Source organism: Streptomyces sp. NPDC021562 (assembly GCF_040640875.1).
GTDB lineage: Bacteria > Actinomycetota > Actinomycetes > Streptomycetales > Streptomycetaceae > Streptomyces.
Genome location: NZ_JBFACN010000028.1, coordinates 1 through 57,671 on the forward strand (window position 1 = coordinate 1; position 57,671 = coordinate 57,671).

Genomic DNA, 57,671 nt, shown 5'->3' on the forward strand with positions numbered 1-57,671 from the left:
TGTGGCAGCCGGCGCGGCGTGCTTTACCGCGGGGGGGGCGGCACCCCCCGCCCCGGCCGGTTCCATGCCCGCAGTCCGTTTTCACGTCGCCTGGCGCACCCTCATGGGCAGACCCCCGCGGATCCGCAGGGTCAGCATCGCCTCACCGGCGACCTTGTATCCGGCCACCTTCGTCAGACGCAGCTCGCGCGCCACCGTGGCGAGGACGACCGTCGCCTCCATCATGCCGAGGCTGTTTCCGACACAGAACCGCGGTCCCGCCCCGAAGGGGATGTAAGAGTAGCGGTGCCTTCCCGCTGAAGCGGCAGGGGTGAACCGCTCCGGGTCGAAGCGCGAGGGCGCCGTCCAAAAATCGGGGTGGCGGTGGAGCAGGTAGGGACACAGCAGCACATCGGCGCCCGCGGCGACCGGGTACCCGCCGATGCTGTCGGCCCTGCGGGCGATGCGCGGCAGCAGCCACACCGGGGGATACAGACGGATCACCTCATCGAGGACCTGCGTGGTGTAGATGAGCCCGTGCAGGCTCTCGGTGGTCAACGGCCCCTGTGCGAACACCTCCAGGGCCTCGTCGTGCAGCCGTTCCCACACCTGCGGGTGCTCGTCGAGCAGGTGGAATGCCCAACTCAGCGTGCTGGCGGTGGTTTCGTGCCCGGCAAGCAGCAAGGTGACCAGTTCGTCACGCATGCGGATGCGCCCCACCCGCTGGTCGGGTTCCTGGCGCACCGACTTGATCAGCCGCGAGACGATGTCGTCGCCGGCAGGCCTGGCGGCACGATCGGCGGCCAACTGGTCGACGATGCGCTGCAGATCGCGCCGGGCGCGCCGGAAGCGGGTCTGCAAGGGCAGCGGAAGCCACAGCGGCACCGTGCCGAGGGTGATGGCGTCGAACATCGCCTGGTTCTGCACGGCCTCGAACGAGCTACCTAGCGAGTCAAAGGCGCCGAGGTCGGCGTCGATCAGCGTCCGTCCGAGAACGCCGAGGGTGAACGAGGTCATCTCTTCACGCACATCGACCGGGCCTTCACCGATGTGGGCCTGAAGCCGTGCGGTCAGCCTTTCGGCCTCCTCACTGATGGTGCCCAGCTGGCGGGCGATCCGTTTTGGCTGAAAGACCGGCTGGATCGTCTTGCGCTGCTTGCGCCAGATCTCGCCTTCGCTGGTGAGCAGTCCGTCTCCGAGGGCACGCCGGGCGTGGATCATGCCGAGGCCCTTGGTGTAGTTCTCGGCATGGTCGGCCAGAACGTGCTTGGCATGATCGGGGTGGTTGAAGAAGTGGAGCGTCTTGGGGCCCAGCGGAAGACGGACGGCGTCACCGTACTCGGCAGCTGCCCACGCCATGACGTCCAGACGGCTGCGCAACATCCTGGTCAGCACGGGGAGGACGGAGGTGCGCGGCGGCCCGGGCATGCGCCGTCGGATCTGCGGGACCGCAGAACGGGTGGTGGTCACGGAACGGCCCGCCGGAGTTCGACGAGACCCGACGTGATGCGTTGCCGCCACAACTCATAGGAGGGCACGTCGGAAGGACCGAATGCCTCGCTGCGGCTCCGGTCGGCCAGCTCGGAAGCCTGCGCTGGCGTGATACCGCAGAGCAGATCGGTCGCCAGCCTGGTGTGCGCCGTCACGAGATCCGTCTGGAACCGCGCCGTCGCGCCGAACACGGCGCCCTGCGCGACCTGCCCCAGGTGGGTGCCGGCGCGGCGGATGAAAGTGTGCAGCTCATCCCTGTCCAGCGCGCCCGCATAGGTTGCCGCCAGCCCGGCACCGCTGTACAGGTCGGGCCGACGGCTCTCGTCGAACGCGTCGATCAGGTCGGTTGCCCGGTCGGGGTCGGCTCCGCCGACGAACCAGATCGCCCGCCCGATGCCCTGGTCGATCACACGGCTTGCGTACTGGGCCGGACCACCTGCGGGCCAGGGGAAGTTAGGCTCCTGATACTGCCCGTGCACGTACCGGTCGGTGTGAAAGTAGGCCTGGTGGAAGCCGTACCCGTCGAGAACGAGCCACCGCAACAGCGGATCCGCCGCGGCGGCGGAAGCCTTCGACCACCGAAACCTCGGCAGCCGGGCCATGGCCCAGCCGACCCCGACATACACCATGTACACGTGCTCCTTGGCGCGGCCTTTCAGGAACCGGCTCACGTTGCGCCCTCCGAACGGCAGGCCGTCACGAATGGCGAAACCCATGCCGGCACCTTCGTAGGCGAACCCGCGGAACTGCCACGGCAGTTCCTCCAGCCGCGCCTCGGCATCCTCGGGACGGCGCGCTTCAGCGGCATACGCATACCCGGTCAGGAAGGTCTCACCGATCGTTTCCAGCGTCTCCCGTGCGGCAGCGCTCTTCACATGGAAGCCACGGACCGAAAGGCTCGCCTCCGACGTGCTCGGCGTCAGAATCCGGCGCCTGAGCGCTCGCCAACCACTGGCCATGCTTGTCTCCTTTCGGCGGGGCGCCCAGTACCCGCCTATGTCGGAGCGTGCCAACCCGCGCGGTGACACGCCTACTCCCTGCTTGCCAAGATGGTGCTGCGTCAGATCGAGGCCAACTCCGGAGTCCGGCGCGGAGTTGGCTTGGCCTCGGGAAGATGCCGATTGTCCAGCTCCGGCAGAGCTAGCAGGATCGGCAGGTCGGTCCTGTCCACTGTGCGCATCGGAATGCTCAGCTCGACGTCCTGGTCAGCCCGCATGACCACGGGCTTGCCCGCGCCCACCAGGAGCGGGTGGCGCGCCCAGGGACGCGGATCGACGTCGGCCCAGCGCACTGCCACGGCGGCCGCGCGGACGTACCACTCGCCCACCGGTACTGCACTGAGCCGGTAGGCAAGGACCCGGCATGCGTCGCTGGGACTTTCGAGGATGTCGCACGAGACGGGCATCCCCTCGACGATGGGACTGCTGAACGCGCCGACATAGACGCGCAAGGGAGTGCTGGTCGGTGGCAGCACCACCGTGCCGTGCACCGTGCCGGTCCGGCTGTCCGCGCCCGTCTCGAAGCGCGGCAACTGGGGCAGTCCGCTGTGGGACAGCGACCGAAAGCGGGTCGGTGAGGCGCCGACGCTCCGGGTGAAGCGGGTGGTGAACGTACCCAGGCTGTTGTAGCCCACCTGATACGCGATGTCCGTGACGCTCAGCGACGTCTCCAGGAGCAGATTCTTCGCGCTGTACAGCCGGATCGCCGTCAGGAAGCGTCCGGGCGAGGTTCCGGTGACGTTGCGGAAGACCCGCGAGAAGTAGAACTTGCTCAGTACTGCGGTGTCCGCAATCTCATCTAAGGACAATGGCTCACTGTAGTGATCCCACATCGTCGTTATGGCGCGTTCCACCGCCAGTCTCGATACCTCCACTGGACCCCCGTCGTCTGATCCGGCTAGCTCATGATCGGCTGCCGAAACGCTTCAGCAGCCGCTGAGATGCGGTTAGATGATGCGCATGTTCCCATCTCGCATACTTCTTTGAAGTTGCCTGTACCAGATTTGCACCTGTCAGTTTCATTGTGCTTCCTGTGAATAAACGGACAAGGGTGCCCCTGAGTGTCATCTGTGACCGATGAGCACACTGGTTCGTACCGATGCTCACGGTTCGACCGGCTGACCTTGACTTCTCTTCAGCGGCGAATTCTTGTTCCGTCGACCGGCGGGGCTCGTGCCTGGCTCGGTGTGGCCCCTACCATGAATCGTCGGTGTCCGGCAGTGGCTTGCACCCAATTCGATCACCGCAAGTGGCAAGTATCGGGTAAGTTTCCGAATCTGTGATTCCGCTATTTCCGCACCTGTTCGCCTTCAAGGTGAGGTGATCGCTTACTCGCTCCGCCTCTGCATGGCCGCAGCGGCAAATGGCCGACGGTGAATGGCGAAACGCCAACCATCGCGGTCACTGCAAGTGGCAAGTATCGGGTAAATTTCGGATCTGTGATTCCGTTCCCTCGCTCGCGTTCGGCGGCCGGCCTTCCGGATGTCTGAGATCCAGCACCTGCCTGGATGCAGCTGAATCAGACACGGAGGGTGACGGGGTGGCCGTTTCGGCGCTCGGTAACGCACGCCTGCCCGTGTCAGGGCGTCTTACGGAGGTGCCGTGTCCTCGGCGTGGCCGACGGCGAGGCTGAGGCAGCCTGGCTCTCGCCGAGGCCCACTCCCCGCATGACATGGAGTCGATCAGCAAGACCCCGGGAGCCGCCAGGCCTGAACAGGGCCTTCCCCCTGCGCTCCAGGGGCCCGGCTCCAGCCCCTAAGGCGTGTCCCGTAACACCCGACCGCAATTGAGACTTCTTCCGCATGCCTGCTTCCACGACCTGCTCCTCGAAGCTGAGGTTCTGCAGGTAGTGGCGGCTGCGGTCAGGCAGGCGGCGGATGCGGATCACCTCAGGGCCCGAACGAGTCGTTCGTGCTGGGCCTCCGAGAACGTTTGACACCGCTGCACGCCAAGAGCTCGGTTCCGGTGACGTCGAAGTACAGATTGAAGAACCAGAGCCGGTCTGCTGCGTCGATGGTCCCGGTACGCAGTTGCTTGCCGCGGTGCCGTGCGAGGATCTCAACGGTCTCGTCAAGTCCGATGGTCTCTTGCAGGCCGCGGGCCAACGTCCGTCTCAACCTCGTTGCGGCGATGCCGGCGACCATCCACTGGGGTACCTCCCTGTCCAAAACCCTTACCTCGGCGCCGGCGGCTATGGCCTCGCGTGCTGGCTTGCGCGCGCTCGTCTGGTCGGTGAGCATCGTGGCGATGGCGAGCTGGCTTGAGGGCTCGTCTTCGGTGGCCATGCGGTGACTGTAGAGACTGAGCGTGGGCGTTGCTACAGGATGCGGCGTGGCCGACGCTGGGCGGGGAGACAGAGGATCGCGGTGTTGTGCCGGCATCATGGAACGATCTTGTGGTGGCTGGTGTGATCACGGCGTCGGAGTCGTCTTGGATAGCCCCGTTCAGCGGGCTGAGCCCGCGTTCCTTCAGGAAGCTGGTGGCCGCGCTGCGCCGCGAAGGTGCGGATCCGGTCGGCAAGGGCCGGCCGTGGTCCCTTTCGCTGGAGGACCGGGTGCTGCTCGTGTCGGCCTACTGGCGCACAAATTTGACGATGCGCCAACTGGCGCTGCTCTTCGGCATCTCGAAGTCCGCAGCCGACCGGATTATCGACCACCTCGGTCCCGCGCTTGCCCTGCGGCCTCGCAGGCGGTTCGCCAAGGGCACCGTGCTCATCGTGGACGGCACCCTGGTCCCCACCCGGGATCACACCATCGCCGAGCGGTCGAAGAATTATCGGTACTCCACCAACCACCAGGTCGTCATCGATGCCGACACCCGCCTGGTCGTCGTGGTCGGTCGGCCGCTCGCCGGCAACCGCAACGACTGCAAGGCATGGGAGGAATCCGGAGCCAAAGCCGCTGTCGGCAAGACACTCACGATCGCCGACGGCGGCTACCCGGGCACCGGACTCGTCATCCCGCACCGCCGTGAGCGCGGCCAGAGCGAGCTCCCAGCTTGGAAAGAGGAACATAACAAGTCTCACAAGCACGTCCGCGCCCGCGTAGAGCACGTCTTCGCTCGGATGAAGACCTGGAAAGTCCTCCGCGACTGCCGCCTCAAAGGCGACGGCGTCCACCACGCCATGCTCGGCATCGCCCGGATGCACAACCTCACCCTCGCCGGCTAGACCAGAGGGCCGTGCGGCGGTCAACCCTGCCCAAGCCGATCCGGAGATCATTTACGGGACATCCCTCAGGGTCGCCTCTTGTGAGCGGATGGTGTCCCCGTCAATGCGCCACGCCTTGGTGGAACGCGAGAGAACCGAACGCGTAGGACATCCCCAGTTGCTTGGTCTTGGTGTTCGCGGTGGTGCGCCACCAGCGTCTGTCCGCCTGCAGCCAACCGCGCAAGTCGCTCATCCTCATCGATTGCCTTGGTCTGCTGAGGACCGCCAAAGCGACACGTATCCCCTCCTTGATGTCCTTGAGGTGTTCGGTCCGACCCGGCAACTCCGCTTCGCTGGCGGGGGCCGGCGCGCTCGGACAGCGCCAGCCCCCCTCCGGCGGCCGACGGCCTCGAACAGGCCAGGACATGGCCGACAGCCAACGGCTGGACCCGTAGACGGCGGCGCCCTTCAAGCCCGATGCGCACACGGGAGTTGACGGACGGCTGAGCCGCGTCCCGGCACCCGGCATCGATTACTCGTTGCGGGGCCGCACCCTGGACGGACGACAGACCGCTGGACCTGCGTGTCCTCATTGGGCCACATTGAGTAAGTCCTCGTTGGGACTCGGTAGCTGACCGGCAGAGCGCTTGGGCGCAGCCTTCTTGGCCAGGCGCGTTCCGGGCTGCTCTACCCGCCATTCACTTCTGGCGCGCGCGGGCGATGTCCATTGCCGTGGCCGCCTGCTCGCCGTCGTCGCCGGCCCCCACGAGCATGCTGCATACCAACGTTTGAAAGCAGGTCTCGGCATCGTACGGCTCGATGAGGTATCCGCCGAGTTCCAGCGTGACGAGGCCGTGCACTCCGATCCACATCTGATGGGCCACGCGCGCCGGGTCGTCGGGGCGGAACCGGCCCGCCTCCATACATCTGGTCACGGCGCCCACCAGCGTCTCGAGCGTGTAGCGCCCGTGCTGTCGTTCGTCGTCGGAGAGAGCGAAGCCGCCGAGGCTCGCCCCCCCGAACATGACCGAGTACAGGTACTGATGCTCCAGCGCGTTGGCCCGGTAGGCGTATCCGAGGGCCGCGACGTCGGCAACGGGATCATCGGTCTGCGCGACCTCGGCCATCCGGTCGTTCAGATGCCGGAACCCTTCGTGGACCATTGCCCTGACCAGGTCGTCCATGCCGCCGAAGTGGGTATACACCGCGGTCGTCGACGTACCCACGGCTGCGGCGAGCCGTCGGGTGGACAGTGCGCTCGGCCCCTCCTCCTGCAGGATGCGTGCTGCGGTCAGGATCAGATTCGCGCTCACTTCAGGGTCGGCTTGTCGAGGGCTCACCCTTGACATGGTCGCACAGGACGCCGAAAGTAACAATGTTACGTAACGGTGGTATGTGACGGAGGCGGGGATGGGCGGCACATCGTATGTGCAGGCAGGCGGCTACCAGCCGGTCTCCTATGAGGCCACCGTGTCCCAACCAGAGGTGGTGGGACAGTTGCCGCAAGAGCTGAACGGCACCTTCACCCGCATAGGACCCAACCCGCTGGGTGCCCGCGACGCGCGCCGCCACGCGTTCGAGGGGGCGCCCATGGTGCACGCCGTCCGCATCCAGGACGGACGTGCGCAGTGGTATCGCAACAAGTGGCTGCGGACAGACCGGGTCTGCTCTCGTCTGGGAGAACTGCCCGCACCAGGCCCCCGCCACGGCCTGTCCGACGACGCCGGGGGCAACCTGATCCAGCACGCGGGACGCATCCTCGCGGTTGGCGACGGGGGAGCGCTGCCGGTCCAGATCGACACCGGCCTGGACACCGTGGCCCGCGTCGACTTCGACGGAACCCTCTCCGGGGGGTTCTCGGCCCACCCGGAGATCGATCCGCTCACTGGGGAGATGTTCGCGGTGTCCTACTATCACGAACCGCCCTACGTCCGGTACCACGTCATCGGCGCCGACGGCAGGGTCCGCAGGACGATGCCCATCGCGGTGAAGGCCCCACCGATGATGCACGCCTTCTCGCTGACCGAACGCTACGCCGTCTTCTACGACTTGCCGGTCGCCTACGACCCGGCCGCGGCAGCCGCCGGCTCCCGCGTCCCCTACCGGTGGCGCACGGACCACGGCTCCCGGATCGGCGTGCTGCCGAGGGAGGCCACAGCCCCTGACGTGCTCTGGATGGATGTTGATCCCTGCTACGTCTTCCATCCCCTCAACGCCTACGAGAGCGAAAACCGGATCATCATCCACCTCGTCCGCCACCCCCGTGTCTTCGACAGCGAGCCGCTGCGGCCGGGCGAGACGGCCCCCACGCTCTGGCGGTGGACGATCGACCCGCGCAGCGGCACAGTCGTGGAAAGGCAACTTGAGGAGCAAGCCGAGGAGTTCCCCAGGATCGACGACCGCTACAAAGGTTCCTACAACCGGTACGGCTTCGCAGTCGCCATGTCGCCGTGCGGGAGTGGCGGCTACCTTGCGGGCCCCGGCCTGCTCCGCCACGACCTGGCCCTCGGCCGTACCGAGGTCCACGAGTTCGGCCCAGGACGGGAGACCGGTGAAGCGGTCTTCGTACCGCGCAGCCATGACGCCGCCGAGGCGGACGGCTGGCTGCTGAGCCTCGTCTACGACGCGGAGCGGGATCGCAGTGACCTGGTAGTGGTGGACACGGGCGACTTCACCGGAGAGCCGGCAGCCGTCGTGCAGTTGCCGCTGCGCGTGCCGCACGGCCTGCACGCGGCATGGATCGCAGCCTGAGGCAACCTCCAGCCGCTTTTGGCGATCGGGTCAATTTGGAAGAAGGCGCGCGGCGCCGCCGTCCCTAGTCTCGTTTGGAGTGTCCGACGGGACGAGAGGAAGGCTCATGGCGCTGAGGGTTCTCGATCGTGCCTGGGGGGAGTTCGAGCACCCGGCAGCGTTCTGGTTTGGCGTTCTCGCCTCCGCCACGGGCGTCGCGCTGCATCTGCCGATGTACATCGGCGCGCGCCACATGCATTACATGATGTCCGGGATGCACCCGGACGCCGCCATGATCACGGGAATGGCGCTGATCCTGGTCGGGCTGGTGGCCGCGCTGTACGGGGTGCTGCCCGCACGCGGAGGCGAGATCAAGAAATCGGCACAGCGCATCCGGGTCACAGCCATCGATGACGCCCCCATTCGGGGCCAGCACATCGCCTTGCTCGTCGTCCTCGCCATCGCGGTCACGATCGACGTCATGAAGCCGGCGACACTGTCATTCGTCGCGCCCGGTGTGGCCCAGGAGTACGGCCTGAAATCCCCCGCCAACCCGCACGGGCACATCCCCGTCTCGTGGCTCCCTCTGATGGGAATCAGCGGAACGGTCGTCGGTTCGTTGATCTGGGGCTGGCTGGGCGACCGCATCGGGCGGCGCTCCTCGATCCTGCTCGCCGGGATCCTCTTCGTCACCACCTCCATCTGCGGAGCGATGCCCGGCTTCTACTGGAACCTGCTGATGTGCTTCCTCATGGGCCTCGGCGTCGGCGGCATGCTCCCGATCGCGTTCGCGCTGATGGCCGAGACAATCCCCGCACGCCACCGCGGCTGGCTGATGGTCCTCGTCGGCGGCGACATCGCCGGCGCCTACGTGGCCACCAGCTGGCTGGCCGGATGGCTCACCCCGACCTACAGCTGGCGCATCCTCTGGCTCATCGGCCTGCCCACGGGACTGCTCTTCATCGCCCTCAACCACTGGATCCCCGAATCGCCCCGCTACCTGATCGCCCGCGGCCGGAAAGAGGAAGCGAGCGCGATCATGGCCCGGTACGGCGCCACGGTGCAGGAAATCCCGTCCGACGCCGAGTTCGCCGAAAGCGCCGAAGGAGCAGTCCGCAGCAGTGGCCTGCGGCTGCTGCAGCGCCCGTTCCTCGGTCCCACTCTCGCCATCACCGTCCTCGCCCTCGGCACAGGGCTCGTCACCTACGGCTTCCAGCTCTGGGTACCGACCAACCTGCAGCACCTCGGATTCTCGGCCGTGAAATCGGACTACGTCGTGCGCAACGCAGCGCTGCTCGGCCTCCCCTTCACCGTACTGGTGGCCATCGCGTACGGGTGGTGGGGCAGCCGCAGGACGATCGTCGGGCTGTCGGTCGCCTCGGCGCTGGCGCTGAGCGGCTTCGTGGTGGCAGGCAACTCCCTCGTGCACCACCACCTGGCGCTCTCGCTGCTGCTCGTCGTGCCGTTGTCCGCCATCAGCTCGGTGGCGGCGGTCGTCTCCGCCTATGCCGCCGAGGTCTACCCCACCATGCTGCGCTCGCGCGGGTCGGGCCTGGCTGCCGGCATGACCAAACTGGGCGGGGTGCTGATCATCGCGATCGTCGTCGCCGCCACCACCATTCCCTCGATCGCGATGACCGCAGTGATCGGCGCGGTGCCGCTGCTCCTGGCAGCCCTCCTCTTCCTGTGGATCGGCCCCGAGACCAAGCGCCGCAAACTGGAGGAGATCAGCAGCGAACTGCTGGCCACCTCCCAGGCCGCCTAAGACGGCTTGCCCTACGCAGAGCGGCCCGGCGCCTCAGGCGCCGGGCCGCTCTGCGTGTGCCGCCGTTCTCAGTGCCAAGGCGCCGTCGGGAACCAGATGTAGCCCAGCAGGTGCAGCAATCGCACATCCCAGTACACGACCGCGAACACGCCGGCGACCAGGAAGCCCGATGCCGTCAGCGCGCTCACCCGGGCGGGCTCCGCCGCGAGCCAGCGCCCCGCCCGCCCCCGCAGGACGAGCGAGATCAGCACGACGATCAGCGACATCACGACGATGTTCCCCAGCGACTGCAGCGCGAACGCCGCCGCCCCGTACGCCGGGTTGTGCCGCTCGGCGGCGCTGCGGAACATCTGGCCGAACAGCGGATAGGGCCGGCCGATCAGAAAAGCACCGATGAGAACCCCCATGAGGACCAGCGGCGCGTTGGGGAAGCGCCGGGAGACCGCGGCGAGTGGGTCCGGCACGATGCCCGCGGCCGCGAGACCGAGGACGATCATGACGAGACCGATGATCCCGAAGTCGATCATTGCCTGGATGATCCGCGGTGACAGACCGGGGGAGTGGATGGTGGAGAACTGCGGCATGTGCGTGCCGAAGATCCCGACCATCGCGCCGTAGAGGGCCGAGACCGGCAGCATGCCGGCGGCCAGCCAGCCGATCGGCCGTGCGATCCGGGTCAGTGACTCCCGGCGTGACAACGCAGATTCGCCGACCAGTGGACCCACCGCACCCAGCACCATCACATTGCACGCGGTGAATGACCCGGCCAGACCGGAGACGAAGGCGAAGATCACGCCGGAGGCGATGCCGGCGATGGGGGTCGTGAGGGCGTTGTGCCCAAGCATGGCGTCCGCGCTGTTGAAACCGATCTGGTCGTCAGCCAGTTTCGGAGACCACGCATAAGCCAGCAGGAATCCGAGTACGAAACCGACCACGACCACAAGGGCTCGGCGCCGCGGAAACAGTCCGTTAACGAACATGGATGTCCCGGCCCGGGGAATCGCCGATGTCTCGGCGACGACGTTGGTCATAGATTTCCTCCTGGGTGGATGAACGGCCGCACGCCACGGTCGTCAGTCGTGAGTCTCCGGCCCATTCGTCCATTCCGCTTCTTCGATCCTGCCCTCAATCGGCCTTCCATAGATCGGCATCTTCAGGATTGCGCTCTTTCATGCCGCACCCCGGGGTAACGGCAAGTCGAGAGAAGACCCAGCGCAGGTCCAGCGGTCATCCTGGAGTCGGCGAGCAGGAAACCTGGCGAGTAGTCAATTCACGGACAACCGCGATTATGGGGAACCCATGGGCACTCAGCGATATGAAGTGGCAATCCTCGGGTCGGGAATCGGCGGCTCGATGCTCGCGTGCATCCTCGCCCGGCACGGAGTTTCGACGCTCCTGCTCGAAGGGGCGACCCATCCCAGGTTCACCATCGGCGAATCCCTGATTCCGGAGACCGGGCTGCGGCTGCGAATCGTCGCCGACAAATACGGCGTCCCGGAGATCGGATGGATCGGCACGTTCCACAAGCTGCGCAAGCACGTGAGCAGCAATTGCGGAGTGAAGCGCTCGTTCGGCTTCATGTATCACCGTGCCGGCGAGGAGAACCGCCCCGAGGAGATCAACCAGTTCGGGACGCTGACACCACCCGTCGGTCCGGACTCGCATCTGTTCCGCCAGGACACCGATGCCTACCTCGCCGCTCTCTCGGTCAAGTACGGCGCGGCGTTCCACTCCCAGACCCGCATCTCCGACATCACCTTCGGAGCCGACGAGGTCGAACTGCGCGCGGACTCCGGCGAGACGTACCGGGCCAAGCTCCTGATCGACGCCTCGGGCATGCGCTCGATGGTCTCCGACCAGCTCGGCATGCGCGACGAGGTGCCCCGCTTCCGCACCGACACCCGCACCATCTACACCCACATGATGGGCGTCAAGAGCACCGATCTCCTGCTCGATCCCAAAAGCCGCCGCAACCTGATCTCGCCGCTCGGCCAGTCCACCATGCACCACGTCTTCGACGGCGGCTGGATGTGGGTCATCCCCTTCAGCAACCACCGCGACGCCACCAACCCTCTGACCAGCGTGGGTCTGATGCTCGACCGGCGCAAACACCCCGAGCCGCACGGGAGTCCGGAGGAGGAGTTCCGCCGAATCATCTCCGCCTACCCGACAGTCGCCCGGCACTTCGCCGAGGCGCGCGCCGCCCGTCCGTGGATCCGCTCGGGCCGCATCCAGTACTCTTCGCCCCACCTGACCGCGCCCCGCCTCATCCAGCTGCCGCACGCGGCCGCCTTCATCGACCCCCTTTACTCCAGCGGCATGTCGGTCCTCATCGCCGCGGTCGACCTGATCGCCGAATCGCTGCTGAAGGCCGTCGAGGAGAACGACTACGCGACCGAGCGGTTCAAGTTCATGGAAGACGTGGTCAACCGCGGGTTCGACCACTACGACACCGTCGTCTCCGGCTCCTTTGACTCCTTCGCCAGCTACGACACCTGGAACGCGTGGAACCGCAACTGGGTGATGGGCAGCCTGCTGGGCACGTTCGGGCCTCTCTCCCTGCTGATGCACTACCACAAGACCAAGGACCGCGCCTGGCTCGACAAAACCACCGAGCCTAGCCGCATCGGCGTGCTGGGCAGCCACCTGCCGGGCGTCGTAGAGATGGCGCAGGCCTCGCGCGCCTACATGGACGCCGCACTCGCCGGCGAGATCACCTACAAGGAAGCCAGCGAGCGCATCTTCGCCCGCTTCCGCACGGTCGACTTCCTGCCGCCCTACATGGGCTTCGGCGACCCCAAGAAGACCGCCACGGCGACGTTCACGCTGATCCCCGGTGCCCGCCACGTCACCTGGTACCGGATGCACGGCGACCCGGTCTACCGGGACAACTGCACCTTCCCGCTGACGACGTACGCCCGCGACGGCGCAGCCTTCGCGCTGGGCGAGGCACGCGACGCATGGCGGCGCAGCTTCTCCGCCGTGCGCGACATCTTCTTCGCTAAGAACAGCGACTGGTGGTGCATCGCGCCGGCGCTCGAGGCGCACCAAGAGCTCGTGACGCCGGTTGCGCCCACCGTGCCGGATCCGGCCGACCTCAACGGCTTCGAGGTCTCCACGGACCCGGTCTCGCCGACCGCAACCGGCTGAGGGCACAGCACCGAGGCGTCCGGCGGGGCGGCCCGGCAGGCCCGCCCCGCCTTCCTCACTGCCGCGGTGATCGAGGCACATACCCGGGCGGTCCAGCGGAAGACGCCCCACACCGTCATGACCGTTGTTTCGAGAGGAGATCGCCGTGAGGCTGAGGAAGCGTCTTCGTCGGCTGGTGCCGGGAGTCCTGGCCATCGTCGTCGCCACCACGCTTTTCTTCGGCGCGAACAGCGCGGTCAGCGTGTCCGGCGCTGAACAGACCGCCGCGCGCTACAAGTTCCACGAACTGCCCATCACCCTCCCGCCCGGCTACAACAACCAGCACATGAACACGATCCGGAAGGTCAACCGCGCCTATCAGAAGGTCCGTTCCTGGATCTCGGCCGTCGGGGCCAGCATCGCCATCAACGACATCACCGGCCACGGCCGCGCGGACGGCATGTGCATCGTCGACACCCGCACCAACAAGGTGATCGTGACCTACACGCCCACCGCGCCGACGGGCGACCGCTTCACTCCCTTCACTCTGGACGCGGCGCCACTGCCCTACGACGACACGATGGCACCGACCGGCTGCGCGGCCGGCGACTTCACGGGTGACGGGCGCATGGGCTTCCTGGTGACCTACTGGGGACGCACCCCGATCCTGTTCCTTCCGAAGTCGACCGCCACCACACCCTCGCCCAGCGCCTACGCGCCGCAGGAACTCGTCCCCTCCCAGTCGCCCGACGGCAAATACCACGGCCCGCGCTGGAACACCGACGCCGTCTACATCTCGGATCTGGACGGCAGCGGCCACCCCTCGATCATCGTCGGCAACTACTTTCCCGACTCCGACGTACTGGACCCCAAGGGTCTGAAGAACGTCACGATGACCAACAGCCTCTCCTCCGGCAACAACGCCGGCGGCGACCACGTGCTGCGCTGGACCGACGCGGTCTCCGGCGCCCACCCCGCCGCCCACTACGTCCAGGAGGAAGGCGCGATCCCCTTCCAGATCTCCACCGGGTGGACTCTGGCGATCTCCGGCGCCGACCTGACCGGGGACGGCCTGCCGGAGGCCTACATCGCCAACGACTTCGGCCACGGACACCTGCTGTACAACCGATCAACCCCCGGCCACATCAAGTTCACGGAGGCCAAAGGCCAGCGCACGGGGACAACGCCCAAGTCGTTCGTCCTGGGAAACGGCTCCTTCAAGGGCATGGGCGTCGACTTCGCCGACCTCAACAGCAACGGCAACTTCGACTTCTACGTGAGCAACATCAACGTCGCCTGGGGCCTGGAGGAGAGCAACCTGCTCTTCATGAACAAGGCGGCGAACGTCGCCGACATGCAGAAGAAGCTCAGCAAGGGTGTCGCCCCCTTCACGCAGGAGGCCCAGCAGTACGGCCTCGCCTGGACCGGCTGGTGCTGGGACGTCAAGACCGGCGACTTCCTCAACCGCGGTGAACAAGACGTGATCCAGACCGACGGCTTCATCAAAGGCAAGGCCAACCGCTGGAACTGGCTGCAGGAGGCGGCCACCGAGAACGACGACCTGCTCATCAACCCGGCAATGTGGCCCAACTTCCAGCCCGGAGACGACATATCCGGCCACGAGGCCCTCGCCTTCTACGCCAAGAACTCCAGCGGCAAGTACGTGAACGTCAGCAAGAAGATCGGCCTGGCCGTGCCGACCCCGACCCGTGCCGTCGCCACCGGCGACACGACCGGCACCGGCACCCTGGACTTCGCGGTGGCCAGGCAGTGGGGACCGCCCGCGTTCTACACCAACCAGGCACCGGACCGCGGCAACGCGCTCGAACTCGAGCTGTACCGCCCCTCTACCGATCTGGCCCATGCCGGCAAGGGTCTCGAAGCGATCGGCTCGCCCGCCTACGACGCCACCGTCAAGATCACCACACCGCAGGGCACCCAGATCTCACAGCTCGACGGCGGCGGCGGCCACGTCGGTTTCCGCAGCTTCGACGTCCACTTCGGGCTCGGTACCTACAGCGGCCCCGTCTCGGCGCACATCCAATGGCGCGACGCCGACGGCGGCCTGCACCAGCAGACGCTCCAGCTCAGCCCCGGCGTCCACACCCTCATGCTCACCGGCACCGCTCAGGAGGTTTCGAGCCGATGACCGCCGTCGTGCACCCCTCTCAGACCGACAGCGCTCCGCCGAACGCCATCGCCAAGCCGACGAAGCCCAAGCCCGATCCGCGCTATCTCGCGCTGCGCAACTTCGCCATGTCGATCACGGTGTTCAACGTGTTCGGCTATGGTCTGCTCGGCTTCGAACAGCCCTACCTGTGGCCGGTCTTCGCCCTGCTGACGGGCTACACGACCGAGATCACGTTCGAACTGATCAGCGCGTGGGCCTACCAGCGGCGGCCGCGGTTCCTCGACGGCGGACCGCGCGGCGTGTACGAGTTCCTGCTGCCTTCGCACATCACGGCACTCGCCGTCAACATGCTGCTCTACGCCAACAACCAGATCCTGCCGGTCATCTTCGGCGTGTTCGTCGGCGTCGCCGGCAAGCACGCCTTCCAGGCGCCCATCAACGGGCGGATGCGGCACTTCATGAACCCGTCCAACTTCGGCATCGCCATGTCCCTGGTCTGCTTCGGCAGTTGGGTCAGCATCGCGCCGCCCTACGAGTTTACCGAAAACGCCAACACGTTCTTCAGGATCATGATCGCGCTGATCATCGCCACCGCCGGCACCGTCCTTAACACCATGCTCACCCGCAAGGTGCCGCTGATCGTCGGCTGGATGGGCGGCTTCGCCATCCAGGCCTTCGTACGCCACGGCATCTGGGACGTTGCCCTGTTCTCCGCACTGGGCTCGATGACCGGCGTCGCGTTTGTCCTCTTCACCAACTACATGATCACCGACCCGGGCACGACACCGATGAAGGGACGCGCGCAGTTCATGTTCGGCGGCTCTGTCGCCTTCGTCTACGGCGCCCTGATGCAGCTCAACGTCACCTACACCCTCTTCTTCGCACTCGTCATCGTCTGCGGCGCCCGCGGAGCCGGCTGGTGGGTGGCAGCCCTTCTCCAGCGCTGGCGTTCCCGGCGCGCCCCCGACGTCACAGCGATGAGCGAGGACATCCCGGCCAGGGCGCCGGAAACCACCGACGTGGGGGCGATACGGGCATGAGCAGCCACCGAATTGCCGTCGTCGGCGTCGCCTGCCGCTACCCCGACGCCAACTCGACCGACCAGCTCTGGCAGAACGTCCTCGCCGGCCGCCGGGCATTCCGCCGCCTGCCGGACGAGCGCATGAACCTCGACGACTACTACTCACCCGACCCGGCGGCCCCCGACCGCTTCTACACGCGCAAGGCCGCCGTCCTCGAGGGGTTCGAATTCGACCGCGTCAGCCACCGCATCGCGGGCAGCACCTTCCGGTCCACGGACATGACCCACTGGCTGGCCCTGGACACCGCGGCGCGCGCTCTGCAGGACGCGGGCTTCCCCGACGGCAACGGGCTGCCCCGCCACGCCACCGGCGTCGTGATCGGCAACACCCTGACCGGCGAGTTCAGCCGCGCCAACCTCATGCGGCTGCGCTGGCCGTACGTGCGCCGCACGGTCGGCGCCGCCCTGCGCGAACAGGGCTGGGACGACGCCGCGCTCGGCCTCTTCCTCGCCAACCTCGAAACCCGCTACAAAAGCGCCTTCCCGCCGATCAACGAGGACACCCTGGCCGGCGGGCTCGCCAACACCATCGCCGGACGCGTATGCAACCATTTCGACCTCCACGGTGGCGGCTTCACCGTCGACGGCGCCTGCTCCTCCTCACTGCTGTCCGTGGCGACCGCGGCCAACGCCCTGGCCAACGGCCAGCTCGATGCGGCCATCGCCGGCGGCGTAGACCTGAGCATCGACCCCTTCGAGGTCATCGGCTTCGCCAAGACCGGCGCCCTGGCCACCGGCGAGATGCGCGTCTACGACCGCGGCTCCAACGGATTCTGGCCCGGCGAGGGCTGCGGCATGCTCGTCCTCATGCGCGACGAGGACGCCATCGCGCAAGGCTTGCCCCGGTACGCCGTCCTCGCCGGCTGGGGCTACTCCTCCGACGGCAAGGGCGGCATCACCCGCCCGGAGGCCGCCGGACACCGGCTCGCGCTGCAGCGCGCCTACCAGTCCGCCGGATACGGCATCGACACGGTCGCCTACCTCGAAGGCCACGGCACCGGCACCGCCGTCGGCGACGCAACCGAACTCCGGGCGTTCAGCGAAGCACGCCGCGCCGCCGACCCCACGGCACCCGCAGCAGCGATCAGCACCATCAAAGGCAACATCGGCCACACCAAAGCAGCCGCCGGCGTCGCCGGCCTCATCAAAGCCATCCTCGCCGTGTACCACCAGGTCATCCCGCCGGCCACCGGGCATGTCGACCCTCACCCCGAACTGACGGGCGAACAGCCCGCCTTGCGTGTGCCGCTTGCGCCGGAGCCCTGGCCGGCAGACCATCCCATCCGCTCCGGCGTGTCCTCGATGGGCTTCGGAGGCATCAACGCCCACGTCGTCGTGGAGCAAGCCGACAGCGCCCCGGACGCCGGGTGCGGGCCGAAGGTCGAGGCGCTCGCCCGCTCACGGCAGGACGCCGAGCTGCTCCTGGTCGACGCCGACGACATCCCCGCGCTACGCGGGCGGATCGCGCAACTGGCACAACTGTGCGGCCAACTCTCCTTCGCCGAACTCGGTGACCTCGCCGCCACACTCGAGCACGAACTGGACGCACGCCGCTTCCGCGCCGCGGTCGTGGCCGGCGACCCCGAGGAGGCCGGACGACGTTTTGACACCCTGCTCACGATGCTCGACAACGGTGCACGCTCCGTCCTCGACACCGAACGCGGCGTCTTCGCGGGCACCTCTATTCGGCCGCCGCGGATCGGCTTCCTCTTCCCCGGACAAGGGGCAGGCCGACGCGGAGACGGCGGAGCACTGCGACGGCGCTTCGCCGACATCGATGAACTCCACCGTACGCTGCCGATGCCGCCAGGCACCGACCTGGTGGCGACCGAGAACGCTCAGCCAAGGATCGTCACCTCCTCCGTCGCGGGCCTGCGCACGCTGTCCCGCCTCGGCATCACGGCCGTCACGGCCGCAGGCCACAGCCTGGGCGAGCTGACCGCCCTGCACTGGGCGGGCGCAATGGACGAGGCGGCCCTGCTGCGCGCCGCCACGGCCCGCGGCCGCATCATGGCGCAGGCGAGTGCTGGCGGCGGCACCATGGCGAGCGTCGCTGCCCCGCCCGACGATGTCCTTCCGCTCCTCGCCGGCGAGCCGGTAGTGATCGCCGGATACAACAGCCCCCAGCAGACGGTCGTCAGCGGACCTTCCGACGCCGTCCGGCGCGTGTGCGAACGCGCCGCCGGCCAGGGCTTCGCGGCAACCGACATCCCGGTCTCGCACGCGTTCCACTCCGAGGCTGTCGCCCCGGCGGCCACCGCCTTCCACGACCATCTGCGCGGAGAGAGCTTCACCCCACTGACCCAGGCCATGGTCTCCACGGTCACCGGCGCCGTCCTGCCGGCCGGAACCGACGTGCCCGACCTGCTGACACGTCAGATCCTCGAACCGGTGCGTTTCACCGAAGCCGTCCACACGATGGCCCAAGACGTCGATCTCTTCATCGAGGTCGGGCCCGGCCGGATCCTGCGCAACCTCGCCGCAGAGATCGCCCCCGGCCTGCCCTCCGTATCGCTGGAGGCCGACAGCACATCGCTGTCCGGACTGCTGCGCGCGGTCGGCCTCGCCTATGCGCTCGGCGCACCCGTGCGTCACGATCTGCTCTTCCAAGACCGCTTCACGCGGCCGTTCCCGCTCGACAAGGCGCTGCACTTCCTGGCCAGCCCCTGCGAATCGGCACCGGAAAGCCAGCTGCCGAACCTCGCCACCTCGCAGACCGAACAGACCCCCACCACACAGGCCCCGGAAGCGCCAACCCACACCGACGAGGCCGACACACTGGACGTACTGCGGCGCCTTGCCGCCGAGCGGGCCGAACTGCCGCTGGAGGCGGTGAGCGCGCAGAGCAACCCCATCGACGAACTCCACCTCAGCTCGATCACCGTCGGGCAGATCGTCACACAGGCCTCACGCGAACTCGGACTGGCCGCGCCCCTGGCAACCTCGGCGTTCGCAACATCGACACTGGCCCAGCTGGCCGAAATGCTCGACGAACTCGGCGAGACGGCACGCTCCGCAGAAGAGGACACCACCAGCGACATCGCTGGCGCCGGTCCTTGGATCAGGGCATTCTCCGTCGAACTCGTGCCCGCCGAGCCCGGTCGTGCGGCTGCACCGCCCGCAGACGGCGACTGGCAGCTTTTCACCACCGACCGGCACCCACTCGCCCCCGCCCTGCACGCCGCGCTGCGGCGATCCAGGCTCGGCTCCGGAGTACTACTGTGTCTGCCGCACGACTGCGACGAGAGCCACACGCCGCTGATGCTGGCCGCCGCACGCGCCGCCCTTTCACCCGGGGCACCCGGACGCTTCGTCATCGTCGGCGACCGGCGAGGGGCGGCCGGACTCGCCAAAACCCTCCACCTGGAGGCGCCCGCCGTCGCCACCACGCTCATCACTCTGCCCTTGGCCGAGCCGGTGCCGGACGCGTTCCTGACCGCGATCGTCCCGCAGCTCGTCGCCGACATCGCCGCAACCACGGGCTTCAGCGAGACGGTCTACAACGGGGCCGGCGTACGCCACATTCCGCTGCTGCGCCCGCTGCCGGCGCGCGACGCCCCCGGTGAACCGCTCGCCCTCGGCGCCAAGGACGTGCTGCTGGTGACGGGCGGCGGCAAGGGCATCACCGCCGAGTGCGCCCTCGACCTCGCGCGCACCACCGGCACAGCCATCGCCCTCATGGGGCGCTCCGATCCGCAGACCGACCCGGAACTCGCGGCGAACCTGGCACGCATGGACACCGCGGGCGTCAGCCACCACTACGTGCGCGCCGACATCACCTCCGCGGACGAGGTCAAGGCTGCCATCCAGGAGGTGCACCGGACACTGGGTCCCGTGACGGCGATCCTGCACGGCGCCGGCCGCAACGTACCGCACGCCCTGACCAACCTCGACGAGTCCTCCTTCCGCCGCACCCTCGCAACAAAGATCACAGGACTGGAGACCGTGCTCGCCGCCGCAGACCCGGCCACGCTGCGGCTCCTGGTCACCTTCGGCAGCATCATCGGCCGAGCCGGGCTGCGCGGGGAAGCGGACTACGCCACGGCCAACGACTGGCTCACCGACCTCACCTACCAGATCCGCGATCAGTATCCCCACTGCCGCTGCCTCGCCCTGGAGTGGTCGGTCTGGTCGGGCACCGGCATGGGCGAGCGCCTTGGCGTCCTGGAGTCGCTGATGCGCGAAGGCATCCGACCAATCCCTCCCGAGGAGGGCGTCGCCGTCCTCAAACGCCTGCTCTCCGACCCGCACGCACCCACCTCGGTCGTAGTCATGGGCCGCGCCGAAAACCTACCCACCCTCGCGCTCGAACCCCGCGAGCTGCCCCTGCTCCGCTTCATCGACCGGCCCCGCCTGCACTATCCCGGCGTCGAGCTCGTCGTCGACGCAGACCTCTCCGCCGCCGACGATCTCTACCTCGCCGACCACCTGCTCGACGGCGATCTGCTCTTCCCTGCCGTGTTCGGCATGGAGGCCATGGCTCAGGCGGCCGCCGCACTCACCGGCCACACCGGCCCGCCACTGCTGGAGGATGTCGAATTCCTCCGCCCCGTCGTCGTCCCCACCGACGGCACGACCACAATCCGGGTCGCCGCCCTCGTCACCGAAGACGGCGCGGTACAGGCGGTCATCCGCAGCGACGAGACCGGCTTCCAGGCGGACCACTTCCGGGCAACCCTCCGCTTCGACAGGCCGTCACCCCCGGACACCGCGCCCCCGGCGCTCCCGACCATGGACGTGCCACTCGCGCCCAAGGAGGACCTCTACGGCCCGGTGCTCTTCCAGGGCGACCGCTTCCAGCGGCTGCTGGGCTATCGCGCTCTGGCCGCACAGCACTGCGTGGCCGACGTCTCCAACACGGCAGACAAGCCCTGGTTCGGGGGATTCCTGCCGTCGGGTCTGGTCCTCGCCGACCCGGGCACTCGTGACGCGCTCATGCACGCGATCCAGTGCTGCGTGCCCGACGCGACCCTGCTGCCCGCCGCCATAGAACGTCTCCACCTCGCCGATCCGGCCCGCATGCGCACGCTCGACAGGGTCACCCTCCATGCTGCCGAACGCTCCCGCGACGGCGACACGTACCTATACGACCTCGACGTCCGCGACCCCTCAGGCGCACTCGTCGAACGCTGGGAAGGGCTCCGGCTGCAGGCGGTCCGCAAGCAGGACGGCACGGGACCGTGGACACCGACACTGCTGGGCCCCTACCTTGAGCGCCGGAGCCCGACGGTATTGCCCGCCGCGCTCCGCATGGCCGTGTGGCCGGACGCGGAAGAAACTGGCCGAGATCTGGCCGGCCGGCGCACGCGCACCGCTCAAGCACTCGCTCTCGCGCTGGGCCACGAACCTTCCCTCACCTACCGGCCGGACGGCAAGCCGGAGACCGATGAGGGGATCCACGTCTCCGCATCACACGGCGCGGGCGTGACCTTTGCAGTCGCCGCGCAGCAGGTCGTCGGCTGCGACGTCGAGGAAGCCGTTAACCGGTCGGCCCAGGAGTGGACCGACCTGCTCGGCACGGAGGGATTCGCGCTGGCCGAACACATCGCCCGTGAGCGCGGTGAGGACCTTTCGGTCGCCGCAACACGCGTCTGGGGCGCGCAGGAATGCCTGCGCAAGAGCGGTCACGCCCGCGCCCACCTGGTCGAGGTCTCCGAGCCGACGACAGGACGGTGGGTTGTCTTGCAGTCGGGCGCCGCCCGGATCGCAACGTTCCCCACCATGCTGCACGGACGCACCGTACCGGCGGTCTTCACGATGCTGACGCAGACGAAGGAGAGCAGGCAATGACCATGCGCCCGTACTACGAATACCGGCATCTCGTCGGATTCGAAGAGACCAACCTCGTCGGCAACGTCTACTACGTCAACTACCTGCGATGGCAGGGCCGATGCCGCGAAATGTTCCTGCAGCAGCACGCCCCCGACGTCCTCGACGAGATCCGTGACGACCTCAAACTGTTCACGCTCAAGTGCGAATGCGAGTTCCTCGCCGAGATCACCGCATTCGATGAGCTGTCGATCCGCATGCGGCTCGTGGATCTGACGCAGACCCAGATCGAGTTCGCCTTTGAGTACGTGCGACTGCGCGACGAACTCGAGGACCTGGTCGCCCGGGGACGCCAGCGAGTCGCATGCATGCGCGGACCCAACACCGACACCCGGCCGGCCAAGGTACCCGCCGCGCTGCGCAAGGCCCTGGAGCCCTACAGCGTGAGCATGCCGCCGACACAGCCGCGCGTACTCGCCAACATCGTGAACGGTGACTGACGCCATGACGCACACCGACCCGACGTCCGGCACCGGACTGGCCACACCAGCCCCGCATCTGCCTAGCGGCAACGGAGAGCGAAACACCGAACTCGACCGCAGCGCCATGCGCCGCGTCCTGGGCCGATTCACCACCGGCGTCACCGTCGTGACGACCGGCGGTGCCACGCCGCACGGCATGACCGCGAACTCCTTCACCTCAGTATCGCTGAGCCCGCCTCTCATCCTCATCTGCGTACTCCGTGAGGCGGCCATGCACGAGGCCGTTCTCGACCGAAAGGCCTTCGCGGTCTCGGTGCTGTCAGAGCGTCAGGCGGACCTGGCCTCCTATTTCGCCGACCGCCGCCGCCCCCGCGGACTCCAGCAGTTCGCCCCCATCGAATGGTCGCCCGGCCGATTTACCGGCTCCCCCCTGGTAGCGGACGCTCTGGCCTGGCTCGAATGCTCGCTGACGGCCACGTATGACGGAGGGGATCACTCCATATTCCTCGGTGAAGTCCTCGGCATGGGCCTCCGTGACGAGCACGACGCCTTGCTGTTCTACAACGGTGCCTTCCACGGGCTGCGCACCAAAGAGACATGAGACACCAGGCACGACCCGCACCCATCGAGGCCCAGGCTAAGGTGTTTTTTCACGGCAGCAGGGCCAGCTTGCCGACCGTGGCGCGTGCCTCCAGTTCAGCCAACGCCTTTGGCCCGTCGGCGAGGTCGTAGACGGTGGGCCGCCCAGGAGTGAGCACCCCAGCGGCGATGAGCACGAACAGTTCCCCCATCACCTCGCCAAAGATCTGCGGCGCGGACTGGATCAGCACCCCGATATTCAGACCGATCACCTGCACCTGGTGGCGGTAGACCAGATCCCAGTTGCTCAGCGCTGCCTCACCGGCGGGCAGGCCGGTCACCACCACCCGTCCCACGACCCGTTTCGCCGCGGCCAGGCTGGCGTTGAAGGTGGTACCGCCCACCGACTCCAGCACCAGATCCACCCCGTCGGGGGCCAGTGCAAGTGCCTCCGCGGCGAGGTCAGGGCCGTGCGAGTCGAGCACGTGATCGGCGCCCAGGGCGCGCACCGTCTCGTGTTTGCCCGGAGAGGCGGTCGCGATCACCGCCGCGCCGAAATGCTTCGCCAGCTTCACCGCAGCCTGGCCGGTCCCTCCGGCGGCGGCGTGGATCAGTACGGTCTGGCCGCCGCAGATTTGGCCCAGCGGCTTGAGCGCGGCCAGGGCGGTGGGCCAGTTCACCACCAACCCCAGCGCCTGCTCGTCGCTCCAGCCCTGCGGAACGGGCACCGCGGCGGCCGCGGCAAGCACCATGTACTCCGCGAAAGCGCCGTAGCCGACACCAGTGACATGGTCGCCGAGTCGTACGCCGCTCACGTCATCTCCCACGGCGGCGATCTCGCCGACGGCCTCGAAACCGGCCAGGTACGGCGGGTGCGGGCCGTTACCGAAAGTGCCGTGGGACTGCGAGATGTCGGCGTAGTTGACGCCCGCTGCCGTGACACGGATCAGAACCTCACCCGGGCCGGGTGCCGGCACCGGTGCGTCGTTGATCAGGCGAAGGTCCTGCGGCCCCTTGAGCGACGTCTGCTGCAAGCCTCGCATCGTGGCGGGAACGCTCATCGGGATCGGCACCCTTGCTTTAGAAGAATTCTGAGCCGGGAAGCGGACACTACTCCGCATCCTCAAGGAGCTCTCGCAACTCTCCTTTGACATCACTCGTTTGTCTTACAGAGACCGTCTGTCATGAAGGGGCATGCGCCGGCCGTTCCCGCGGGTTTTGCTGGGCTGCTCACGGGTTGCGGCTGGCGGCAAGGGGGTGCGTCGCTGCCGACGGAAGACGAATGGGGATACACCCCATCGCGTGACCGCCTCTGTGAGTACCGCTCTGCAGTATCTGCAGGACCGTAGACAGTGTTACGACGCCGGGCTGATGGCGGCTCGGACCCGTGCGGAGGGATCCCGTAGAGGACGGCACGCGTCCAGGCCGTCGACGGTGACGATCAGGCTGCTTCAGAGTCAGAGTCTGCGCTCGAGAGCGGGCCGCGGAAGACGGATAGTGCCCGCCGTCGCTCCGTTTCCTCCTCGGTCAGCAGGATGTGCGGCATAGCCTGACGCAGGGTCGGCGGTGCCATCAGCGATGTGGTTATCGCCACCAGGATCGCGATGGTGTACGTGGTCGTAGTCAGGACGCCGACACGGAGCCCGACTGTGGCCACCACAATCTGGATCACTCCGCGGGCATTCATTCCGCCAGCGAGCGCCAGCGCCTCCCACCGGGTCAACTTGCTCGACAGGGCGCCCAGGTACGCGCCGGCGAACTTGCCAGCCACTGCGATCAGCAGCGCGGCGACAGCGGCGAGCAGCGGAACGGTGCGGGTGAGGACGGTCAGATCCACCCGGAGCCCCGCAGTAGCGAAGAACAAGGGCGCGAAAACCGACATCACAATGGTCCGCAGGGGGGCCAGCCGGGCGAGGTCCGCGGTGCTGACCGACCCGATGACGAGGCCACCTAGAAAAGCACCGAGCGCCGCCTCGAAGCCCATGGCCTGCGTTGCGGCGGCGCCCAACACGATGATCAAGACGGTGGTCGCGATCGCCGGCCCGTTCTCGGCTGACCGTTGTGAGCGCGTGAGGGCGCGGCGGACGAGCGGACGAGCGACGGTGGCAGACACCAGGATGGCCACCGCGAGAAGTGCGACCGAAGTCGCCACCGTCCCACCGCGCACGCCGACCGTGGCCATAGCGGAGACGATCGACAGCAGGAGCCACCCGATCACGTCGTCGACGACGCCCGCAGCAATCGTTAACTGTCCGATGTTCCGGTGCAGCAAATCCATGTCCGAGAGGGTTTTGGCGATGACGGGCAGGGCGCTCACGCACATGGCTACACCGACGAAAAATGCGAATGTCGCCCGGTCCGTCGACTCGCTCAGCAGCGAGTGCGGGGCCGCCAACCCCGCAGCTATCCCGGCGGCGAGAGGGGTTATCAGGCCGGCTAGACCCACGCGGAGGGCAACAGTTCCTTTGCGCCGCACGAGGCCGAGATCGACTTCCATGCCGGTGACACCGACGAGCAGCACCACACCGATCTGCCCGATCGCGTCCAGAAGATGGAACTGAGCGGCAGTATGGGGAAGCAGCCACGTGGACAGGTGCGGGGCCAGGTGGCCGAGGACCGTCGGTCCGAAGAGCACGCCGGCAAAGAGTTCTCCCACAACGGCTGGCATTCTCAGGCGGTTGGCCAGTCTCCCCAGCAAGAGGGCGGCCGAGAGCAGCAGGCCGACCTGCAAGAGGAAAACGAGCAGCGCGTGTGCGGCGATCGGCGGCGGTGGGGCCACGGCGGTCTCCCTGCGCGGCGAGGTCGATGAACGGCGTCCCGTGCCGCACGCAGTAGCGGCACCCGGTCCCGCCCCCAGCGTGCAGCGCAGTGCGAGACGCCGCTTCTCCCTGCGTGCCCAGCTTGATCAGGAAACCGTAGGGCCGTAGAGCGTGGTGGTGGCAGCCGTGCGCCCACCCCCACATTCGGCGGTGGCCAGAGCGGAGGGGCCCCGCCCTGGCCACCGCACGCTCAGGCGGGTGCAGTGGAGGGCGAGGGTCGCATGCCATGACTGGGGAACGGGGCGCACCCAAGTACACCGCTGTGCTGCGGACTTTGTCCTTCAGATGTCGGTGCACCGCTTCCGCCATGGGCAGCCGCGCGCGAACGAACCGTGGCGGAGAAGGGAGGCGCAGATGGTCGCTGGGCTGTCAGGTGGCGACGTATCCCTGCGTGACGATCTGCTTGGCAGCCATCTCGAAGTAGCCCGGGTCGTCGGGGAGGCCGGTGTTCAGACAGGTGACGTATCGGTTGTACATGCAGAATGCGGCCGCGATCAGCACGGTGTCGTGGATCTGAGCGTCATCGGCGCCGGTTTCCCTGGCCGCGGCGACGACCTCGGCCGTGAGGGGCTGTACCGACCTGCATACAGAGGCAGCGATATGCAACAGTGCCCTCAGCCGCGGGGTGATGGGCGCGGTGTCGGGATCCGCGAGCACAGCGTCGACGATCTCCTGGCCGCCTTCGATCTGGGCGGCGGCGAACGCACCGTGCGAACCGGAGCAGAACGGGGTGGAGTTGAGGTGGGATGTATAAGCAGCGATCAGTTCCCGCTCTCCAGGGGTCAGTGACAAGGGGGAACGCAGCAGAGTCTCTGCTAACTGGCTGAGCGGGGCTGCGGTGTCCGGTCGCTGGATCATCAGTCCCCGAATGCCGGGCTGATCGTTGTCGATGACGATGTGGGGCATGATGGACGTCCTCTCGTGGACGGAAATGCCTGACTGCGGCGCCCGCCCATGCTGCGCCCTCAACGAGCGTGAGGTCCACTCCCTGTGCGGAGCTGTTCTTGTAGCTACAGCGGCTGGATATGGCCCGGCTCAGACGGGAGCGCAGCCGCCGGCGGCCGAGCCGCATCCTGGCGAGGAGACTGCGTCGGTTTGAGATGACGGTCCAGCAGGAGGGCGTGCGAGGCGGCTGGTGCGTCCGCGCTTGATGCCCCTGAGGGGACCGGGGGAGGAGTAGCGGCAAGGCCGTCTGCCGTCGGGTCAACTCCCTGTCGCGGAATGCCCTGATCCGGTGATCTTTCGGGAAAATCTGCGGCTGACTGTCATACGGCAGCGCAGCTGGGTGCCGCAGCCACATGACGTCCTGCTGGCTGCGATGATGCCGAACGGGGCGCGGTTTGCGCCTGGGCGTCGGGCTGCGAAGTCGGTCCGAGTCCCTCTTGTCCGGCCAGAAGGCGCTTCCTATGGTGCGGCCTATGAGCCTCCCCACCGAGCCGATCGGCAGCATCCCCCGTCCCCGCGCCCTTCAGTTAGCCCTTGCCGAGCATGGACAAGGGCGTCTGGACGACGCTGAACTGACGAAACTTCAGGACGAGGCCACCGCCGACACTTTGGCACGTCTGGAGGAACTAGGCTGTCCGGTCCTGGTCGATGGCGAGCAGGCCAAGCCGAGCTTCGCCACGTATCCGATCGCGGGTCTGCCTACCCTTGATCCAGCAGGCGCGGTCATTCCCTTCGCCGACGGTCACAATCGGCAGCTGCCCTACCTGACTGCGGGGCCGTTCCGCTACCAAATCCGCGCGGAGACCTACGTGCGTAACGCCCGGCGCCACACCGACCTCCCGCTCAAGCAGGCGGTGATCGCACCTTCAGCGCTCAGCCTGCTGTACCCGAGTGAACCACTCGACGGCTACTCCCGCGAAACTTTCCTCCAGGATCTGGCTGATGAGGCGGAGGCCGACATCCGCGGTTGCCTCGACGCAGGTGCCCACGGTGTGCAGCTCGACTTCACTGAAGCCCGCCTCTCCCTCAAGCTCGACCCGAGCGGAAAGCTGCTGAAGAACTTCATTGAGCTCAACAACACGGTGCTCCGCCGCTTCAACGAGGACGACCGGCCCCGGCTCGGGGTACATACCTGCCCGGGCGGCGACCACGACTCGACCCACAGTCTGGACGTCGACTACGCGGACCTGCTGCCCGAACTCTTCCGGCTGGAGGTGGGCACGTTCTACGTCCAGTTGGCCAGTGAGGCAGATCCGGAGCGTGTGCTGGAGATCATCGCTGGACAGCTCCGGCCGGGTATCCGGGTGTTCGTCGGGGTGACCGACCCGATCGGCGCGACCGTCGAGACACCTGAAGAGGTATGCGACCGGGTTCTGCTCGCCGCCCGTTACATCCCCGCGGACCAGTTGGGCACGTGCGACGACTGCGGGTTCTCACCGTTCGCCGATGACACCTCCACCTCCCGCGACCTCGCTTTCGCCAAGATCGAAGCCCGGCTGCGGGGAACCGAACTGGCTTCCCGGGTACTGGGTCTGTGAGGCCTGCAGGTGAGCTGCCGGGTGCTGCTTTCCGACGGCCCGGTTGATGCGCGCCTCGATGCTCCCTGCAACTGCGGGAGCGGGAGCCAGCCGATGGTCACACGGAAGGATCGTCGTTGAGGGCGTGCAGGGTGGCCAGCACCGTCGCGCGGAGGGTGCTGGCGTCGGTTCCGGCTCGGGAGCGCAGGTTCACGCCGTATGCGAGCAGGGCCAGCAGTTCGGCGCTCGACGGCAGGTCCACCCCGTCGGCGAGCTGCCCCCGGGTGCGTGCCGCGACCAATGCCCTCTGCAGGGCGTCCCGCAGTTCCCCGTGGTGTCTGTCGAGGAGGGCGCGAACCTCCGGGTCGCTGGTCTCGGCTCCGGCGTGGGCGTTGGAGATGAGGCATCCCCAGCGGGCGAACTCGCCGACGCAGCGCGCCTCTACCAGGCTATCGAAGAACTCGGCTACGGCCGGCAGCCCCCGATCACTCCCGGCGAGACGACGGAACTCCGGCCGGGACCGTTGATCCAGGTAGCGGCCCAGTGCGGCACGGTAGAGATCCTGCTTGCCCCCGAAGGTGGCGTACAGACTGGAGCGGTTGAGACCTGTTGCAGTGACGATGTCCTGGATGCCGGTGGTGGCAAAGCCTTGACGCCAGAACAGGCGCAGCACGGTCTCCAGGGCTGTGTCCGGGGCGAAGTGCTTGATGTCCGGCATGCTCTACCCGTCAACTTGAAACGATAATTTCAAGATATACCCCACAGCCCCTGGCGCCGGACACCCTCGCCCACTAGTTTGAAACGGTCGTTCCAAGTTAGGTGCATGCCGACCGGAAGGCCCCGACACCATGACCACCCTAAACGCCGAGCTGCGCGCCTTCTACGAAGCCCGCCAACAGCAGATCCCTCCGGATGTACGAGAGATCATGCGCAAGGCCGGGCAAGAACTGAAGGCCTCCGGACAGGCCGATCGTGCTCTGCGCGCCGACGCTCACGCCCCGATGTTCGCCTTACCGTCCGCCACTGGCGGCCACCTGACGCTGAGTGACCTGCTCTCTCGCGGCCCCGTCGTGCTGACCTTCTACCGCGGCGCCTGGTGCCCGTACTGCAACATCACCCTGCGCACCCTCCAGCAGCACCACACCGACATCGCGCAGCGCGGGGCACGCCTGGTCGCCGTCTCACCTCAGATTCCGGACGAGTCACTCACGCTCACCGAAAAGCACTCCCTCGCCTTCGAGGTCCTCAGCGACGTCGGCTCCAACACTGCCAAACAGTACGGTCTCGCCTTCGATCTCCCCAGCGACCTCGCAGCCGTCTACGACAAACTCGGCTTCGACCTCCAGCGCGTCAACGATGGTCACCCACGCACACTGCCGATACCCGCCACGTACGTCATCGACCAGACCGGGATCATCCGCTGGTCCTACGTCAACGCCGACTACACCAGCCGCGCCGAACCCGCGGACATCCTGAAGGCGCTCGATGAGCTCAATGCAAACAGCGCCGCGCCGGCGCAGGGGGCTGGCCCCGTCAGCCAACAACCCGCTGCCGAGCCTGGTGCCTGAGGACGAACTGACCCACCGGACACGTTGTGTGCATACCCCTGGCAACGATGCCGGGCAACCAGCGTCCCCCGGCCGTTCGGGTGAGGCTCGCCGAATGGGAGAGCTATGGATCGGTCACGAAGTTCCACAGTGACGGGGTCAATATCCCCAGCCCGAAGTTTGAGCAGGATGGCCCCGCAGTGGCCCTGTCGGTCCCTTCTGCCAGCGTCCTGCCGGGTCCACCTTGGAATTCCTGCGCTCCGCGACTGAGAAGCAGTGGCGCGAGCCGGCACTGGGACACGAGGGCGTCTCGGTGTGGGAGTCCGAGCACGGGGTTGTGATTCCGGAGCCGTACCGGGAGTCTGATCGCCGAGATCACCAACGGGTCTTCCCTGGGACCGCCGGAAGATGACGGCCTTCTCCCTCTGGGCTGGCTCCCACCGGACTGGCCGTACGACAGGGACCGCGATCCCGCTGCCCGTTCCCGCTCCAGGAGGCCTGGGCGTGGGAAGGCGAACCCCTGGCCGACGGCCCTCACGAGAGGGTCGCCGAGGTCTTCAACCACGGCTCCACCGTGCTCGGCAGCGACGAGGCCTCTCCTATTGGGTCCCGATCATGACCGGGCCCCAGCGAGGCAGGGTCCGGGTAGTCACCGAGGTCGGCGCCTGCCCGTATCCGATGCCGGAGGCGGTCGGCTTCCTGGAATGGGTGCAACGCTGGCACGCCGGCGAGGGCTGGTGGCACTGACCACAACCCGCGCAGGACCCGACGCGCGATGAGGGCATCCGGCGCAAACACACGTATGAGCAAGGTGACGCTGCTTCTGGGAACGATCAGGCTGGCGAGTGACGAGGCACTGGTGTTGTCCGCTGACTTGAGAAGCTGCAGATGACGGACCTCGAGTGCATTATCGACGATACGACGGTCCGGACGGCAATCCGTCGCATCGCCAGGTCGCTGAACGAAGCCCTGCTGCAGCCGTTTCGCGCCCGACTACGACCATCTGCTGGAGTCCGCTCGCCAGCAACTTCGGCCGCAGAACCGACTGGCAGTCTGAACTCCTCACCTTCCCGTGGCGGGTTGAGGAGCGCATAGACCGCTTCGTGAAGCCACAAAGACGGCAACGAGAAGGCACCCCACCCCGATCTGTCAGGGGCGCGCCCGAAGAAGGATCTGCTGCAGCTCTGCGGTGCACATCATGTAACCGTCGGGGGTAGGCAGATGCTCCAGGTAGTAGGACAGATCCAGGCCCAGCGAGAACACCCGGACAGGGGTGCCCGCAATGCGTGCAGACTCCACCACCTGGCGGAGCGCGTCCATGACGGCCGGATGCCGGGTCCGATAGGTATCGGCTACCAAGTGGTTGCTGCGGTCGGCTGCAAGATAGAACTGCACCAGATCCTTTACACCCAGGAACAACTCACTGGCTCCCGCAGCGCAGATCGCCGAAGTCGCGTGCACCGCTGCAGGCGTTTCGATGAACGCCGACAACGGCACACCATCCGGCAACTCCAGATGCTCCCTGAGCTGGACATACTCCTCGTCGTCGGTGAGGAAGGGAGCCGACAGGCGCACCCGGTCCGCATCGTCACCGAGTCGTTCGCTCAAGCAGCCGAGTACTGCGTGCAGTGCATCCCGGTACGGGGCCGATCCGCGCAGCCAACGCGCGCCGTGCAGGCCCAGTTCCGGATTCGCTTCGACTGCGACCGTGGCCAGCTCGGTGACCTCGGCGGCGTGGTCGGAGCGGAGATCGAGAAGCCGTAAGATGAGCCGTTGGCCGGGAAGGAGTGCCTCGACGAAGGTGCACAACCGGTCTGCGACGGTCCGAGCGTAGACCGTGACGGCGGCCGGACCGCTGGCCAGCGCGTCCAGCGGGCGCAGCCGCGCTGCCAGGCAGAGGAACTCTTCCCGGATGAAAAAGGAGTCGACGCGTTTTGCGTCGGGCCCGGACGAGTTGATCGTGCGGATATCTTGCAGGTCCGCGATGACCGCACACGCCGAACCCAGATCCTCCGGTGAGGGCCTCCAGGCCTTTGCTCCGTGTTCGACGATTATTGACTGGGTGTCGAGATCCAGCGTCACTTCACCGACCAGTTCGGCGAGATCCGACTTATCGACCCGGAGCACAGGTATGCCCCTGCCGCGGCAGATCGATTGCATGTGGCCGGTCAGCCCCCCGGAAGAGCACACAACGGCCCGCGCCGCCACGATCGCGTCATACATGCCCGCTTCCAGGGACGGCGCGACGAGGATCGATCCCTCAAGAGGGCTTCTCGTGCGGTTACAGACACCTCGCAGGACCCGCTGGGTACCGCTGGTCAAGAGGGATCCCTGAATCCGGGTCCTGTTCAACTAGCCCTCCAGATCGTCGGTGTTCGCTATCCCCAACTGCCTGCGCAGCTGCCGTGGCGTCACAGTGACATCAGTGAGCCTTTCCACCGCAGTCCAGTGGATGAGAGCTCTGGTCAGCTCGTCGTGCCGGAACGCGCCGGGGGAAAAGGTCGGGGTTTCGTCCATGGTTCGGATGCGGACGGCCAGCCGGGATTCCAGCAGTTCTCGCTCTTTGCGTGATTTCGCGACCAACCTTCTCACCTCTAGGTTCACAGCTTCCTCGAATTGAGCCCGGGCCGCTTCCTTCATATTGCTGACACAGAGCTGGAACTGATCATGGAATTTGGTCCAATCCTCCTGTGACTCCACTTCTTCGACCGCGCGCGCTGCAACCACGATCGACTGGTTCTTGATGGCAGCGAGATTGAAGGTGAAAGCTCCGACGCGGCCGTTGCGCACCATCTCGTCGCCCTCGCGCAGGGGGCCAACGGCTGAGATCTGCCTGACCGGCCGTCCCTGCAGGTCCAGCAGCGTTCCGTATTCGTCGACCTCCAAGCCGCGTCCGGTGCGCTCCTGGGGCATCGCGGTTCCCTTCTGCAGGAGATTCCGCCAGAGCGGCTGACCGACTCTTCGGTAGTCCCACTCCCGGCTGAAATTGGACACCACCAGGTCGGCCTCGAGGGCACGTTCACCTTCCGGGGTCGCGACCCGAAGAGTCAGCCGTCCGGAGTCTGCTGGCGTGATCTTTTCTACCTTGCCGACCACCAGCCGCACCCGTCCGTCGGCCGGGTGCATGGCTTGCTCGATGATCGCCATCGTGTGCTCCACAGCGCCCACCCTGAAGGAGGCGAGTGCGGTGCTGAATTCATCGAGCAGGCCCTGCAGTTCCGCAGAAGGTATCTGGGCGATGGCTTCGGGCAGGTGTGGCTCCCAGGCCTTGGCTACACGCTCCGCGACCACAGCCGGGTCGATGTCCGGGTGTTCCCGTCTGATCGTCGCGCACGCCGTCTCCCACTCCGCCCGGACCCGGCCCAGGAAGTCCTCGCGGCCCTGGTACGGCTCGAGCAGAGACTTCGGACAGGGAAGACGCACCACCCCATGCTCGTGACCGCGGGGGTACGTCCGGAAGATCGTCCCGGTTTTCGAGAGGAGATAGATCGGCCCGAGGTGGCCCTGGCGCAGCAGCAGACCCGCCGAGTCGTACGCGCTGAGCGTGGAGCCGACGATAGCAACGGTCGCCTCCGGCGACAGCGTGGTGAGCTTGCTGACACCCGCTGCCGAGAAGGGGTTGCGAACGAAGGCCGGGTGTCCGAGTGCTTCAGCCGCGAAGGGCGGTTCTCGAAGCTCGAGCCCGGTCGCAAGAACGACGTGATCGGCGAGAATCACGGCTGGTTCCGATCCGCGCCAGGCCGGAAGACCGCTGCCTGGCGGTGCGGACCATTGTCGTACGGTCACCTCGGCTCCCGAAGGGCACGGCTCCACGTCGGTGGCCTCGCCATCCGCCTCGACGAGTACGACGCCGGGACAGGCCTGTCGGGCGGCCGTTGCTAGCCGGTCCATCAGATAGTTCTGGAAAATGCGCCGGGGCGCCGGGCCGTGTTCCACGAACTCGAAGTCGTCCCAGGGAGCCGGCCAGTGCCTGCGGTCCGCTTCGTCGTTGGCCCAGCGAATGAAGTCCAGGACGTCCTCCCGGAAGACTGACATCCGGCCGGCCTGGATGTTGAACACATGGCCCCAGGGGTTGCCGTCCCGGTGGTAAGCGACACCTGCGGACCGGTAGTCGGGACGCCGCTCGAGTAGGACGATCTCCAACGGCTTGCGCGCGAAGGAGAGCAGGCGGATCGCCGTGGCGGTGCCGGCCAGACCGGCACCGACGATGACCACCCTGGGGCGTAAGCGTGGTCGACTCACAGTGGGAACCTCCCCGTTGAGCGATGAGGCCCGGTGGTGCTTGGCCAAGCCGGGCACGATGTTTGTCTGGCAGCGGCTGTGCAGGTACGCGTGTGTCCGTGCACCCGCCTCGACGGACAAGGTAGAGCGCGAAGCCGCAGGTTGTTCCTGCGGCAAGTCCTCTGTTCTCCGTCCGGTTCTGCGTCCCGGCCTGAGGCGGCCGACGTGGGGTCCGGGTGAGATCGGGTGGGTGCGGGCGGTGTTCTTCCAGGTCGCGAGTGGGGACAGTTGGTTGATCATTCCCTGTTCTGCGCGCTGCGCACACATTCTTTATCGATTGACCAAGATCTATCTTGACCCACGGCAGATCACCATGGGACGATTTGTTCGTCGATCGACAAAGAAAGTTGGCCCGGTCGTACAGAACTCGCCTGCGTGGCCAATGTCGGCGAGCGGGTGCAGGGCCAGAGGCAGGCCAGGCTGCCCACCACCGCACGCGACAGCACCTGACAGGGGAGAAGAACAATGAGTCTCGAAGGCAAGACCGTGTTGGTGACAGGGGCCAATCGTGGCATCGGAAAAGCGCTGGCCGACGAGGCCCTCGCGCGTGGGGCCGCGCGGGTCTACGCCGGCACCCGCCAGCCTCTGACTCACACCGACCCGCGGGTGACGCCCCTGACGCTGGACATCACCGATGCCGCGCAGATCCAGGCGGCGGCCGAGCAGGTCGAGTCCCTCGACGTCCTTATCAACAACGCGGGCATCATGCTGCCCGACATCCCGTTCGACCCGGCCGTCCTCGAACGCCACATGGCGGTCAACTTTCACGGCACCAACGCCGTGACGCAGGCTTTCCAGGCCGCCCTGATCCGCTCCGGCGGATCCATCATCTACATCAACTCGGCAGCCGCACTCTCGCCCCTGCCGCCCTTCGCGTCCTACTCGATCTCCAAGTCGGCACTGTTCTCCCTGGCCAGGACGGCACGCGCGTTCCTGGCCGGCCAGGGCGTCACCGTGTACACGGTCCTCGCCGGCCCCATCGACACCGACATGACGCGCCAGCTGCCCATCCCCAAGTCATCCCCCGAAGCTGCCGCCCAGGCCATCTTCGACGGGGTGGACAAGGGCGAGGAGGACATCTTCCCCGACGCCACGATGGCGCCCATGGCCGACATGTGGCGCAACAGTCCGGAGAAGATCCTTGAGCGCCAGTTCGCCGAACTCGCGCAGGGAGCGCCCCCCGCGTGAGCTGGTGACACCCGCACGGAAGGCGGCGTGCCATAAAGCCCGGACCGCCCCACCCCCGGGGGCGGTCCGCCCCGTCCCCGGACAACCACGGGGTGGATACACCGATCCTTCCCGAGATGCCTCTGCCCGCTGGCCGTGCAGGCCCGCGAAGCGGGCAAGGAAACGGGTGGACCAGTTGCGACGGGTCCGGCCCACCGAGGGCGTGCACGTCAACGGCAATGACCGTGCAACGTCCAAGCCCGGCACCGGATCGACGACACGGCGCACTACCAAGGCGGTTGCACATTTCCAGGACGCAGGCGTAGCCGCTCCGAAGCCCGGGCGCCATGCCGGCGGCCCACACCGGGTGTGCGTCGACGAGCTCATGACATATCTGCCAAGTGAGCGCTGCCCTGGCATAGGCAACGGCGCATACGCTCGGATTTTGATGACAATGGCAGGGAACGGGCGTGTGCCGTGCGCCCCCGAAAGTGACCGGCCAACCGTCCACCTCATCGTGGACATCCGACCCCACTGCAACTGCCCAGGAAGCCGGGTGCGTTCCCACCGCCTGTCACCGCTGGGCTAATTCCATCGGCGCAGTCGCGTGGCAAGACGAATGCACACGGTGCACGTCCGTGGCCCCAGCAGGGGCCTTGCAACCACTCCTACGCATCCATCTCAGCGCAACGTTGCGTCAGCACCACAAGCAACGCAGCAAACGGGGGGAACATGAGATTCAGTCCTGCACTGGCGACGAGAAGAAACGAAAGCCAACCAGGGTGGTGGCGCCTTCGAGTCGGGGCCCTCTTCACGGTACTGGTCTTGGCGGCAGCGACGCTCTACGGCCTGCCGATGACCGCCGCGGCCGCAGCCACGACGGCGACACAAACGCAAGACTGGCCGATGTTCGGCCAAAACCCCAACAACACGGCGAACGCCCCGGACGGTCAGAACAGCCAGATCACGACTACCAGCGCCGCAACCCTGGCGAAGAAATGGACGTTCACCACCGGCGGCGACATATCAGCGCGCGCCGCCGTGGCCGGTGGCACCGTGTACTTTCCCGACTGGTCCGGGCACCTGTACGCCGTCAACGCCGGCAACGGCCGACTCAAGTGGTCCCGGGACATCCTGACGGACTATCTGTCGGGCGTCTTCACTGATCCTCCGGCCAAGGTGGTTTCCCGCACCAGCGCCTACGTCGACCAGAGCACCCACACGCTGTACATCGGCACCCAGCAGGGTGCCTGGCTCCTCGCCATCGACACCACCAACGGCGCTCTCCGCTGGAAGACCCAACTGGACAGCCACCCCTACGCGATCGACACCGCGTCACCGATCGTCTACCGGGGCGTTCTCTACGTCGGGGTCGCGTCGACCGAAGAAACCGCGGCCGACAATCCCAGCTACCCCTGCTGCAGCTTCCGCGGCAGCGTGGTCGCGTTGAACGCGAGCACCGGTGCCGTGAAGTGGAAGACCTTCGTCGTACCGGCGGGATACACCGGCGGTGCTGTCTGGAGCAGCACAATCGTCCCGGACCCAACAAGGGGTGTCGTCTACACCACCACGGGCAACAACTACAGCACGCCGACTGCGCCCGCCTACACGGCCTGCATCAGCGGCGGCGGCACCCAGGAATCGTGCCTGTCCCCGGACGATCATTTCGACTCTGTCGTCGCATTGCACATGACGGACGGGACGGTCGCATGGTCGCAGCGCCTGTCCAGCGGCGACGACTGGAACCTGGCGTGCCTCTCAGGCAGCCCAGGACCGAACTGCCCAAACCCGGCCGGCTCCGATTACGACTTCGGCAGCGGCGTCAACCTCTTCACCGTCCAAACGGCCGATGGCCCTAAAACTCTCCTCGGCGCCGGCCAAAAGAGCGGTATTTACGCAGCCTTCGACCCCGACCACAACGGTGCGATGCTGTGGGCGACCCAGGTTGGTCCGGGCGGACCACTCGGCGGAGTCCAATGGGGTTCCGCCACCGACGGGAACCGGATCTACGTAGCCATCTCCGACTACCAGGGCCAGCCCTACACTCTCCAGCCGTCCGGGCAAACAACCAGCCACGGCTCATGGGGCGCACTGGACCCGGCGACGGGGAAGATTCTCTGGCAGACCCCAGACCCCGGCGACGCCTCGGATCAAGGGCCGCTGGCCGTGACCAACGGCGTCGTGTTCGCCCCCTCGGCAGCCGGCGCCGGCAACAATATGTTTGCCCTCAACGCCGCCACAGGGGCCATCGTCTGGCGCTTCGCCTCGGGCGGATCCGTACTGGCTGGAGCCGCGATCGCTGACGGCACCGTCTTCTGGGGCTCCGGATACAGCAACCTCCCCGGACTCACCGGCAACGACAAGTTCTACGCATTCCAGCCCTGCGCCACGCAATGATCATGACGGCGTCACCCCGTGAGGGTCACCGGGCGGCCCCGACTGAAGAGGGACATAAAAACGATCACCCCCTTCGGCCGGCTGCCTCCTGATACTCGGCTAATGCGACGCCCACTGCGCAAATAGCTTCCGACGTCAGAAGGCGGCTTCGGGTCCCGGTGCCCAGCTAGGCCGGGACCCAAAGCCGCCCTCAGCAGCCATTGACCGGACCAGAACTTTCCGTCCGTCGCGCTAATGCTCACCGCCAGCCGCACTGCGACTGCCACCACAAGCGACCACTGACCTGCATGAACCTGTGACGACGACAAACGTGCCACAGGCAACGACGTCATGATCGCATCTGCGGCCAGGCCCACTGGCCCTGAGTACTGCCTCTGACGGCAACCTGGCAGCGCACGCGCTGCGACCCAGGGCGATCCTGCATGCCGCCACGGAAAGCCCTGCCGATCGACCCGACCCTGCCGGATGCTGGCGCACTGACATAGTCCCGCGCGCCATTCCAGGACCCGTCGCAGCGCATGCATGGACGCGGGAATGCTCGCGGTGACCGCCTTCGTTTTTTTATCGAACGACCAAGCATGCGTTCACCGCTCAACCGCAGGTCAAGGTAAACTCGATCGAACAGCAAACATGAGGAAAAGGCACGCCCATGGCCACTCGCGGCAGGCCGCGCACGTTCGACCCAGACACCGCGCTGCGCCAGGCCCTGATCCTGTTCTGGGAACGAGGCTACGAAGGAACGTCACTCAACGACCTGGCCGAAGCCATAGGGATCGCCTCGGCCAGCATCTATGCTTGCTTCGGAACCAAGGAAAACCTGTTTCGCCAGGTCATGGCTCTCTACGGCACAACCTCAGGCGAGCCGCCCCGGCGCGCACTGCGCGAGCAGCCCACCGCTCGCGATGCGATCAAGGCCATGCTGCGCGCCACCGCGGACGAGATCACTCGCCCGGACACGCCCACCGGCTGCATGCTCATCCTGACTGCGCTCACTGGTCCGGTGGAGAACCGGGGAGTTCGGGAGTTCCTCGCCGCCCTGCGGCGCAACATGCACGACACCATCAGAGACCGGCTCGATCGCGGAATCACCGACGGCGACCTCACCACCCCCCCGGCCCGCCTTGACGCCATCGCGCGCTACTACACCACCGTGGTCGAAGGGCTGTCTGTCCAAGCCCGCGACGGCGCCACCCGTGACGAGTTGGAAGAAGTCATCGTCTGCGCGACGGCCGCATGGGACGCCCTCGTCGCAGCGCCGCCCACCTCCAGATCAGAGCTGAAGCCCTCACCGTCTGAACAATCCCACCTCGTACCGTCAGATCCGACGCCCGCACCTGTGAACGCAGCCTGACCTTCGAGACGCTCTGGACCGCCGCGGCTGATGCCATGCCAAGGGCCCGCACCGACTGCGTTCGCCACGGGCCGGCCGGAGAATACTGCCCGCGATCTCGATAGTCACAGACCGGCACTGACCCCCTCTCCACGGGCTCGCCCGCGCCGTGGCGTCGCGCTCCTTCGGCGGCCTTCAGCTTCTCTCCCCCGCGGGACGTGTGGAGGAGAAGCTTGGTGAAGTACGTGTCGTCCTCGGTGACGATCAGGTCCGCAGCCTTGCGTGGTCTTGATTGCCCTGCAACGGTCCGTGGCCAGCGCTCCTCGCCGACCTGGCCGGGCTTGACGTTCTTTGTCGAACCATCGTGCCGTGAGGATCTGGGGCAGCTGCCCCGCTGCTCGACAGGGCCGGGGGAGCCTGCATCATGACAGCCCACGGGCAGTGGGAAATTGGCGCAATCCGCCACCATCGGTCGGTGTCACCGACCGCAGCGAAAACGTTCCCTGCGCACCTTATGGACTGGTCCCCGGCCGCCTTCATATCTGGTCAGGTCCCCTTCGGGGGAGAACCGAGAGGGACGGGCCAGCCCTGCGGGCGCAATCGGCCGGGGTGCTGCTCGGCAGCCGACGGCGCGTATGGCTGGCGTGAACTGAGCCTGTAAGAAGCCGAGTTGGCGGCGTTCGGATGTGTCGTTGTCAGTGGCAGCCGCCAGCATGGTGTGCGACAGGGGACGTGACGACCATCTGGGGGGGGACCACATGCCGTTCGTGCGGCCGTACGTACGCTCCGACGGGACGCCGGTGCGCGGACATACCCGGTGGGCGCCGGGTGCGCGCCGGGAACTGACCATCTTTGCCTTCGCTGCGCTGGTGGTGCTCGGGTACGGCAACAGCGCGGATGCCGGTGATGCATCCGGTGCCCGGCCCCAGCCTCAGGCTTCCTACCCGGTCCGCTATAACCGTGCCGGTACCGGCGAGCAGGGTCGTGCGGTGCCGAGTCCGACCGTGTCGTATCCGATCAGGTTCGACACCCACGCGCCCCGCAAGGCTGTGCCTACGCCGACCGTGTCGTACCCGATCGACTTCTCCCGCCTGGGAAGTGGACGGTGACCCGGCGCCAGCCTGCCCGCCGGTCGCGCCGCAAGCAGCAGGACGACATCCCCTTCGTCCTGGTGGCCGTGATCGCGGCAGGGGTGATCGCCCTAGTGGTGGCCGTGGTCCACTGGCTGCTCGTGCACTGGTGGCTGCTCCTCGCGGCGGCTGTTCTCGCCGTCCCGGCTGGCATCGTGTGGTGGCGCCGGCGCGCAGAGCGCATGCGCTGGGAACAGGCACGGGCGCGCGCTCTGCGCTACGGCCTGGCTCAGTTGGACGCCCTGTCCCACCGTCAGTTCGAGTTCGCGGTGCGGGACCTGATGCTCCGGGACGGCTGCACGGATGCAATCCAGGTCGGCGGGCAGGGAGACCTGGGTGCGGACGTGAAGGCGACCGACCCGCTGGGGCGCCGGTGGGTGATCCAGTGCAAACACCGCCGTGGTGGCGAGCGCGGCGCCGCGGTGGGCACCCCGGAGTTGCAGGTCCTCAACGGCACGGGCCGCCCAGTTCACCGGGCCGATGTGGTGGTGATGCTGACCAACGGCAGGATCACCCAGCCCGGCCGCGCCTTCGCCCGCCAGCAGCGCCTCCACCTCGTCGACCGCCAACTGCTGGGAGCCTGGGCGTCACAGGGCCGGCCCCTGTGGGAACTGCTACCTGCGCTTCCCGCGCCCCGCAGGCCCTCCTCGCTCTCCTGACCGGATCCCCCGAAGGCGCCACCGCTGCACGCCACAGACCCTGAGGACTCGCTATCCGCAAAGGCGCCCTGGACCGTGCAGCCTGTTATCTGTGGTCGTGTGGGCCAGGGGAGTTGAGGTGACGGGTGATTCCCACTCGCCTGTTTCCGCGGCGGTGCGGCCGGCATGACCGGCCGCACCGGACTGCCGCACGACCTGCAACCGCCGCGCCCAGAGCGCATCCGAGATGCCAAGTAGTGGCTCCCACAACAGATGTCACCAGGCGTGTACTGGGAGACTGCGCACCAGCCCTCTATCGCGGCACAGTTCGACCTGGACGCCGCGCGCGCCGCAGCTCCCTTCTTCGACAAGTTCTGCCGTGACGTGAGATTCCTTGTCACCGGAGAACACGAACGGCACGACTGACCTCTCCAGACCGAGCCGGCCGGTGCACGACCTGGCAGAGTTCGCCACGCTGCTTGACCAAAACGGGACCAGGACGCCGGCGGGCACACAGCGTGGACGTAGCCCCCCATGGTCGAGGGCGAGAGTGCTGGGTGATCGCAACCGGACACCGCCGGCATCACCCGTTTCTGTGCCCAAGCAGTCGCTGGCACGCTGGCTCAGCTCCCGGGGATTGCTGCCTCCCTCGTCTGTCGACCAGGCCTGCTGCGGTGCCGTGGTGGAGCAGGCGATGTCCCTACGCTGTGGCAGTTTCGGGTTGGGTCTCACCGGCAGAGGCTGCCTCCGGTGTATCCGCGGCCGCGTAGAACACCGAGGAACCTTGCTTGGTGCGGTGAACACGGCTCTTGGCCACCAGGTTTTCGAGGGTAGTGCGCACTACCTTCGTGTCGATGGCGCGCCCGGAGTGCGCTTGCCGTAGCGCCTCCGCGATCTCCGCGGCGGAGCGCGGCTCACTCTGCCCGGCCACATGCTGGTGGATGAGATCCACCAGCTTGGGCTGAGCTGTTGTCCCGGCCGTCTTCTTGCCTCGGGGTTCCTGCGCTGGTGCCTTCTTCGCTGGCCGGCGCGCGCCGGATGCGGGGGCGGGCTTCCTCCTCGGAGAGGGCACTACGGCACTGTCGGTGCGGGCCGGTTCGGGAGCTGCGGTCGAGGCGCCGAGAGCCTGCTGCATGTTAACCAGCACAGTGTGGTCTCGCCGCAAAGTGGCCAACTGCTCCTGCAGTGCAGCGAGTTCCTCGGAGACGCGCTCCTGCTCCTTGACGTTGCGGTCGAGGTCGTTGGCGACTTGGCTGATGTACTGCGACGTCAACTCGGTGCTGTGAGCCGTGCTTTCTGGCATGTCCGTCTCCTCGGGGCGTGGCCGGATCGAATCCTGCGGACACACTGCGGCAGGTTCAGAAAGAATCACCGCCCGCAGTGTGCCCTGTGCAGCGATGTTACGGGTGGGAAACCTTGTTTTCCCTGTGCGGACTACATGTTCCTCTCTGGCGAGAGCATGGACCGGCGGAAAGCGCTGCTGACAAATAGCTGGTCATGTGTGCCGCGGCGCGGCCCCGGCCGTCGTCTGGGACGTGGTGATTTCCCAGAGGACATCCTCGGTGTCGCGGCGTTGACGCCATGCCGTCAGCACCCGTAGCACGACCAGCCGGTCGAGCAGCTCGGCGAACTGCTGTAGAGAGTGGCCGCTTAGACGGGTGAGCACCTCCATGTCGACGGTGTGTGGGGCAGGGCCGGTGATGTGCGTGGCGAGGATCAGAGCGATCAACCGCAGCGCAGCTGGTGAAGCCGTGGGCAGGTGCAATGGCGTAGGCCGCAGGGCCCACTGGGCGGCGCGGCAGCGCGCACGCCGGCCGGGTACTTGGTCCAGGACGGTGGCGTCGAGCAGTTCTACCTCCACCTGTGGGCGCCTGAGGTCGGGGCACCTGAGCCAGGCGCCCTGGGAGAGTTCCTCCCAGACTTCCCTGCGTCCGCTCAGGCGCATGCCGCGCAGCAGGCCCGCAGGCAGACGGGTGTGACCGCGGGCATCGGCGCGCAGGGTGCACTGGACGGCGAGGAGGCGGGCGGCGGGGGAGGTGAACTGGGGCAGTGAGGCCGCGAGGTAGGTGAGCGTCTCCCGTACTCGCAGGCGTTCCTCGGTCCCGAGCTGGTGTGGGCCACGTGCGGGTACCGACGGGGCGGGGGAGTGGGGGCTGCCGAGCAGGGTGTCGGGGACGACGGCGGTGTGACTGGTCGCGGCTGCGCAGGCCGCGCAGGCGTCGGCGAGCCGCCAGGCGCGGCCGCCGCGGCCCTGGGTGAGGGCGAGCAGGACCGGGCCGGCGCAGCCGCGGTGGCGTGGATGCCAGCGGCAGCCCTGGGCCCGGCACTGGCAGGTGCGCAGGTGTCCGGGGAGCGCGTCGGCGCGTGCGTGGCAGGCCAGATGGGCCAGGGCGGCGGACCGCGCGGAGGCTGCCTCGCGTGCGGGCGTGCGGGCGGTGCACTGGGCACAGACCAATTTGGGGCCGCCCGCCCGCGGATGTAGTTCCACCGTCCAGATGCGCCGCACTGCGGCACCGCCGAGCCTCATCGGCCGACCGTCCTCCTGTCTGTCCGTGCCAAAGGGACGGAACGCCTGCGGTCCGGCGTTCCGGACGGACGCACGGTAGTGCAGATCCCTGCACCGCGGTCGCGCGATCTTCCCCCGGGAAGAAAGTGCAGAAACCCGCACTGACGGGGCAGAGGTCTGCACCGTCGGATGGTGGGGTGACGATCATCCCGCCCGACCCCAACCTGAATGCGCTGCGCGTCGAACTCGTGCGGCTGCGGGGCGAGCGCGGATGGACCTACGACGAACTCGCCGAACGCAGCAACCTCGCCCGGCGCACCCTCATCGACCTCGAACACGGCCGCAGCACCGGGAACATCACCACCTGGCACGCACTGGCCCACGCCTTCGGCGTCCCCATCGAACGCTTCCTCACCGCTCTGTGCGAGGGACACCCCGCCCCGGGCACACCTCAGCCCTGATCCGGCCGCCGCCACCCCGCTCACCGGACGCGGAAAGAATCACCCGCCAGGGCGGGACGACATCGAATAAATGATCCACGCCCCGGGCGGGCGTTCCCATGGGTGGGGCTGATCGTGTGACATCACCGAAAGCCGCTACCGGCCCTCGGCGCGTCACCTGGCACGGTCGCCGCCATGCGCCCCCACCCCCTGCCCGCAGACCGCCACTGGGACGGCAGCCCCCGCCACGTCCCCCGCCGCCGCGGTCTGCAGATCGCCCCGACCAGCCCCAGCCGCCTCCTGCGCGCCGGGCAGAGCGGCCGCTGCCGTCACTGCGGCAACCGCATCGACTGGTACCCCCGCCACGACGACCGCCCCATCGCCCTGCACCCAGCCGAAGTCCCCACAGCCGACACTCCCGCCTCCTGCCGCTGGCACATCGGCGGCGGTATCGCCCACCCCCACGACGACGGCAGCGCATGGTGCCGCATCCCCCACGCCGTCCTCTGCCCCCGCCAGCCGCCCCGCTCCTACACCGGCCATACCCGGCTCACCCTGCTGCGCCGCGAACTTGCGGTCCACTCCCGCCGCCTGATCGACACCGGCGCCTTCACCCCCCAACCCCAACCGCCCTCCCAGGCCTCTGCTGCAGAGATAGCCGACAAGGCCGGACAACCCACCCTCCCTGTCGTCCGGATCCTCCTCGTCAGCTACCTCGGCCGCAGCCCCCTCGAAGACATCCGCTGCGTCGCCCAGACCCGCCAACGACGCCGCTGCAACCGCCCCCTCCTCGCCCGCGGCCACCTGGCAGGCCGCTGGAGACTATTGCCCACCGGCTCCCACCACGGCCAACTCACCTTCCCCGACTTCACGATGGCCGTCTACGATCTCAGCCACCTGCCCTACACCGACCAACTGCGCTGGCGCGCCCAGCACTGCCCCGCCCACGCCACAGGAACCGCCCCCGATCTCACCGTCGCCGACTGGCAGGTCTTCGACCCCCTCCTGCACGCAGCGCACATCCGCACCCGCCCGCCGCACACCCCGGCACGCGGGTTGGGAGGCCAGTGACGGTGCACCACGCCCTGGAAATCGTGCTGACACGGCCTGCGACGGCGGCAGAGCTCCGTCGCGCCGCCCGAGACTGGCCGCTCGCAGCCAACCACGAATCCAGCCGCCTCATGGCCGTGGCAGGCGGCAAAACCCCCGAACGGGCCGCACACCGGCTGCGCCAGCGGCTCAACGGCCGACTGCCCATCGACGTGATCACGACCCACTACCCGGACGCGTACGGACACGTCCTGCTCAACATCGGCTTCCCGCCAGCCACCTACACCGCCCTGGAACAAGACGCCCGCCACGCGGGCCAGAGCCCCGAACGCTACATACACGCAGCCATCCACCGCGCCCTCGCCGAGCACACCGCCCAGGAGACCGACCGCCTCAACCGCGCCGTCCGCCAGCTCCTCGCCCACACCAACCCCGCACACCTGATCGCCGCCGTCGGCCGCACACTCGCCCAGCACCCTGAAAGCCCCAAACCATGAACCCCACAGACGAACAAGCCGCGGCCGCCGACGCCTTCCACGCCGGCGACCACCTCGCCCTCCAGGCCGGCGCCGGAACCGGCAAGACCACCACCCTCGCCCTCCTCGCCCGCACCACCACACGCCGCGGCCGCTACCTCGCCTACAACCGGGCCATCGCCCAGGACGCCCGCACCCGCTTCCCGAACACCGTCCAGTGCAAAACCGCCCACGCCCTCGCCTACGCCGCCGCCGGCCACCGCTACACCCGCCGCCTGAACGCACCCCGCCGCCCCGCCTGGCAGACCGGGCAGGACCTCGGCATCACCAAACACCTGTGTATCGGTGACCGCGAGGTGACACAAAAGGCACTCTCCAACGCCACGCTACGCACCGTCGCCCGCTTCTGCCACACAGCCGACGAGGCCATCACCCCCCACCACGTGCCCCACCTGCGAGGTCTGGAAGACCCCGACCTGCACGCGCAACTCGCCGCCCACATCGTGCCGTTCGCTCGCAAAGCTTGGGCTGACCTGCAGCACCCCGACGACGGCGCCGTCCGCTTCGACCACGACCACTACCTGAAGATCTGGGCCCTCACTCGTCCTCGCATCGACGCCGACTTCCTGCTCCTGGACGAAGCCCAGGACACCAACCCCGTCGTCGAACAGATTTTCCTCAACCAGCGTGACCACGCCCAGCTGGTCATGGTCGGCGACTCCGCCCAGGCCATCTACCACTGGCGGGGCGCCAAAGACATCATGACCGGCTTCGACGGTACTCACCTCGCCCTGTCGCAATCCTTCCGCTTCGGACCCGACCTCGCGCAGGAAGCCAACCGCTGGCTGCACATCGCTGGTGCACCCATCCGTCTCACCGGCACACCGGCCGTGCCCACCGAACTCGGCCCCGTAAGCTGCCCCGACGCGGTCCTGTGCCGTACCAACGCTGGCGCCATGGCCCAGGTCATGGCCCTGATGACCGACGGACACCGGGTGGCGTTGGCCGGGGGAGGGGAGGGCCTGCGTGCCCTCGCCCTGGCCGCCCGAGACCTGAAAGAAGGCCGCCGCACAGCCCACCCCGAACTCCTTCTCTTCACGACATGGGGAGAAGTGCAGGACTACGCCGCCCACGATCCCGCCGGCCGCGACCTGCAGCCCCTGGTCGATCTCGTCGACGAGCACGGCACCGACGCCATCCTCACCGCCGTGGCCGGACTGGCCCCCGAGCAGCATGCCGAGGTGACCGTCTCCACCACACACAAGGCAAAGGGACGCGAATGGGCCTGCGTGAGGATCGCCGATGACTTCACCCCACCGAGAGACAGCGAACAAAAGGACGACATGGGACGCGCCATTCCAGGGCCCATTGACGACAGCGAGGGCCGCCTTGCCTACGTAGCCGTCACCCGCACCCGCCGACGCCTGGACATGGGCGGTCTGTCGTGGATCGAGCATCATCCTGACGGAAATCCCGCAACCGGGCACACACGTCCGCCTGCCCGTCCGCTCCAGCGGTGAGAGGCAGCTTCGAGATCGCAAATGGCCATGGGACCCGGGGTCCGGATTTCACTGAGAGAAGTCTGCACGCCGACGCGATCAGCTTCCTGACCGCCATGGCGTGGACTCGGAACACTCCGCCCGCGGATACGCGGCCGGTGCCGTCGACTACATCTTCGAACCCTCTGGGCCCGCGCGCCAAGGTCGCCGTGTTCACCTCCATCTATCTGGAGCGGCACACCCAGCCCTGAGACCCCGATGGGGGTGCGGGCTGCAGAACGTGCATGAGGCGTCGCACTCTGGAAGTTCGCGCCCCAGTCGGCGGCGACGAACGAGCCGCCGGCTGGCTAGGTGACGTTGACGCCGTGGGCCCGGGCGAGTCCGTCGAGTCCGTCGGCCCAGCCCTGGCCGATGGCGCGAAGTTTCCAGACTGCTGGCCGTTGGTGGTGTGGCGGTAGAACTCGGCGATGGACATGGCCCGGACGTCGGGGTCAGCAGGCGGCTGGAAGGTCCAGGCGGCTCCGGTGACGCAGTCCGTGTACAGGCTTGCGTGGGTAAGGGCGCCGCAGGTCAGGCCCGTGTCGACGTCCATGTTGATGGCGATCGTGATGCGCTGGATGTGGGCGGGCAGCGCGTTGAGGTGCAGGGCTGCGCGTTCGACGGTGTGCGGGCCCTCGCTCTGCTTGCCCAGCAGGCGGGCCGCGCCCTGCGCGGCGGAGGGCTGGTTGTAGAAGACGAAGTCGTCATCGCAGGTGACCTGGCCGTCATCGTTCGTCAGGAAGAGCGTGAGGTCGGCGTCGGCGCCGGCGAAGCTGAAGGCGATGAGCAGCCCTTGCCACGCCTCCTCGGGCAACACCAGGTTCTGTCCCGGCGTGAGCGCGGTCGCGGGGCTGCGGTTCGGCAGCGCCGGGGCGTGGGCCGGAGCCGCAGGCACGGGCGGCGTCGGGGGAGCGGTCTGGGTTTTCCACTCGGCGAAGGGGCGAATCCGGTAGCGGTCGGGCAAGGGAGCCGCGTGCGCGGCGGGGACGTTGGCGCGCACGTCTCCATCCAGGCCGGCCAGGGTCGCATCGCCGGATCCGGCGTCGTCCTGGGCGTGGTCGAGCAGGCTTTGCAGGCCAGGCAGCCGGCTGGTGTCCAGGGGCTTGATGGAGCTGGACAGGTTCCCGGACGCCGTCGTGGTGACCGAGCAGGCGACGTCCTGGCCGATGTCGAGGAACCGCAGCGCGTCGGTCGTCTCCCGCCACGGGCCGGCTTCGATGGCCTGGCGTGTCCAACGGCCGTAGACCACGAACCCCAGGCGCTGAGTGTCCGGCAGGCGCGTGAGCACGGCCAGGTCGATCGCGGTGATCCCCGGCGCGACAGCGAACGCCTCTTTGAGCGTGGCCACGATGTTCGACCCCATCGAGGTGAGCCACCACAAAGTACGGTCCCGCTTGCTCAGGGCCTTGAGCGTGGGTCGCCCGCTCGGGGTGAGGCCTGGCATCTGAGCGGGCAGCGAGTCGATGTCCTGCTGCCGCATCACCACCGACAGGACAGTCCCGTCCGCTCCCACCGCGCAGCCCGCGGCCGCGTTGTCGGAGAACGCGTAGTTGACCGCCTCGCACACGGTCTCCTCGTCGTTGGCGACCAGGGCCTGCCACCACCGGCCGGCCTCAGCGGTCAGCTCGCCGTGGACAGCCTGCAGACGCGCCTCCTCAGCGGCCAGATAGGCAGGGGCGTCTTCCTCGGCCCTGCGCTTGGCCGCTGCCCTCTCGGCGCGGGCGAACAGCCCCAGCCCCGCCAGGTGATGGGTCTGGGCCTCTGCCAGGGCCCAGGCCAAGCTCAGCTGCTGAGGCCCGGGCACCACCGGCGGCCGGGCAGGAGGGAAGGACTGCAGATGGACACTGGTCGTCTGCCGCCGCAACTCCTCCAACTGGGCAATCGCCGCATCCCGCTCCGCCTCCTGCTGGGCCCGCTCCGCCTGCCGGCGAGCACGCTCCAACTGCGCCGCCGACGGGGCCACAGCCCGCGAGCGGGTTGTACGGCTCGTGCTGGTGCGGCGGCGCACTCCGCCCAGGGAACTGGAGGCGTACAACGGACCCAGCCCCGAAGAGATCCTCGTGCCGCCGCTGCCCATGCTGATGCGCGCAGCGCGGGGCCCCACGGAGGTGCGTACACCCCGAGTGGAGATCCGCACGCTCATCCCCGGCACACCCACACGAAAGCCGAAAGCCACGGTTCCTCTCCGTTCCTGCCTTCCTCACGCACAGCGCACCGCTTGCGCCGCGACCACTCCGGCCTACAGGGCCTGGCTGCTCTGCGGCCAGCACCACCGATGAGGCCTGGCGAGCCGGTGGGGCCGCTTCGGCAACTGTGCTACTTCACCTGACCGCAGCCGCGCCGCGGCCCTGCTACCGGTAGAAGACAGCGACACCGCCATGATGGGAGCAGGCTCCCTGGTGATGAGCGGCGTAGCTGTAGGTGCCGTCATTGCACAGGGCGGTAGCCCCTGCTGAATCAGCCGTGCCGCCGGAACTCGACGAGCCACCCGATGCCGAACCGCCGCTGCCGCCACCCGAGGACCCGGAACTCGACTTGTGTGTGGCCACCGACGCCGGCTTGGCCGTCTTGGTCACGGTGACCGTGGGGGCTGGCACCGCCGACTTCGTCACGGTGACCGCCGGTGCCGGCGCGGCCGACTTCATCGCGGTCGCGGTGACGGTGACCGTAGGGCGCGGCGCGGGACTGGCCGCGCTGGAACTGCCGCCACCGAACGCGGCACCGACCGCGAGCAGCGCGAAACCACCGGCCCACACACGCTTGCGCTTGTGCAGCGGGCGAATATCAGGCATGCGGACGGGCTCAGGCGGACGGACGGCCCACGGCCCGGGCTGATACTGACTCACGCGACGATCCCCCCATGACGGGCACCCGGACACACGCCACGGGGCAATCGCACACTTTACAAAACATCCCCATAAACTGCGCAAGTATCGTCAACATCATGGATGTTAGGTGGTAATGCGCCGACTGGCCAGGGGTGCTGCTGCCGGCTGGCACAGCACATGACCGGCGGGAAGTACTCGTCGGGACGATGCTGGTACGGCTGGAGGAGGGGAAACCGGAGATCGCCGTACAGGCCGGACGACGGGGGAGCAGATTCCACGGATGGATGAACTCGCCCGAGATGTTGGAGTATCCGGATCACCGGCTAGGCGCTACCGGGGCTGCCCGGCCGTAACCGCCGCACCGCCGGTGCCCTGAACCTGTTGCCAGACCGTCCTGCCTGCCTGGCCGTCAGCCTCGGGCGGGCACGGCTGCTGGGGGAGCGTGCGGAGCAGGCGCGACCGCCGGGTCGCGTCAGCAGGCGTGCCGGCTCGGGCGGTCGTGTTCCCGCGCAGAACCTGGGCAAGAGCGGTGCCACGCTCGATGGCGCGGGTGAGAGTTTCACGGGCGGCGCGTTGACGGTCTGGTTGTCAGGCAGGGCGTCGGCCGCTTCTTTCTGTCCGGCCCGTCACCTGCTTCCGCCGTAGTGACGGGCCGGACGGCTGCTCAGCGGGCGAGGGTGACGGTGATGGGCCGGTCGGGGCAGGCGGCGAGACGTGTCGCGAGCGCGTTGTGCTCAGCGGGGTCGACGCTCAGCTGGTAGCGGGTCTTGTCGGCGACCCAGTTGGTGACGTACTCGCACCAGTACGGGGTGTACGGCGGCAGCCACTCGGTGGGGTCCTTGTCGGCCTTGGACCGGTTCGAGGCCGCCGAGACGGCGATCAGCGCCCGAGAGTCGTCCAGGTCGTTCGCGTAGGCCTCGCGTTCCTTCGGAGTCCAGGCGGAGGCACCGGAGTCCCACGCCTCGGCGAGCGGGACCAGGTGGTCGACGTCCAACTTGCTCGCGCTGTCGAGGTAGCGGTCGTCGTACGGCGAGTACCAGCTCCCGCCAGTGAGCGCGCATTTCGGGCCGACCTCGGGCGCGGTGACGGCTTCCTCGAGGAGGACTTCGGCACGGGTGTTGCAGCCGTCCTTGTCCGCGTCGGTCCAGTGCTTGAACTTGTCCCGGGTGTAGCCGGTGCGGTCCTCGTCCGCCACGGTGAGCTGGGAGAGTGCGTCGCGGACCGGCAGGGTGACCGTCTCGCCGACTGCGTGCCGGGCGGGCAGACGCCCGGGAGCCGCAGCGTGGGCGGTGGTGGGGGTGAGCAGGACGAGCGGCGCGAACAGCGCGACGAGCAAAGTGTGTCGGGGACGGACGAGGCGCACGGAGGGTCTCCAGTCAAAGAACACGGACAGGCTGTGATCTTCGTAGCGGCCGGAGCGGCAGCGTCGCGGCTGGTCGGTTGCAGGTTCACCCGCCTGGCGAACTAGTCACACCGTCGGGGGTGAGACGGCCTGATCGTCCTGGCGTCATATCGGCTTTGCGGAAGCCTCGTCGCCAGCGTCCGGGAGGAGGCGGTCGTGCCGTAGTTCCGGTGCCGTGGGCAACGCGTCTGCGGGTTGGCAGTTGGGGTGCCCGGACACGGACGGGGCGCTTCGATACGGCACGCCGTGGCGGCGCATCGGATGTCATACCGCGGCGCCGCTGGTCTTTCCCCTCGGGGCTGCGGGCCGCACGCCTCTTGGGGCGGAAGTGACGGTGCCGGGCCGTTCACAGTGCAGTGCTGACGGACCCGCCGGGTCTGGCCGGGGGTGGTGCGCCGGGGCGCATGGAGGCTCTGGGGGCACAGACGGGGTGCGCTGTCAGTGGGGTGGGCTACGGTCGGATCTGTCTCGTGTGGACCGCTCCGCTCCCGCCTGACCCATTCGCCGGGTCAGGCGGGAGCGGGTGCTGCTCGCCCCCTGGTTGAGTCTCGGCACGGGGGCGGGCCCTTCCGGATGGAAGCCGACACCGAGGGTGCCTTGTCTCCCATTGACGTTGGTGCGGCGCCGGATTGCAAGGAGAACTGGGAACTTCTCACCACACGGCGTAAGGCGTGCTCGTCTTGGGGCCCGGCCCGATCAGGTGTGGGCGGTGGACGGGCGGGATCGAAGTTCATTGTTCCGTGAATGCTTGATCACGTGGCGTAGCAACCTGTGGGCGCGTAATGCTGGTTGACCTTCCCGCCGGACGGATTCGGCACCCGTCCGGGCCAGGGAACCCGCCAGCCTCCGGATGAGCTGGCGGGCGGCGAGCGAGTTGCTCTCCGGCCGACCACCTTGAGGAGAACGTCTATGGAGCTTCGACCGATAGGGCGCGTGATCATCGCCGTCGTACTGACGGTGTTCGCGTGGAGCGTGGTGATGGCCGTGGCGGGCCAGATCGCGGCGGTCGCGACGCTGGCGCCCGCGCTGGGGCTGACGGTGCAGCAGATCGCGAGCGCGCTGCGCCCGCAGGCTGGCGCGGTCCCGGGGCGGCGGGTGGAGGAAGCAGCAGTTCGTGAGGAGGACAGTGCGCCGTGACACCACCCGACCCGCCGCAGGCCCCCGGTGGTCCCCCCGATGATCTGTCCATCCGGCCCTCCCGTGCATCGCGCGACGGCCTGTCCCCTTCCCGACCGGGCCGCGCCGGAAGGCCGCTGGGACCGATCGTGGAGAGCTGTGACGCGGCGCACCGCGCGTGGCTGGAGCCGCTGCGGGAGGCCTATCTGGAGTCCGAGCTGACGATGAGCGTGCTCAGCCGGCACCTGCTCATGGCCAAGTCGAAGATCTCCGAGCTGATGAGCGGCCGCCTGTATCCCCGCTGGGAGCTGCTGGGGGCGCTCGCGGCCGAACTCGGAGTCCCGGCAGGGCCGTTGTACCGGTTGTGGCGGCAGGCCGCCCCCGAACTGCGCCGCAAGTCCCGCGTGTGGCACGACGAGCGTTCCTCCGAGGCCATCGCGGTACGGCCCGCCCCGCCCATGGACCACACCGCGTTCCGCGCTCTGACAGAGACCGGCTACGACTTCTACGCCAGCGTCTTCCTGCCCGATCCGCAGCGCGAGGCCGCGGTGCGGGACACCTACGACCAGCTCTGGCTGTCGTGGCCGAAGGCGCTGGCGAGCGCCGACACCCGCCGCCACGCCTGGACCATGCTGCGCGCCACGGTGATGTCCCGCACCCCCCTCATCGACGGCCGCCCCCAGTTCACACACACCGCGTTCGACACCGTCGCCCTGCGCCGTCTGAGCGGGCCCGAGAACGTCGAGGCCGCCGTCGAACAGCTCACCGAGACCGAGGCTCTGTTCCGGGCGATGAGCCGGCTGCCCGGCCACCAACTCGATGTCATCGTCCTGCGCTCCCTGGGCGGGATGACTGAAGAAGAGGTCAGTGACCTGCTCGGCGTCCCGCTGGCTACCGTGCGCTCCGACGAGCGCCACGCGATCCGCTTCCTCGACAGCATCCTGTGCAGCCCGCCGACCGACCCGGAAGGGACCATCTCGTGACCTGCATCGAAGACATCCTGTCGCGTGCCTTGCTGGCACGCGACCGCATCGTGCCCCCCGACGTCGTCCCGCCCGCCTCCGCCCCGCCGCCCGCACCAGAAGAGGCCGAGGACGGGTGCGGGGCAGCCGAGGCGGCCAAAGACCTGCGGGCTCTGTGCGAGACCGTTCTGTCACACACCTCGCCCGCCGACGTCGCCGACTTCGTCACCGACCAGGTCCCCGCTCCCCGCAGCGCCCTAGCTCTGGCCTGCGTCCTGCAGCTCACCGATACCGCCGACGGCGCCCGCTTCTGGTGGCAGTACGCCGCCGGCGCGGGCCAGAGCGCGGCCGCCTACTGCCTCCACCTCCATCACCTGTCCAACGGGGAAGACGACATCGCGGACTGGTGGCAGCAGCAGACCGACGCCATCGCCGCCCCCGTCCCCACCGACGACACCTCCGCCCAGACACCGGCATGCGAAGGGGAATGGGCCCCTGCCAACCACCCTCTCGGCGAGTTCCCCACCACCATGCTGCGCGTCCTGCGCCAGCTCGCCAGAAGCCACCACCGGGCAAGCGCGGTCACCGACCTGATGGCCTATCTGCCCACCGCCGTCGACATCGGCTACCTCCGACACGACTTCGAGATCCCCCTGCCGGGCCCCGGCTTCGCCCGCCACGTGAGCGCGCTGCTCCGCGACAACCTCCAAGCCGATCCCGATGTCCTGGAAGTACCCGACGGGCAGACGTGTTCGCGCTGAGGCACCCGCGGCCGCATGGGACAGTGTCCGGCCGGCTTGCCGGACACCAAGCGAGGACTGGCAGGCTGACACACCGCACCCGGTGGCGGGGCACTTCGCCGTCATGCCATACGACGCGAGCGCAGCTGTGGCAGTGTGGTGATCCTGGCCCGCCGCTTTCCCCCGTAGCGGCGGGCCAGACCTCTCCAGCCTGCTCACAGCCGCCCGGACGAGCAGGAAACGAGCCGAAACCCTCCCTGGCCGCCTCCGCCCAACAGCGAGATCGAAGATCAAGAAGGAGGCCAAAAAAGGTGCAATGCACGCTTCACGGCGCGTATGCCAGGATCGCCCGGTGAAGAAGATCGCTGCATTAGCTGCCGCTGTTCTGACCACCGCGACCCTGCAGGCGAGTACGGCGCCCGCCGCTCACGCCAGGCCGCTGCCAGCCGAACCGCATCCCTGGGACCACCGCGTGCACTGCACATCCACAGACCCCGACAGACGCAAGCTCGTCACCCGCTTCGGGAACGCCGATTTCGGCTGAACCACTTCACCTACCGGCACAACATCCGAAAATGCTCAATCCTCGACAAGGCGCTCCGCGACAAGGTCGACCACAAGTACAGAAACGGGCGCCTGGAGCACGAGGGCGTCGCCATCCGGACCGGCGGGAGGCCAGCACAAGTCGACTTCCTCGTCATCGTCCAGTACACACGCACGACCACGGACAGAAAATACGACGCGGGCCGCGGCCAGACCATCGGCGTCGTCAACGCCTTCTGCAAGAACCAGCCGAACAACAAGTGCCCCGCCTGGATGAACCAGTGACAGACGAAGACCGAGAGCAGCAGGCGGCCGTCAGCCGCCAGCTGCTGTACTACCTCAACGCACCCCTCGCCGAAGGCTGCCGCCTGCGCGGCGTTCTGCCCGCCCCCGGTGCCACACGGATCGCCGTTCACGCAGGCGATGCCGACTCAGGCATGGACCTCCTCTACGAGATCCCCAACGACGCGGTGGCCCCCTACTACATCCCGGGCATCCTGCGCACTGTCCTTGCCGACACCCAGATCCACGGCAAAAGCGACGTCAGCGAAGTCATGGGCATGACCCTCATCCGTCTCCGCCCGCAAGACGTCACCCCCGACCCCGAACCCGAACAGGGCCAGGCGTTGACCGTGCTGCGGGCCCTGTCCGACGTTGCTGACGAAGACCCCTTTCTCATCGGATTCCTCATCCACGGCGACGGACTGATGCGACTGTATGTGCAGTCCCGCGATCGCATCGGCATCGTCGGAGTCGACATCCGCCTGACCAGCACCTCCACCGCACTGGCCGCCTCCATCGCCAGCCTCCTCGACGAAAAGCAGTACCAACGGCCAGCTGCCGACGATCCACACTGCGACCTCCTCGTCGACCTGACCGACTGGTAAAGCGCCGAGCCGCGCACCACACACTCGCCCCCGCCCCGGGCCCTCACGAGGGAGTCCAGGGGGGTGATCCCTGCCTTCAGCGCGAAACGGGGGGCTTTGGGGGTGGCAGCAACATCTGTTGCTGCTCGACTTGCGCTGCCCACCAAGACCGGTATGAGTATGGGCTCCGACAGGGCGAAGCGTGTGACGTAATGAGTAGTGAGCGCGGCAAGGACGTCCGTGGCCGGGGTCTCGGACGGCTCCTGGTCGGCTGGCACGCCGTAGCCGTTGGCGGCCGCGCGTACGGCGTGCATCGCGCGGAGGGGATATCCGTCGCCGTACCGTTCCAGCAGCAGCTTCCGCCGCCTCCAGTACCTGGTCACGGGTCTCCGGATCGTTGGTCGCCATGGCGGGCACCCTGCCGCGCCCGGACCCGTGTCCGCGAATCGCGGACACGGAAAGGTCATGCATTCAGACATGCGGGCAAGGTGGGGGCCGACTCCGTCTGGTGGCGCCGCCGTCGCTGGCTGCGACGGCCGGTGGGCCCGCGCTGTCAGCGCCCGCCTCTAGGGTCGGCCGTATGACAACCGCGTTGGTCGAGGATTCCTGGGACCGCATCGACACCTGGCTGCGAGAGCACACGCCTCGCACCTTCGCCTCGCTCGGGCCGCCTGCGGCCGATGACGAGATACGGGCAGCGCAGGAGGAGTTGAACGTCACCTTCCCTCCCGACCTGGTCGCGTCCCTGCGCCGGCACGACGGGGCGCGGGGCGGCGAGGAAGCGTTCCGGTTCATGACACACGATCGGCTGCTCGGCTTGCAGGAGATCGTGGAGGCGACCGGGTTCATGCGGAGTGTCGCCACAGGCCTGGACGAGGAGGAGGCCGAGTCCTACTGGCACCACGACTACCTCAAGTTCGGTTCCTACGAGGTCACCGCCGACGGCCTCACGATCGACTGTCGCCCAGGCCGGGACTCCTACGGCGTGATCGGACGGTTCTTCGACGAGACCGGAACCAAATTCGGGCGCGCCGACTCGCTGGGTGCCTATCTGGCGGAACTGGCCGACCAGTTGGAGAGCGGCAAGGGCTCCAGCGCGGTGGCGTTCAACGGCCGGTTGATCTGGGAGTCGGCGTACGCTCCCCGGCCGGAGTGGGGCAGTGCCGACGACCCCCTGCCCGGGCCGCAGGCACAGCTCCCGCCGCTGGACCTGCCCTCCGACCCCACGGAGCCACTCAGGGCGGTCTACTTGCACGGACTTCAGGAGCTCGGTGCGCTGGTGGCGACCCAGCCCCGCGAGTGTGTGGCCCGGGCTGCGCGAAAGCAGATGCGCAGACTGGCCGTCGAGACCGGGCTGGCCAAGTACACCGAGGTCCGGGCGGTCCTGGACGCGCTCGAGCGGGGAGAGGCCGTAGCGCCGCCGGACCGCTTTGGACCGCTCGTTCTGCGGCTGCGCACGGTGCTCGTCCAGTCCCATGCCCACCGGGACGACCTGCGCAGGTGGGCCGCGGAGAAAATGGTGCACGCGGTATGGGGCTCGCCGCACCGGGCGGTGTACGAGATCGCCACCATCCGCCGCCGCCTGAGCGTCGACTGGCGCGCCGAGCTGCTCGCCGACCTCGGCAACCCACCGGTACCGCTCATGCCGGACAACCGTTTCTGGGCGGCCCTGCGCAACCCTGACGTCAACTCCGGCTGGTACGCGGCCCGTTACGCCCAGGACCAGGACTGATCTCAGCGACGGCTGAGCCGTTCGGGTGAGGTTTCACCTGGCGGATCCGCGCCGGATGAGGTGTTCAGTCACTCTGCCGTGGCGTGGTCCGCGAAACCCCCTGCTGCCGCAGCGCTGCCCGAGGCCCTTTTTCTGATTCCTGTCCAGCACCCTGACTCGCTACAGCTCGAATTCCAGGTCGAGGAGGTCGGTGAGTTCCACTTCGAGGCCGTGGGCGCGGCGGCCGCTGTCGCGGAAGTAGACCTCGCCCAGGGCCTCGGCGGCGATCTGGCGGAGCTGGTCCTCGGTGAGACCGGCTTCCTGGGCCTGGAAGAGACGGGCAGCGTGTCGTGGGGGCAGGGCGAGGGTGAGGTGGCGTACGCGGGCGTCGTCGGTGCTGCCGGGTGCGGCGGTGTAGCCGAAACGGGCCTGGACATCGA

The 57,671-nt window shown here is 67.8% G+C and carries 44 protein-coding genes and 1 pseudogene (1 of these 45 running past the window's edge); 27 read left to right on the forward strand and 18 right to left on the reverse strand.

Features of this window, described 5'->3' with window-relative positions:
- Positions 1-81: 81 nt before the first annotated feature.
- The 4 genes from AB0G52_RS33035 to AB0G52_RS33050 all read right to left on the reverse strand — a co-directional run bounded on the left by AB0G52_RS33035 (position 82) and on the right by AB0G52_RS33050 (position 4,753).
- Complete coding sequence (locus AB0G52_RS33035; protein ID WP_361341482.1) at positions 82-1,449, reverse strand: cytochrome P450; 1,368 nt, start codon at positions 1,447-1,449, stop codon at positions 82-84.
- Complete coding sequence (locus tag AB0G52_RS33040; protein ID WP_361341485.1) at positions 1,446-2,429, reverse strand: DUF1702 family protein; 984 nt, start codon at positions 2,427-2,429, stop codon at positions 1,446-1,448. Before AB0G52_RS33040 ends, AB0G52_RS33035 begins: the two co-directional genes overlap by 4 nt.
- A gap of 101 nt (positions 2,430-2,530) precedes the next feature.
- Positions 2,531-3,301: a helix-turn-helix transcriptional regulator gene (locus AB0G52_RS33045; protein ID WP_361341689.1), complete on the reverse strand. Its 771-nt coding sequence runs from the start codon at positions 3,299-3,301 to the stop codon at positions 2,531-2,533.
- A 1,056-nt stretch (positions 3,302-4,357) separates the two neighbouring features.
- Entirely contained in the window at positions 4,358-4,753 is a 396-nt protein-coding gene (locus AB0G52_RS33050) for a hypothetical protein (protein ID WP_361341487.1), read from the reverse strand.
- Positions 4,754-4,866: 113 nt separating this feature from the next.
- Between AB0G52_RS33050 and AB0G52_RS33055 the strand changes: the two genes are divergently transcribed.
- Positions 4,867-5,637, forward strand: coding sequence for a transposase (locus AB0G52_RS33055; protein WP_361341490.1), 771 nt, complete (start codon positions 4,867-4,869; stop codon positions 5,635-5,637).
- 677 nt (positions 5,638-6,314) lie between these two features.
- Here the strand turns inward: AB0G52_RS33055 and AB0G52_RS33060 are convergent.
- Positions 6,315-6,965 carry a TetR/AcrR family transcriptional regulator gene (locus tag AB0G52_RS33060; protein ID WP_361341494.1) on the reverse strand — a complete coding sequence of 217 codons (651 nt, stop codon included), beginning with the start codon at positions 6,963-6,965 and terminating at the stop codon, positions 6,315-6,317.
- A gap of 61 nt (positions 6,966-7,026) precedes the next feature.
- On the opposite strand from AB0G52_RS33060, the gene AB0G52_RS33065 reads away from it, so the two are divergent.
- The gene (locus AB0G52_RS33065) at positions 7,027-8,367 is read left to right on the forward strand and encodes a carotenoid oxygenase family protein (protein WP_361341497.1); all 1,341 of its coding nucleotides are present in this window, start codon (positions 7,027-7,029) and stop codon (positions 8,365-8,367) included.
- A 106-nt stretch (positions 8,368-8,473) separates the two neighbouring features.
- On the forward strand, positions 8,474-10,111 hold the full coding sequence (locus AB0G52_RS33070; protein WP_361341500.1) for an MFS transporter: 1,638 nt from the start codon (positions 8,474-8,476) through the stop codon (positions 10,109-10,111).
- A 68-nt stretch (positions 10,112-10,179) separates the two neighbouring features.
- Here AB0G52_RS33070 and AB0G52_RS33075 read toward each other — a convergent pair whose 3' ends face one another.
- On the reverse strand, positions 10,180-11,142 hold the full coding sequence (locus tag AB0G52_RS33075; RefSeq protein ID WP_361341503.1) for a hypothetical protein: 963 nt from the start codon (positions 11,140-11,142) through the stop codon (positions 10,180-10,182).
- A 268-nt stretch (positions 11,143-11,410) separates the two neighbouring features.
- Between AB0G52_RS33075 and AB0G52_RS33080 the strand changes: the two genes are divergently transcribed.
- The 6 genes from AB0G52_RS33080 (at position 11,411) to AB0G52_RS33105 (ending at position 23,304) form a co-directional block, all read left to right on the forward strand.
- Entirely contained in the window at positions 11,411-13,261 is a 1,851-nt protein-coding gene (locus AB0G52_RS33080; protein WP_361341506.1) for a tryptophan 7-halogenase, read from the forward strand.
- A gap of 145 nt (positions 13,262-13,406) precedes the next feature.
- Complete coding sequence (locus AB0G52_RS33085) at positions 13,407-15,389, forward strand: ASPIC/UnbV domain-containing protein (RefSeq protein WP_361341509.1); 1,983 nt, start codon at positions 13,407-13,409, stop codon at positions 15,387-15,389.
- On the forward strand, positions 15,386-16,411 hold the full coding sequence (locus AB0G52_RS33090) for an enediyne biosynthesis protein (RefSeq protein WP_361341512.1): 1,026 nt from the start codon (positions 15,386-15,388) through the stop codon (positions 16,409-16,411). The genes AB0G52_RS33085 and AB0G52_RS33090 overlap by 4 nt, the downstream gene beginning before the upstream one ends.
- Positions 16,408-22,242 carry a type I polyketide synthase gene (locus AB0G52_RS33095; protein ID WP_361341515.1) on the forward strand — a complete coding sequence of 1,945 codons (5,835 nt, stop codon included), beginning with the start codon at positions 16,408-16,410 and terminating at the stop codon, positions 22,240-22,242. The genes AB0G52_RS33090 and AB0G52_RS33095 overlap by 4 nt, the downstream gene beginning before the upstream one ends.
- Positions 22,243-22,244: 2 nt before the next feature.
- Positions 22,245-22,721, forward strand: a complete 477-nt coding sequence (locus AB0G52_RS33100; protein WP_361341691.1) for an acyl-CoA thioesterase — start codon at positions 22,245-22,247, stop codon at positions 22,719-22,721.
- Positions 22,722-22,725: 4 nt separating this feature from the next.
- On the forward strand, positions 22,726-23,304 hold the full coding sequence (locus AB0G52_RS33105; RefSeq protein WP_361341518.1) for a flavin reductase family protein: 579 nt from the start codon (positions 22,726-22,728) through the stop codon (positions 23,302-23,304).
- A 49-nt stretch (positions 23,305-23,353) separates the two neighbouring features.
- On the opposite strand, the gene AB0G52_RS33110 is transcribed toward AB0G52_RS33105, so the two are convergent.
- From AB0G52_RS33110 to AB0G52_RS33120, 3 genes are all read right to left on the reverse strand, one after another.
- Positions 23,354-24,325, reverse strand: a complete 972-nt coding sequence (locus AB0G52_RS33110; RefSeq protein WP_361341694.1) for a zinc-binding dehydrogenase — start codon at positions 24,323-24,325, stop codon at positions 23,354-23,356.
- A gap of 398 nt (positions 24,326-24,723) precedes the next feature.
- A complete protein-coding gene (locus tag AB0G52_RS33115; RefSeq protein ID WP_361341521.1) occupies positions 24,724-26,061 on the reverse strand; it encodes a cation:proton antiporter in 1,338 nt (445 codons plus the stop codon).
- A gap of 409 nt (positions 26,062-26,470) precedes the next feature.
- Positions 26,471-27,007, reverse strand: coding sequence for an alkylhydroperoxidase (locus AB0G52_RS33120; RefSeq protein ID WP_361341524.1), 537 nt, complete (start codon positions 27,005-27,007; stop codon positions 26,471-26,473).
- A gap of 512 nt (positions 27,008-27,519) precedes the next feature.
- Between AB0G52_RS33120 and AB0G52_RS33125 the strand changes: the two genes are divergently transcribed.
- Positions 27,520-28,584, forward strand: coding sequence for a cobalamin-independent methionine synthase II family protein (locus tag AB0G52_RS33125; protein ID WP_361341527.1), 1,065 nt, complete (start codon positions 27,520-27,522; stop codon positions 28,582-28,584).
- A gap of 97 nt (positions 28,585-28,681) precedes the next feature.
- Here the strand turns inward: AB0G52_RS33125 and AB0G52_RS33130 are convergent, their stop codons facing one another.
- Entirely contained in the window at positions 28,682-29,281 is a 600-nt protein-coding gene (locus AB0G52_RS33130; protein ID WP_361341530.1) for a TetR/AcrR family transcriptional regulator, read from the reverse strand.
- Between the two features lie 130 nt (positions 29,282-29,411).
- Between AB0G52_RS33130 and AB0G52_RS33135 the strand changes: the two genes are divergently transcribed.
- Together AB0G52_RS33135 and AB0G52_RS33140 are read left to right on the forward strand one after the other, a co-directional pair.
- Positions 29,412-30,131, forward strand: a complete 720-nt coding sequence (locus tag AB0G52_RS33135) for a peroxiredoxin-like family protein (protein ID WP_361341533.1) — start codon at positions 29,412-29,414, stop codon at positions 30,129-30,131.
- 594 nt (positions 30,132-30,725) lie between these two features.
- Positions 30,726-30,857 (forward strand): hypothetical protein, encoded by a 132-nt coding sequence (locus AB0G52_RS33140; RefSeq protein WP_361341536.1) that lies wholly within the window; start codon positions 30,726-30,728, stop codon positions 30,855-30,857.
- A 402-nt stretch (positions 30,858-31,259) separates the two neighbouring features.
- On the opposite strand, the gene AB0G52_RS33145 is transcribed toward AB0G52_RS33140, so the two are convergent.
- On the reverse strand, positions 31,260-32,462 hold the full coding sequence (locus AB0G52_RS33145) for a putative PEP-binding protein (RefSeq protein WP_361341539.1): 1,203 nt from the start codon (positions 32,460-32,462) through the stop codon (positions 31,260-31,262).
- Positions 32,463-34,325, reverse strand: coding sequence for an FAD/NAD(P)-binding protein (locus tag AB0G52_RS33150; protein WP_361341542.1), 1,863 nt, complete (start codon positions 34,323-34,325; stop codon positions 32,463-32,465).
- A gap of 531 nt (positions 34,326-34,856) precedes the next feature.
- Here AB0G52_RS33150 and AB0G52_RS33155 point away from each other — a divergent pair.
- The 4 genes from AB0G52_RS33155 (at position 34,857) to AB0G52_RS33170 (ending at position 41,074) form a co-directional block, all read left to right on the forward strand.
- Positions 34,857-35,579: an SDR family NAD(P)-dependent oxidoreductase gene (locus AB0G52_RS33155; protein WP_361341545.1), complete on the forward strand. Its 723-nt coding sequence runs from the start codon at positions 34,857-34,859 to the stop codon at positions 35,577-35,579.
- 804 nt (positions 35,580-36,383) lie between these two features.
- On the forward strand, positions 36,384-37,955 hold the full coding sequence (locus AB0G52_RS33160; RefSeq protein WP_361341548.1) for a PQQ-binding-like beta-propeller repeat protein: 1,572 nt from the start codon (positions 36,384-36,386) through the stop codon (positions 37,953-37,955).
- A gap of 649 nt (positions 37,956-38,604) precedes the next feature.
- Positions 38,605-39,306 (forward strand): TetR/AcrR family transcriptional regulator, encoded by a 702-nt coding sequence (locus tag AB0G52_RS33165; RefSeq protein WP_361341551.1) that lies wholly within the window; start codon positions 38,605-38,607, stop codon positions 39,304-39,306.
- 1,084 nt (positions 39,307-40,390) lie between these two features.
- The gene (locus AB0G52_RS33170) at positions 40,391-41,074 is read left to right on the forward strand and encodes a restriction endonuclease (RefSeq protein ID WP_361341554.1); all 684 of its coding nucleotides are present in this window, start codon (positions 40,391-40,393) and stop codon (positions 41,072-41,074) included.
- 679 nt (positions 41,075-41,753) lie between these two features.
- Here the strand turns inward: AB0G52_RS33170 and AB0G52_RS33175 are convergent.
- Positions 41,754-42,356: a hypothetical protein gene (locus AB0G52_RS33175; protein WP_361341557.1), complete on the reverse strand. Its 603-nt coding sequence runs from the start codon at positions 42,354-42,356 to the stop codon at positions 41,754-41,756.
- A 192-nt stretch (positions 42,357-42,548) separates the two neighbouring features.
- Positions 42,549-43,541 (reverse strand): hypothetical protein, encoded by a 993-nt coding sequence (locus AB0G52_RS33180; protein ID WP_361341560.1) that lies wholly within the window; start codon positions 43,539-43,541, stop codon positions 42,549-42,551.
- A 215-nt stretch (positions 43,542-43,756) separates the two neighbouring features.
- On the opposite strand from AB0G52_RS33180, the gene AB0G52_RS33185 reads away from it, so the two are divergent.
- The 5 genes and pseudogenes from AB0G52_RS33185 to AB0G52_RS33205 form a co-directional block, all read left to right on the forward strand.
- Entirely contained in the window at positions 43,757-44,020 is a 264-nt protein-coding gene (locus tag AB0G52_RS33185; RefSeq protein ID WP_361341563.1) for a helix-turn-helix transcriptional regulator, read from the forward strand.
- Positions 44,021-44,194: 174 nt separating this feature from the next.
- Positions 44,195-45,070 (forward strand): DUF6083 domain-containing protein, encoded by an 876-nt coding sequence (locus tag AB0G52_RS33190; protein WP_361341565.1) that lies wholly within the window; start codon positions 44,195-44,197, stop codon positions 45,068-45,070.
- Positions 45,067-45,546, forward strand: coding sequence for a hypothetical protein (locus AB0G52_RS33195; RefSeq protein WP_361341568.1), 480 nt, complete (start codon positions 45,067-45,069; stop codon positions 45,544-45,546). Before AB0G52_RS33190 ends, AB0G52_RS33195 begins: the two co-directional genes overlap by 4 nt.
- The gene (locus AB0G52_RS33200) at positions 45,543-47,045 is read left to right on the forward strand and encodes a UvrD-helicase domain-containing protein (RefSeq protein WP_361341571.1); all 1,503 of its coding nucleotides are present in this window, start codon (positions 45,543-45,545) and stop codon (positions 47,043-47,045) included. Before AB0G52_RS33195 ends, AB0G52_RS33200 begins: the two co-directional genes overlap by 4 nt.
- Positions 47,046-47,142: 97 nt before the next feature.
- A pseudogene (locus tag AB0G52_RS33205) lies at positions 47,143-47,275 on the forward strand (response regulator); the annotation flags it as partial.
- On the opposite strand, the gene AB0G52_RS33210 reads toward AB0G52_RS33205, so the two are convergent.
- The 3 genes from AB0G52_RS33210 to AB0G52_RS33220 all read right to left on the reverse strand — a co-directional run bounded on the left by AB0G52_RS33210 (position 47,248) and on the right by AB0G52_RS33220 (position 51,155).
- On the reverse strand, positions 47,248-49,071 hold the full coding sequence (locus AB0G52_RS33210) for a TerD family protein (RefSeq protein WP_361341574.1): 1,824 nt from the start codon (positions 49,069-49,071) through the stop codon (positions 47,248-47,250). The pseudogene AB0G52_RS33205 and the gene AB0G52_RS33210 overlap by 28 nt on opposite strands.
- A gap of 343 nt (positions 49,072-49,414) precedes the next feature.
- The gene (locus AB0G52_RS33215; protein WP_361341577.1) at positions 49,415-49,909 is read right to left on the reverse strand and encodes a DUF3761 domain-containing protein; all 495 of its coding nucleotides are present in this window, start codon (positions 49,907-49,909) and stop codon (positions 49,415-49,417) included.
- A 646-nt stretch (positions 49,910-50,555) separates the two neighbouring features.
- Complete coding sequence (locus AB0G52_RS33220; RefSeq protein ID WP_361341697.1) at positions 50,556-51,155, reverse strand: HNH endonuclease family protein; 600 nt, start codon at positions 51,153-51,155, stop codon at positions 50,556-50,558.
- Positions 51,156-52,202: 1,047 nt separating this feature from the next.
- On the opposite strand from AB0G52_RS33220, the gene AB0G52_RS33225 reads away from it, so the two are divergent.
- The 6 genes from AB0G52_RS33225 to AB0G52_RS33250 all read left to right on the forward strand — a co-directional run bounded on the left by AB0G52_RS33225 (position 52,203) and on the right by AB0G52_RS33250 (position 57,252).
- Entirely contained in the window at positions 52,203-52,430 is a 228-nt protein-coding gene (locus AB0G52_RS33225) for a hypothetical protein (RefSeq protein ID WP_361341580.1), read from the forward strand.
- Between the two features lie 128 nt (positions 52,431-52,558).
- The gene (locus tag AB0G52_RS33230) at positions 52,559-53,392 is read left to right on the forward strand and encodes a sigma factor-like helix-turn-helix DNA-binding protein (protein ID WP_361341583.1); all 834 of its coding nucleotides are present in this window, start codon (positions 52,559-52,561) and stop codon (positions 53,390-53,392) included.
- On the forward strand, positions 53,389-54,132 hold the full coding sequence (locus tag AB0G52_RS33235) for a hypothetical protein (protein ID WP_361341586.1): 744 nt from the start codon (positions 53,389-53,391) through the stop codon (positions 54,130-54,132). Before AB0G52_RS33230 ends, AB0G52_RS33235 begins: the two co-directional genes overlap by 4 nt.
- 315 nt (positions 54,133-54,447) lie before the next feature.
- The gene (locus tag AB0G52_RS33240; protein ID WP_361341589.1) at positions 54,448-54,939 is read left to right on the forward strand and encodes a hypothetical protein; all 492 of its coding nucleotides are present in this window, start codon (positions 54,448-54,450) and stop codon (positions 54,937-54,939) included.
- Complete coding sequence (locus AB0G52_RS33245) at positions 54,936-55,541, forward strand: hypothetical protein (RefSeq protein ID WP_361341592.1); 606 nt, start codon at positions 54,936-54,938, stop codon at positions 55,539-55,541. The genes AB0G52_RS33240 and AB0G52_RS33245 overlap by 4 nt, the downstream gene beginning before the upstream one ends.
- A 559-nt stretch (positions 55,542-56,100) precedes the next feature.
- On the forward strand, positions 56,101-57,252 hold the full coding sequence (locus AB0G52_RS33250; RefSeq protein WP_361341594.1) for an SMI1/KNR4 family protein: 1,152 nt from the start codon (positions 56,101-56,103) through the stop codon (positions 57,250-57,252).
- A gap of 159 nt (positions 57,253-57,411) precedes the next feature.
- Here AB0G52_RS33250 and AB0G52_RS33255 read toward each other — a convergent pair whose 3' ends face one another.
- Positions 57,412-57,671 carry the final stretch of an XRE family transcriptional regulator gene (locus tag AB0G52_RS33255; RefSeq protein WP_361341597.1) on the reverse strand. 298 nt of this gene lie beyond the right edge of the window, so the window shows 260 of its 558 coding nt (coding positions 299-558); its start codon lies off the right edge, out of view — the gene reads right to left on this strand; the stop codon is at positions 57,412-57,414.

Excerpts from the sequence above, each read along its gene's own strand:
- AB0G52_RS33040 (WP_361341485.1), bottom strand. The coding sequence starts at position 2,429 with ATGGCCAGTGGTTGGCGAGCGCTCAGGCGCCGGATTCTGACGCCGAGC.
- AB0G52_RS33045 (WP_361341689.1), bottom strand. The coding sequence starts at position 3,301 with ATGTGGGATCACTACAGTGAGCCATTGTCCTTAGATGAGATTGCGGAC.
- AB0G52_RS33050 (WP_361341487.1), bottom strand. The coding sequence starts at position 4,753 with ATGGCCACCGAAGACGAGCCCTCAAGCCAGCTCGCCATCGCCACGATG.
- AB0G52_RS33060 (WP_361341494.1), bottom strand. The coding sequence starts at position 6,965 with ATGTCAAGGGTGAGCCCTCGACAAGCCGACCCTGAAGTGAGCGCGAAT.
- AB0G52_RS33065 (WP_361341497.1), top strand. The coding sequence starts at position 7,027 with ATGGGCGGCACATCGTATGTGCAGGCAGGCGGCTACCAGCCGGTCTCC.
- AB0G52_RS33070 (WP_361341500.1), top strand. The coding sequence starts at position 8,474 with ATGGCGCTGAGGGTTCTCGATCGTGCCTGGGGGGAGTTCGAGCACCCG.
- AB0G52_RS33075 (WP_361341503.1), bottom strand. The coding sequence starts at position 11,142 with ATGACCAACGTCGTCGCCGAGACATCGGCGATTCCCCGGGCCGGGACA.
- AB0G52_RS33080 (WP_361341506.1), top strand. The coding sequence starts at position 11,411 with ATGGGCACTCAGCGATATGAAGTGGCAATCCTCGGGTCGGGAATCGGC.
- AB0G52_RS33090 (WP_361341512.1), top strand. The coding sequence starts at position 15,386 with ATGACCGCCGTCGTGCACCCCTCTCAGACCGACAGCGCTCCGCCGAAC.
- AB0G52_RS33095 (WP_361341515.1), top strand. The coding sequence starts at position 16,408 with ATGAGCAGCCACCGAATTGCCGTCGTCGGCGTCGCCTGCCGCTACCCC.
- AB0G52_RS33100 (WP_361341691.1), top strand. The coding sequence starts at position 22,245 with ATGCGCCCGTACTACGAATACCGGCATCTCGTCGGATTCGAAGAGACC.
- AB0G52_RS33105 (WP_361341518.1), top strand. The coding sequence starts at position 22,726 with ATGACGCACACCGACCCGACGTCCGGCACCGGACTGGCCACACCAGCC.
- AB0G52_RS33110 (WP_361341694.1), bottom strand. The coding sequence starts at position 24,325 with ATGCGAGGCTTGCAGCAGACGTCGCTCAAGGGGCCGCAGGACCTTCGC.
- AB0G52_RS33120 (WP_361341524.1), bottom strand. The coding sequence starts at position 27,007 with ATGCCCCACATCGTCATCGACAACGATCAGCCCGGCATTCGGGGACTG.
- AB0G52_RS33125 (WP_361341527.1), top strand. The coding sequence starts at position 27,520 with ATGAGCCTCCCCACCGAGCCGATCGGCAGCATCCCCCGTCCCCGCGCC.
- AB0G52_RS33130 (WP_361341530.1), bottom strand. The coding sequence starts at position 29,281 with ATGCCGGACATCAAGCACTTCGCCCCGGACACAGCCCTGGAGACCGTG.
- AB0G52_RS33135 (WP_361341533.1), top strand. The coding sequence starts at position 29,412 with ATGACCACCCTAAACGCCGAGCTGCGCGCCTTCTACGAAGCCCGCCAA.
- AB0G52_RS33140 (WP_361341536.1), top strand. The coding sequence starts at position 30,726 with ATGACCGGGCCCCAGCGAGGCAGGGTCCGGGTAGTCACCGAGGTCGGC.
- AB0G52_RS33155 (WP_361341545.1), top strand. The coding sequence starts at position 34,857 with ATGAGTCTCGAAGGCAAGACCGTGTTGGTGACAGGGGCCAATCGTGGC.
- AB0G52_RS33165 (WP_361341551.1), top strand. The coding sequence starts at position 38,605 with ATGGCCACTCGCGGCAGGCCGCGCACGTTCGACCCAGACACCGCGCTG.
- AB0G52_RS33175 (WP_361341557.1), bottom strand. The coding sequence starts at position 42,356 with ATGCCAGAAAGCACGGCTCACAGCACCGAGTTGACGTCGCAGTACATC.
- AB0G52_RS33190 (WP_361341565.1), top strand. The coding sequence starts at position 44,195 with ATGCGCCCCCACCCCCTGCCCGCAGACCGCCACTGGGACGGCAGCCCC.
- AB0G52_RS33200 (WP_361341571.1), top strand. The coding sequence starts at position 45,543 with ATGAACCCCACAGACGAACAAGCCGCGGCCGCCGACGCCTTCCACGCC.
- AB0G52_RS33225 (WP_361341580.1), top strand. The coding sequence starts at position 52,203 with ATGGAGCTTCGACCGATAGGGCGCGTGATCATCGCCGTCGTACTGACG.
- AB0G52_RS33240 (WP_361341589.1), top strand. The coding sequence starts at position 54,448 with ATGCCAGGATCGCCCGGTGAAGAAGATCGCTGCATTAGCTGCCGCTGT.
- AB0G52_RS33250 (WP_361341594.1), top strand. The coding sequence starts at position 56,101 with ATGACAACCGCGTTGGTCGAGGATTCCTGGGACCGCATCGACACCTGG.